At 63.9% G+C, this 57,158-nt stretch carries 51 protein-coding genes (1 of these 51 running past the window's edge); 33 read left to right on the forward strand and 18 right to left on the reverse strand.

Annotation, left to right across the window (positions count from 1 at the left end; all coding sequences use genetic code 11):
- The first annotated feature begins 222 nt into the window (after positions 1–222).
- Together CCR82_RS14690 and CCR82_RS14695 are read left to right on the forward strand one after the other, a co-directional pair.
- Positions 223–441, forward strand: a complete 219-nt coding sequence (locus tag CCR82_RS14690) for a four helix bundle protein (protein ID WP_201246556.1) — start codon at positions 223–225, stop codon at positions 439–441.
- A 259-nt stretch (positions 442–700) separates the two neighbouring features.
- Positions 701–1,507: an Lcl C-terminal domain-containing protein gene (locus tag CCR82_RS14695; RefSeq protein WP_201246557.1), complete on the forward strand. Its 807-nt coding sequence runs from the start codon at positions 701–703 to the stop codon at positions 1,505–1,507.
- Positions 1,508–1,551: 44 nt separating this feature from the next.
- Here CCR82_RS14695 and CCR82_RS14700 read toward each other — a convergent pair whose 3' ends face one another.
- Together CCR82_RS14700 and CCR82_RS14705 are read right to left on the reverse strand one after the other, a co-directional pair.
- A complete protein-coding gene (locus CCR82_RS14700) occupies positions 1,552–2,196 on the reverse strand; it encodes an MBL fold metallo-hydrolase (protein WP_201246558.1) in 645 nt (214 codons plus the stop codon).
- On the reverse strand, positions 2,196–2,675 hold the full coding sequence (locus tag CCR82_RS14705; protein WP_201246559.1) for an RDD family protein: 480 nt from the start codon (positions 2,673–2,675) through the stop codon (positions 2,196–2,198). Before CCR82_RS14705 ends, CCR82_RS14700 begins: the two co-directional genes overlap by 1 nt.
- A 112-nt stretch (positions 2,676–2,787) precedes the next feature.
- Between CCR82_RS14705 and CCR82_RS14710 the strand changes: the two genes are divergently transcribed.
- Both CCR82_RS14710 and CCR82_RS14715 read left to right on the forward strand, forming a co-directional pair.
- Positions 2,788–5,448, forward strand: coding sequence for a PAS domain-containing sensor histidine kinase (locus CCR82_RS14710; protein WP_338073183.1), 2,661 nt, complete (start codon positions 2,788–2,790; stop codon positions 5,446–5,448).
- Complete coding sequence (locus tag CCR82_RS14715; RefSeq protein ID WP_201246560.1) at positions 5,445–6,059, forward strand: response regulator transcription factor; 615 nt, start codon at positions 5,445–5,447, stop codon at positions 6,057–6,059. The genes CCR82_RS14710 and CCR82_RS14715 overlap by 4 nt, the downstream gene beginning before the upstream one ends.
- A gap of 7 nt (positions 6,060–6,066) precedes the next feature.
- Here the strand turns inward: CCR82_RS14715 and CCR82_RS14720 are convergent, their stop codons facing one another.
- On the reverse strand, positions 6,067–6,486 hold the full coding sequence (locus tag CCR82_RS14720; protein WP_201246561.1) for a phospholipase A2 family protein: 420 nt from the start codon (positions 6,484–6,486) through the stop codon (positions 6,067–6,069).
- 57 nt (positions 6,487–6,543) lie between these two features.
- On the reverse strand, positions 6,544–7,059 hold the full coding sequence (locus CCR82_RS14725) for a DUF2939 domain-containing protein (protein WP_201246562.1): 516 nt from the start codon (positions 7,057–7,059) through the stop codon (positions 6,544–6,546).
- A gap of 93 nt (positions 7,060–7,152) precedes the next feature.
- Between CCR82_RS14725 and CCR82_RS14730 the strand changes: the two genes are divergently transcribed.
- Both CCR82_RS14730 and CCR82_RS14735 read left to right on the forward strand, forming a co-directional pair.
- Positions 7,153–8,412, forward strand: coding sequence for a multifunctional CCA addition/repair protein (locus tag CCR82_RS14730; protein WP_201246563.1), 1,260 nt, complete (start codon positions 7,153–7,155; stop codon positions 8,410–8,412).
- Complete coding sequence (locus CCR82_RS14735) at positions 8,412–9,122, forward strand: metal-dependent hydrolase (RefSeq protein WP_201246564.1); 711 nt, start codon at positions 8,412–8,414, stop codon at positions 9,120–9,122. The genes CCR82_RS14730 and CCR82_RS14735 overlap by 1 nt, the downstream gene beginning before the upstream one ends.
- A 25-nt stretch (positions 9,123–9,147) precedes the next feature.
- On the opposite strand, the gene CCR82_RS14740 is transcribed toward CCR82_RS14735, so the two are convergent.
- On the reverse strand, positions 9,148–9,531 hold the full coding sequence (locus tag CCR82_RS14740) for a DUF805 domain-containing protein (RefSeq protein ID WP_201246565.1): 384 nt from the start codon (positions 9,529–9,531) through the stop codon (positions 9,148–9,150).
- 240 nt (positions 9,532–9,771) lie between these two features.
- Between CCR82_RS14740 and CCR82_RS14745 the strand changes: the two genes are divergently transcribed.
- The 3 genes from CCR82_RS14745 to CCR82_RS14755 are packed head-to-tail and all read left to right on the forward strand — an operon-like array spanning position 9,772 to position 12,070.
- Positions 9,772–11,664: a propionyl-CoA synthetase gene (locus CCR82_RS14745; protein WP_201246566.1), complete on the forward strand. Its 1,893-nt coding sequence runs from the start codon at positions 9,772–9,774 to the stop codon at positions 11,662–11,664.
- The gene (locus tag CCR82_RS14750; protein WP_201246567.1) at positions 11,661–11,885 is read left to right on the forward strand and encodes a DUF4258 domain-containing protein; all 225 of its coding nucleotides are present in this window, start codon (positions 11,661–11,663) and stop codon (positions 11,883–11,885) included. Before CCR82_RS14745 ends, CCR82_RS14750 begins: the two co-directional genes overlap by 4 nt.
- Positions 11,882–12,070: a DUF2283 domain-containing protein gene (locus CCR82_RS14755; protein WP_201246568.1), complete on the forward strand. Its 189-nt coding sequence runs from the start codon at positions 11,882–11,884 to the stop codon at positions 12,068–12,070. Before CCR82_RS14750 ends, CCR82_RS14755 begins: the two co-directional genes overlap by 4 nt.
- Positions 12,071–12,628: 558 nt before the next feature.
- Here CCR82_RS14755 and CCR82_RS14760 read toward each other — a convergent pair.
- Positions 12,629–14,734: a transporter substrate-binding domain-containing diguanylate cyclase gene (locus tag CCR82_RS14760; RefSeq protein ID WP_242513514.1), complete on the reverse strand. Its 2,106-nt coding sequence runs from the start codon at positions 14,732–14,734 to the stop codon at positions 12,629–12,631.
- Positions 14,735–15,000: 266 nt separating this feature from the next.
- Between CCR82_RS14760 and CCR82_RS14765 the strand changes: the two genes are divergently transcribed.
- Genes CCR82_RS14765 through CCR82_RS14780 form a run of 4 tightly spaced genes read left to right on the forward strand, consistent with a single transcriptional unit; the run spans position 15,001 to position 19,233 of the window.
- Entirely contained in the window at positions 15,001–15,681 is a 681-nt protein-coding gene (locus tag CCR82_RS14765) for a GntR family transcriptional regulator (protein ID WP_201246570.1), read from the forward strand.
- Between the two features lie 34 nt (positions 15,682–15,715).
- Positions 15,716–16,597 (forward strand): methylisocitrate lyase, encoded by an 882-nt coding sequence (gene prpB, locus CCR82_RS14770; RefSeq protein WP_201246571.1) that lies wholly within the window; start codon positions 15,716–15,718, stop codon positions 16,595–16,597.
- Positions 16,598–16,602: 5 nt separating this feature from the next.
- Positions 16,603–17,781: a bifunctional 2-methylcitrate synthase/citrate synthase gene (prpC, locus tag CCR82_RS14775; RefSeq protein WP_201246572.1), complete on the forward strand. Its 1,179-nt coding sequence runs from the start codon at positions 16,603–16,605 to the stop codon at positions 17,779–17,781.
- Positions 17,782–19,233, forward strand: a complete 1,452-nt coding sequence (locus tag CCR82_RS14780; protein WP_201246573.1) for a bifunctional 2-methylcitrate dehydratase/aconitate hydratase — start codon at positions 17,782–17,784, stop codon at positions 19,231–19,233.
- 10 nt (positions 19,234–19,243) lie between these two features.
- Here the strand turns inward: CCR82_RS14780 and CCR82_RS14785 are convergent, their stop codons facing one another.
- From CCR82_RS14785 to CCR82_RS14800, 4 genes are all read right to left on the reverse strand, one after another.
- Positions 19,244–20,278: an agmatine deiminase family protein gene (locus CCR82_RS14785; RefSeq protein ID WP_201246574.1), complete on the reverse strand. Its 1,035-nt coding sequence runs from the start codon at positions 20,276–20,278 to the stop codon at positions 19,244–19,246.
- Between the two features lie 44 nt (positions 20,279–20,322).
- Complete coding sequence (locus tag CCR82_RS14790; protein WP_201246575.1) at positions 20,323–22,029, reverse strand: glycerol-3-phosphate dehydrogenase/oxidase; 1,707 nt, start codon at positions 22,027–22,029, stop codon at positions 20,323–20,325.
- A gap of 106 nt (positions 22,030–22,135) precedes the next feature.
- Entirely contained in the window at positions 22,136–23,656 is a 1,521-nt protein-coding gene (gene glpK / locus CCR82_RS14795) for a glycerol kinase GlpK (RefSeq protein ID WP_201246576.1), read from the reverse strand.
- Between the two features lie 149 nt (positions 23,657–23,805).
- A complete protein-coding gene (locus CCR82_RS14800) occupies positions 23,806–24,396 on the reverse strand; it encodes an HdeD family acid-resistance protein (RefSeq protein ID WP_201246577.1) in 591 nt (196 codons plus the stop codon).
- 320 nt (positions 24,397–24,716) lie between these two features.
- Here CCR82_RS14800 and CCR82_RS14805 point away from each other — a divergent pair, with 320 nt between their 5' ends.
- Positions 24,717–25,457, forward strand: a complete 741-nt coding sequence (locus CCR82_RS14805; RefSeq protein WP_201246578.1) for a histidine kinase — start codon at positions 24,717–24,719, stop codon at positions 25,455–25,457.
- Between the two features lie 98 nt (positions 25,458–25,555).
- On the opposite strand, the gene CCR82_RS14810 is transcribed toward CCR82_RS14805, so the two are convergent.
- Entirely contained in the window at positions 25,556–26,302 is a 747-nt protein-coding gene (locus CCR82_RS14810) for an IclR family transcriptional regulator (RefSeq protein WP_201246579.1), read from the reverse strand.
- A gap of 211 nt (positions 26,303–26,513) precedes the next feature.
- Here CCR82_RS14810 and CCR82_RS14815 point away from each other — a divergent pair, with 211 nt between their 5' ends.
- The 5 genes from CCR82_RS14815 (at position 26,514) to CCR82_RS14835 (ending at position 33,553) form a co-directional block, all read left to right on the forward strand.
- Positions 26,514–28,760, forward strand: coding sequence for a phosphoketolase family protein (locus CCR82_RS14815; RefSeq protein WP_201246580.1), 2,247 nt, complete (start codon positions 26,514–26,516; stop codon positions 28,758–28,760).
- Positions 28,761–28,783: 23 nt separating this feature from the next.
- Positions 28,784–30,115 carry a four-carbon acid sugar kinase family protein gene (locus CCR82_RS14820; RefSeq protein ID WP_201246581.1) on the forward strand — a complete coding sequence of 444 codons (1,332 nt, stop codon included), beginning with the start codon at positions 28,784–28,786 and terminating at the stop codon, positions 30,113–30,115.
- Positions 30,116–30,367: 252 nt separating this feature from the next.
- Positions 30,368–30,568, forward strand: a complete 201-nt coding sequence (gene rpmE / locus CCR82_RS14825; RefSeq protein ID WP_201246582.1) for a 50S ribosomal protein L31 — start codon at positions 30,368–30,370, stop codon at positions 30,566–30,568.
- Positions 30,569–30,692: 124 nt separating this feature from the next.
- Positions 30,693–31,937, forward strand: coding sequence for a malic enzyme-like NAD(P)-binding protein (locus tag CCR82_RS14830; RefSeq protein ID WP_201246583.1), 1,245 nt, complete (start codon positions 30,693–30,695; stop codon positions 31,935–31,937).
- A 317-nt stretch (positions 31,938–32,254) separates the two neighbouring features.
- Positions 32,255–33,553 (forward strand): citrate synthase, encoded by a 1,299-nt coding sequence (locus tag CCR82_RS14835; protein ID WP_201246584.1) that lies wholly within the window; start codon positions 32,255–32,257, stop codon positions 33,551–33,553.
- On the opposite strand, the gene CCR82_RS14840 is transcribed toward CCR82_RS14835, so the two are convergent.
- On the reverse strand, positions 33,542–34,258 hold the full coding sequence (locus tag CCR82_RS14840; RefSeq protein WP_207191013.1) for a hypothetical protein: 717 nt from the start codon (positions 34,256–34,258) through the stop codon (positions 33,542–33,544). The genes CCR82_RS14835 and CCR82_RS14840 overlap by 12 nt on opposite strands.
- A gap of 116 nt (positions 34,259–34,374) precedes the next feature.
- On the opposite strand from CCR82_RS14840, the gene pilM reads away from it, so the two are divergent.
- From pilM to CCR82_RS14900, 12 genes are all read left to right on the forward strand, one after another.
- Complete coding sequence (gene pilM / locus CCR82_RS14845) at positions 34,375–35,481, forward strand: type IV pilus assembly protein PilM (RefSeq protein WP_201246585.1); 1,107 nt, start codon at positions 34,375–34,377, stop codon at positions 35,479–35,481.
- A gap of 7 nt (positions 35,482–35,488) precedes the next feature.
- The gene (locus CCR82_RS14850) at positions 35,489–36,079 is read left to right on the forward strand and encodes a PilN domain-containing protein (RefSeq protein ID WP_201246586.1); all 591 of its coding nucleotides are present in this window, start codon (positions 35,489–35,491) and stop codon (positions 36,077–36,079) included.
- Complete coding sequence (gene pilO, locus CCR82_RS14855; protein ID WP_201246587.1) at positions 36,079–36,672, forward strand: type IV pilus inner membrane component PilO; 594 nt, start codon at positions 36,079–36,081, stop codon at positions 36,670–36,672. Before CCR82_RS14850 ends, pilO begins: the two co-directional genes overlap by 1 nt.
- A gap of 8 nt (positions 36,673–36,680) precedes the next feature.
- The gene (locus CCR82_RS14860) at positions 36,681–37,229 is read left to right on the forward strand and encodes a pilus assembly protein PilP (RefSeq protein WP_338073185.1); all 549 of its coding nucleotides are present in this window, start codon (positions 36,681–36,683) and stop codon (positions 37,227–37,229) included.
- 12 nt (positions 37,230–37,241) lie between these two features.
- Complete coding sequence (locus CCR82_RS14865; RefSeq protein WP_201246589.1) at positions 37,242–39,140, forward strand: type IV pilus secretin PilQ; 1,899 nt, start codon at positions 37,242–37,244, stop codon at positions 39,138–39,140.
- An 88-nt stretch (positions 39,141–39,228) separates the two neighbouring features.
- Positions 39,229–39,753 (forward strand): shikimate kinase AroK, encoded by a 525-nt coding sequence (aroK, locus tag CCR82_RS14870; protein WP_201246590.1) that lies wholly within the window; start codon positions 39,229–39,231, stop codon positions 39,751–39,753.
- Complete coding sequence (gene aroB / locus CCR82_RS14875) at positions 39,753–40,880, forward strand: 3-dehydroquinate synthase (RefSeq protein WP_201246591.1); 1,128 nt, start codon at positions 39,753–39,755, stop codon at positions 40,878–40,880. The genes aroK and aroB overlap by 1 nt, the downstream gene beginning before the upstream one ends.
- Positions 40,881–41,061: 181 nt before the next feature.
- Positions 41,062–45,729: a glutamate synthase large subunit gene (gene gltB, locus CCR82_RS14880; protein WP_201246592.1), complete on the forward strand. Its 4,668-nt coding sequence runs from the start codon at positions 41,062–41,064 to the stop codon at positions 45,727–45,729.
- On the forward strand, positions 45,722–47,188 hold the full coding sequence (gene gltD, locus CCR82_RS14885; RefSeq protein ID WP_201246593.1) for a glutamate synthase subunit beta: 1,467 nt from the start codon (positions 45,722–45,724) through the stop codon (positions 47,186–47,188). The genes gltB and gltD overlap by 8 nt, the downstream gene beginning before the upstream one ends.
- Positions 47,189–47,201: 13 nt before the next feature.
- Entirely contained in the window at positions 47,202–47,744 is a 543-nt protein-coding gene (gene hslV, locus CCR82_RS14890; protein WP_201246594.1) for an ATP-dependent protease subunit HslV, read from the forward strand.
- Positions 47,744–49,081 carry an ATP-dependent protease ATPase subunit HslU gene (gene hslU / locus CCR82_RS14895; protein ID WP_201246595.1) on the forward strand — a complete coding sequence of 446 codons (1,338 nt, stop codon included), beginning with the start codon at positions 47,744–47,746 and terminating at the stop codon, positions 49,079–49,081. The genes hslV and hslU overlap by 1 nt, the downstream gene beginning before the upstream one ends.
- A gap of 19 nt (positions 49,082–49,100) precedes the next feature.
- Positions 49,101–49,469, forward strand: coding sequence for a gamma-butyrobetaine hydroxylase family protein (locus CCR82_RS14900; RefSeq protein WP_201246596.1), 369 nt, complete (start codon positions 49,101–49,103; stop codon positions 49,467–49,469).
- Between the two features lie 11 nt (positions 49,470–49,480).
- Here the strand turns inward: CCR82_RS14900 and ubiB are convergent, their stop codons facing one another.
- From ubiB to arfB, 6 genes are all read right to left on the reverse strand, one after another.
- Positions 49,481–51,145 (reverse strand): ubiquinone biosynthesis regulatory protein kinase UbiB, encoded by a 1,665-nt coding sequence (gene ubiB / locus CCR82_RS14905; protein WP_201246597.1) that lies wholly within the window; start codon positions 51,143–51,145, stop codon positions 49,481–49,483.
- A gap of 48 nt (positions 51,146–51,193) precedes the next feature.
- On the reverse strand, positions 51,194–51,865 hold the full coding sequence (locus CCR82_RS14910; RefSeq protein ID WP_201246598.1) for an SCP2 sterol-binding domain-containing protein: 672 nt from the start codon (positions 51,863–51,865) through the stop codon (positions 51,194–51,196).
- Positions 51,862–52,611: a bifunctional demethylmenaquinone methyltransferase/2-methoxy-6-polyprenyl-1,4-benzoquinol methylase UbiE gene (ubiE, locus tag CCR82_RS14915; protein ID WP_201246599.1), complete on the reverse strand. Its 750-nt coding sequence runs from the start codon at positions 52,609–52,611 to the stop codon at positions 51,862–51,864. Before ubiE ends, CCR82_RS14910 begins: the two co-directional genes overlap by 4 nt.
- 76 nt (positions 52,612–52,687) lie before the next feature.
- Positions 52,688–53,380, reverse strand: coding sequence for an SPOR domain-containing protein (locus CCR82_RS14920; protein WP_201246600.1), 693 nt, complete (start codon positions 53,378–53,380; stop codon positions 52,688–52,690).
- Positions 53,381–53,391: 11 nt separating this feature from the next.
- Positions 53,392–55,173 carry an arginine--tRNA ligase gene (gene argS / locus CCR82_RS14925; protein ID WP_201246601.1) on the reverse strand — a complete coding sequence of 594 codons (1,782 nt, stop codon included), beginning with the start codon at positions 55,171–55,173 and terminating at the stop codon, positions 53,392–53,394.
- Positions 55,174–55,458: 285 nt separating this feature from the next.
- Positions 55,459–55,902, reverse strand: coding sequence for an alternative ribosome rescue aminoacyl-tRNA hydrolase ArfB (gene arfB, locus CCR82_RS14930; RefSeq protein WP_201246602.1), 444 nt, complete (start codon positions 55,900–55,902; stop codon positions 55,459–55,461).
- On the opposite strand from arfB, the gene brxF reads away from it, so the two are divergent.
- The gene (gene brxF / locus CCR82_RS14935) at positions 55,865–56,620 is read left to right on the forward strand and encodes a BREX-3 system P-loop-containing protein BrxF (RefSeq protein WP_242513515.1); all 756 of its coding nucleotides are present in this window, start codon (positions 55,865–55,867) and stop codon (positions 56,618–56,620) included. The two genes, arfB and brxF, sit on opposite strands and share 38 nt — an antisense overlap.
- 59 nt (positions 56,621–56,679) lie before the next feature.
- A protein-coding gene (locus CCR82_RS14940; protein ID WP_201246603.1) for a DUF6079 family protein crosses the window boundary here: on the forward strand, positions 56,680–57,158 show its 5' end (the start). It continues 3,322 nt past the right edge of the window; 479 of the gene's 3,801 nt are visible here — the first part of the coding sequence; its start codon is at positions 56,680–56,682; its stop codon lies off the right edge, out of view.

Here is a 57,158-nt window from a genome sequence, read left to right on the forward strand (position 1 = left end):
GGGCGTCAAACTCACCAAGAAGGCCATGCGAGAGGTCGAAGCGCGGCTACTGCGCAACCCCGATCTGCCGAAGTGGGATATCTTGATCAAGCCTGCCTGCTCGGTATAACTGTTTCTGGAAATCACCTAAGGACATCGACAAGCACGTTCGCCTCGTGCGCGCGGGACAGTGATTTTGCCTTTTGTCATCCGCTTAGTGTCCAGCAGTGATGCGGGTGATTGGTGAGACAGCCGCATTATTTCCCGTTCTGGCGTGATGCCAACCGGCTGCTGCTCGCCATCGATCAAGCGGTGCGCGACCTTCCGCGCTATCACAAATACACCCTGGGTACGGATCTGCGTCGCCAAGCCATGACGATCTGCCAGTTGGTCCGTCGTACCGCACCACGCGGTGACGATCAGTCTGCTCGTGTGATGCGGTTAGTCGAAGCAGATCGATGATCTCAAGCTCCAGATCCAGGTTGGCAAAGAGTCGCAAGCTCTTCCAGAGCTTGGCTGTGGTATGCGCCATGCTGGGCTGCCGTACCTGTTTGCCGCCGAGGAGGGCTATCTGCCCGGCGGTATAAAGCGCCGCGTTTTGCGCGACCTGTCCCTTGGCCCTGACGATGGCCCATTGCTCCAAACGCGGGCTTGACTGACCGGCGCCCGATTGGATTCGCGACCCGAAAGCGAGGAACCAGGAACCCTGATGGCTAGACCCATGATGCGCACCTTGACCGCCCTTGGCATGAGCCTCTGCATGATCGCGGCACAAGCCGAGCAGACCTGCAACGATGCGGTGGTTGCGACCGCTCCTGACAGCCGATTTCAAGACAACGGTAATGGCACGGTCACCGATCTGGCTACCGGGCTCATCTGGAAGCAATGCGCCGAAGGTCTGAGCGGGGCGGGCTGTGCCACTGGAAGCGCCCAGACCTTCAGCTGGCAAGTGGCGCTGCAGCATGCCGAGGCTGCGGTCTTTGCTGGTAGTGATCTGTGGCGCTTGCCGAACAAGAATGAGCTGGCTTCACTGGTCGAGCTACGCTGTTACAACCCGGCAATCAATGAGCGCTATTTTCCGAATACGCCGTCAAACTGGTTCTGGTCTTCGTCGCCGTATGCCAGCTATTCGGGCTTCGCGTGGAGCGTCCAGATCAGCATTGGCAACGTCAGCAGCCACGGTAAGAGCATCGCCCTATACGTTCACCTCGTGCGTGCGGCACAATCGTTGCAACTCGTCCCCGCCTTATTTCGAGGAGAATGGAACGCTGATATCGCGGAATGTGGTACTGGTCTGGGCGATTCGTCTTTGCGCATTAGCGCCGATTCGATACAATTCCACGAAAGTGATGGTCCCCTGACCAATATTGAGCGACTGGGGGATTCTGAGTTCAAAGCGACAGCTCTCCTATCGGGAGAGGGAGAAGTTTGGTCAGAGCCGATACACTTCGCCCTTTCGTCAGATAGCAATACGCTAACGGACTTGAGATCCGAAGTCGGTGGATTCTCTCGGCGCCGTTGCCCATAATCGGCGGTAGTTTGTTGCGCCAAACAGTTCCTCAACGCATCAGATCAGCGCGCTCGCGGTTCACCAACGAAGGGATTGGTGCGGCGCTCCTCGCCCAGGGTGCCCATCGGGCCGTGGCCGGGGATGAAGCGCACCGCATCGCCAAGCGGGAACAACTGCTCGCGGATCGAGCGCAGGAGCTGGCCATGATCGCCGCGCGGGAAGTCGGTGCGGCCGATCGCGCCCCGGAAGAGCACATCGCCGACCTGGGCCAGACCGGCCGCGCGGTCGACGAACACCAGATGGCCGGGCGTGTGACCCGGACAGTGCAGCACCTCGAGTCGGCGCTCGCCGAGCGGCACCTGGTCGCCGTGCGCGAGCCATTGGTCGGGACTGAACGCGGCCTGCCGTGGGAAGCCGAACATCTGCGCCTGCCGCGGCAGGGCCTCGAGCCAGAAGGCATCGGCGCGCTGTGGACCGATGATCGGCACCCCGAGCGCGGCGGCGAGCGCCGGCGCGGCGCCGACATGATCGAGATGCCCATGCGTGAGCAGGATCATGCGCGGCGTCGCGCCGCTGCGCTCCAGCACCGCGCTGATGCGCTCCGGCTCGCCACCGGGGTCGACGATCGCGGCCTCCAGGGTGGTGGGGCAGATGAGCAGGGTGCAGTTCTGCTCGAACGGGGTGACGGGGATGATCTCGAAGCGCATCAGTCGGCCTCTTTGGTTGAGCGGCGCCGGTCGGCGTCCTTGCGCAGCAGCAGGGTGCGGGTGCCGGCCAGACGGTCGTACCAGGTCTGCTGCTCGCGGTCGAACAGCATCCACCAGAGGCCGAGCCCGGCCGGCGCCAGGGTCAGCAGGGCGAAACCGAGGCGGCGCATGGCATCGCGTGTGCCAAGCGGCGCGCCGTCCTCGCGCAGGATGAGCAGTCGCCAGACCCGCATCGACAGCGTTTGGCGGCCCTGGGTCCAGAAGTAGAGGTAGTAGCCGAGGATCACCAGCAGCAGATAGAGCTGGAACAACAGCCGCGCGCTGCCCTCGGCGAGATCGGCGCCGGTCAGGCTCTGCACTGGGATGCTGTAAACGAAGGCGGCCACGATCAGCACGGAACCGAGCAGCAGGAGATCATAGAGGATCGCCGCCAGGCGGCGCGGCAAGCCGGGGCTGCGAGACTGGGACAGGTCGGTCATGGGGTGGCTCGAGGGTTGATCAGGTCGGTCGTTGCTCACTAAGCTCCCCACCTTACCCAGATGCAGCCAGCGCTGGCTAGCGCCGGCTGCCGTTCCACCATCGGGTTGCTCAGTGACACTGCCCCGTTTCAGCATCAAAGTAACGCTGTTTCATCTGCTGCGCCGGCTGCCCATGCCGGTGATCGGGATCCTGATCGGCCTGATTGCGGGGCTCGCGGTCTGGATCGTGCTCGATCAGGTGCAGAGCAAGGCCATCGAGCGCATCTTTGGGCGCGAACTCTCGATGCGGCTCGATCTGCGCGCGCGCGAGAGCCTGATCCGCTTCGATCAGTACATGACCAATTATGCGGCGACGACGCGCCTGCTGGCCAACCATCGGCGCCTGGCGCAATACCTGGAGCCGCTGTTCTGGTTCCCCGGTGAGATCGTCGATCCGGTGGTCTATGCCGGATTCCGGCCCTTCTGGCTGCCGGATGTGTTCGGCCGCAATGCGTTGCTGGCCCCGAGCCATGTGCTCTTGGTGGACTCGCGCGGGCTGGTGCGCGAAGTCTATCAGGCCGGTGACGCGCGGTTGCCGGAGGAGCTGACCGGCAATCTCAACCAATGGCTCGGGGGGCTCGACGAGGTGCGCAGTGTGCTGGCGCGCTTCGACGATCAACCCTATCTGGTGGTCAGCGATCGGGTCGAGGATGCCAGCGGCTATACCATGGGCAGCCTGGTGGTGCTGGTGGCGGTGGATGCGGCGTTCCTCGCCGCCTCCGAGGGCAGTTTCTCGGCGGATCGCTCGGCGGTGGCACTGATCGATGCCGACGAGCAGCGCATCCTCGCCAGTAACGAACCCCAGCAGTTGATCCCCGGCACCTTGCTCAGCGAGTGGAGCGATGAGTACCTGGTCACCTCGCAGTCGTTGCCGGCCTACGAGGGCTCGAACTGGAACATGCTGTTCGCGACCTTCATCCCCCAGCGCATCGTCACCAAGATGTCGGACAAGGTGATCGATTTCGAGCGCAACCAGCGCTTGATCGCCGCGCTGGTCTTCATCGCCGTGTTCTCGCTGGTGATCTATCTGGTCTCGGCGCGGCTGAACAAGGTGCTCAAGCGCATGACCCGCTTCTCGCAGCGGGCGCTCGGCATCGAGCAGCCGGGCTTCAGGGGCGGCGGCAACCAGCTCGTGCTGCTCGAGGAATGGATGCAGCATTTCACCTCGCTGGTGCTGCGCGCGCGCGAGGAGATGCGGCGCAAGCACGAGCACGAGATGCGCGAGACCGAGGCGCTCAAGGCCGCGATCATGGAGGCCTCGCTGGATGCGATCGTGACCCTCAACCGCGCCGGCGCGGTGATCGACTACAATCCCACCGCCGAACGCATGCTGGGCTTCGATCGCCAGGCCATCATCGGCCTCGACTTCGTGGGCACCTTCGTCGCCCCCAACGACCGCGCCCATTTCATCGGCCTGCTGCGCGAGTCGAGCCGACGCGGTCCCCTCGGCGAGCGTCCCCATGCCCGCACCGAGCTGCGCGCGGTGCGCGACGACGCGCAGTTGTTCCCGATCGAGGTCTCGATCGTGCCGATCGCGCTCGAGGAGGAGCCGGTGTATACGCTCTATATCCACGACATCACCAAGCGCAAGGAGGCCGAGCGCGAGATCAAGGGCTTGGCCCGCTTCGCCAGCGAGAGTCCGAGCCCGATCTTGCGCGTCAACGGTGCCGCCCGCATCGTCTATGCCAACGCCGCCAGCCAACCGTTGATCCGGGCCTGGGAGACCGAGCCTGGCGGGCCACTGCCGACGCGCTGGTGTGAGCAGGTGCGCGCGGTGCTCGAAGACGGCGAGACCCTGGAGCATGAGGACGATCTGGGCAGTACCATCTACGCGCTGCTGTTCGTGCCAATCCAGGAACTCGGTTATGTCAACATCTATGCGCGTGATATCACCGCCGTGCGCCGCGCCGAACAGGAGTCGCGTCAGCATCAAGCCGAGTTGGTCCACGTCTGCCGCTTGAGTACCATGGGCGAGGTGGCGACCGGGATGGCGCATGAACTCAACCAGCCGCTGGCGGCGATCGTCAATTACGCCAATGGCGCGAGCCGCCGGCTGAAGAGCGGCCAGGGCGACAGCGCGGCACTGGTGGACGCGATGGCGCACATCTCGGGGCAGGCGCAGCGCGCCGGCGAGATCATCAAGCGCCTGCGGGCGCTGGTCGGCAAGCAGCAGCCGATCCGCTCGGCGGTCGATCTTAACCTCTTGGTGCGCGAGGTCTGCAGCTTCGTCGAGTTCGAGACCGCCAAGCTCGAGCTGCAGATCGAGCAGCAGCTCGCCGAGGAGGCGATCCCGGTGGATGTCGATCTGGTGCAGATCGAACAGGTGCTGCTAAACCTGGTGCGCAATGCCTTGGATGCGCTCGAGGAGCGCTCCCCAGGCGAGCGCGTGCTGCTGATCAGCACCCGGCGCGTGGAGGATCGCGCCTTGGTGCGGGTGCGCGACAATGGTCCCGGCATTCCGCCGGAGCGCATGAGCTTGCTGTTCGATCCCTTCTTCACCACCAAAGAGACCGGAATGGGTATGGGGCTACCAATCAGTCTGACCATCCTCGAGGATCACGACGGCACCATTCGCGCCGAATCCGAGCCCGGGCTGGGCACGGTGTTCCAGGTCGAGTTGCCGGTGGCGACCGAGGCACTCGACGAGCGCGCACGCGCCGGCACGCCGGGCCTGACCGATGCGCGCCCGCTGATGCTGATCGAACAACCACGCGCCGGGGGCACGCACGGATGAACCAGGAACTGACCGTGTTCGTCGTCGATGACGACCAGGCCATGCGCGGCTCGCTGCACTGGTTGATCGAGTCGGTCGGCATGCGGGTCGAGACCTTCGACTCGGCGCATACCTTTCTCGATGCCTACGATACCGGGCGCGCCGGCTGTCTGCTGCTCGATGTGCGCATGCCGGGGATGAGCGGGCTCGAGCTGCAGGAGTACTTGGGCCGGCGCGCGATCCGTATCCCGGTGATCATCATCACCGGTCACGGCGATGTGGCGATGGCGGTGAAGGCGATGAAAGCCGGCGCGGTCGATTTCATCGAGAAGCCGTTCGACGATGAACAACTGCTCAACAGCCTGCGCAAGGCCCTCGAATACGACGAGCAGCAGCGCGCGCTGCAGACACGCAAGGCCGAGATCGCCGCCCGCCTCGCCGAGCTGACGCCGCGCGAGCACGAGGTGATGGCGATGGTGACGGACGGAAAATCGAACAAGGAGATCGCCGCCGCGCTCAGTGTCAGCGCGAAGACCGTCGAGGTCCACCGCGCGCGGGTGATGGACAAGACGCGGGCTGACTCTCTCGCCGAGCTGGTGCGCATGGCCATGATCGCCAGCACACCACCCTGAGTCGGTGCTACCAGCAGGGCGCGGCCAGACTCGACATCACCCCCAGGGCATCGCCAGGCGTTGGCAGCGGCATCCCGCCCCAGGGGCCGCCGGCCTTGAGGCGGATGACGTACTCGGCCCATTGCAGCGGTCGCGGCAGATAGCCGACCTGCGCGGCGATGCCATGCAGCTGCGAGACGAAGGCGATGTCGCAGCCGGTGTCCGGCCCCGGCTGTGCGGTGCAGAGGTCGTGGCGCATGCAGGCGGCATCGAAGGCATCGACCGGGGGTGGCCAGCCGTGGCTCGGATGGTTGATGCCGCACCAGTTGCCGTAGAGAGGCATGCATTTGAACGCGGCGGCGTTGCCGGCGGCGAGCAGCAGCAGGGCGCCGGCCAGCAGGGCCGAGCGTGAGACGGACAGCGGGAAAGACTGTGGATGCCGGGACATGATGTGCTCTCCAGAAGCAAGCAGGGACGCCAGATGTGAACGAAGCCGTGAGGCGCGTCAGCCGGTGATATCCGTGATGCGCCATTCGCCCTCCTCGAAGCGCAGGATGACGAAGGTCGGGTGCTCCCCGATCTCGCCAAAACGGACCACGAAGCGGTCCCAGGACTCGAAGAAGGCGAAATCGACCGCGCCGATGAAGCGCCCGTCCTTGGCGTCAAGGTTTTCGGCATCGGCGCGCCGACTGGCCTCGAGCAGGCTGGCGCGGACCCAGTCGAGCGTGATCGCCTGTTCCAGGGCCGCGTTGCCGAGCCGCTTCAGGTTATCGGCCAGCCAGCCGATCACCTGATCGGCCTCGGTCTGGTCCTGACTCGCGGTTGGCGGCAGGAAGCCCTTGACGCTGCGATTGATACGGGTCTTGTAATGGGTTTGGATGGCGGCCAGATCGACGTGCGGCGCCAAGGCCTCGGCACTTGGCTCCTGCAGCGCGCTGTGGATGCGAAACAGGCTGTAGTAGGGCCAGAGGCCGTAGGTGACGACGGCGAGCAGGAGCAAGAGGCCAAGAATGCGGGCCATGGGAGTGATCGGATGTTGGTCAGCAAAGCCGCTATTTTACGAGGGTCGCCGCGATCGTGCTGAAACCTGCGCGGCTGGCATAATGCGAAAACTATGAGTGATTCTGCGACCTCTGGGCTCGAAACCTATCTCGTCGGCGGCGCGGTGCGCGATCGGCTGCTCGGGCTCGCGTTCGAGGAGCGCGATTATGTGGTCGTCGGCGCCGATGCCAATGAGATGCTGCGGCGCGGCTTTCTGCCCGTGGGCAAGGAGTTCCCGGTGTTCCTGCATCCGCGGACCAGGGAGGAATATGCGCTGGCGCGCACCGAGCGCAAGACCGCGCCGGGCTACCACGGTTTCGTCTTCCATGCCGAGCCGAGCGTGACCCTGGAGCAGGATCTCGCGCGTCGGGACCTGACCATCAATGCGCTCGCCGAGACCGCCGATGGGCGCATCATCGATCCCTATGGCGGCCTGGCCGATCTCGAGCAGCGGCGCTTGCGCCACATCTCGCCGGCGTTCGGCGAAGACCCGGTGCGCATCCTGCGCAGCGCGCGCTTCGCCGCCCGGCTGTGGGGGCTCGGCTTTGAGATCGCCGAGGAGACCCTGGGCCTGATGCGGCGCATGGTCGCGGCCGGCGAGGTCGATGCCTTGGTGCCAGAGCGGGTCTGGGCCGAACTCTCCAAACTGCTCAACGAGCCGCGCGCCGGCGCGCGCCTGTCGGTGTTCTTCGAGACCCTGCGCGCCTGCGGTGCGCTGCAACGGCTGCTGCCCGAGCTGGACCGGCTCTGGGGGGTGCCGCAGCCGGCCAAGTGGCACCCCGAGATCGACACCGGGGTGCATGTGATGCTGGTGCTCGACACCGCGGCGCGGCTCTCGCCAGAGGCCGAGGTGCGCTTCGCGGCACTCTGCCATGATCTCGGTAAGGGCAACACCCCGCCCGAGATCCTGCCCAGTCATCACGGCCACGAAGAGCGCGGCGTCAGCCTGCTCGCCGAGGTCTGCGCGCGGCTGCGGGTGCCGAAGCGCTATTGTGAGCTGGCGCGGATCACCGCTCGTTTCCACGGCCAGGTGCACAAGGTCGATGAGCTGCGCGCCGCGACCATCCAGGATCTGTTCGATGGGGTCGATCTGTTCCGCCGCCCCGAGCGCTTCGAGCAGATGCTGACCGCCTGCGAGGCCGATTTTCGCGGCCGCACCGGCTACGAGGAGCGCGAATATCCGCAGGCCGCGCTTTTGCGCCGGCTGGCGAGCGCGGCGCGTGCCGTGGATGCTGCCGCCATCGCCCAGGCGAGCGAATCCAAGGCCCTGATCCCACAGCGGTTGCGCGAAGCGCGCATCCGCGCGATCCACCAGACACGAAAGGCGACCTGATGGCGAATTTCCAGGGACATTTGACCGGCGGCGTGCTGATCTCCGGGATCGCCGCCTTCGCCGCCTATGGCCAAGGCCTGATCGACAGCACCGAGACCCAGGTGCTGTTCGTCATCGGCACCACGGCGAGCCTGTTGCCGGATATCGATGCCGACGACTCGAAGCCGGTGCGCGCGTTGTTCAACAGCGTTGGCATCATCCTTGGCTTCATGGTGGCGTTTGAGTTGGACAGCCATGTGCCGATCGAGGTCGGTGTGCTTGGGCAGATCGCAATCTGGGTCGTCGTGACGCTGTTCGTTGCCTTTCCGCTGCGCTGGGCATTTGCGCGCCTGACCGTGCACCGTGGCGTTTGGCACACCCTGTTGATGGCCTTCGTGCTGGCGCTGGCGATGACCGTGGCGGCGGACCTTTGGCTGGAGGTCGAGCCCTTACTGGCCTGGCTGGCCGGCGGCTTTGTGCTGCTCGGTTATCTGACCCATCTCACCTTGGACGAGATCGCGAGTGTCGATCTGCTCGGCCGGCGTGTGAAACGCTCGTTCGGCACCGCCCTCAAGCCGCTCAGCCTGCGCGCCTGGCCCTGGTCGCTGTTGCTGATCGGCGCGACGGTGTGGCTGCTCGGGATGACTCCCGACCCGACCCCGGTGCTCGCCGGTATCGGTCAGTTGGGCATTCCCACCGAGCCGTTGGTCGCGCACTGGCCGCGTTGGTGAGGCGAATCGGCTTGGCCCCGTCTCGTTAGACGACGTCGTCCTTGTTGGCGGCCTTGGGGTTGGGGCCGTACTGATTGGCGCCGTCCACGCTCTCTTGGATCAGGAAGAAGATCAGGATGATGGGGCCAACGATGGGGATCAGCGCGATCAGCACCCACCAGCCGGTGCGGCCGGTGTCGTGCAGACGCCGCACGGCCACCGCCAGACCGGGGAGCAGCACCGCGAGTGCGTAGAGGCCGCTGAGCAGCCCCATGCCGGCTTCCGGATCGAGCGTGCCGAGCATGTCGTCGATGATCAGCAGCGCGGTGATGATCAGAAAATTGATCAGGAAGTAATACCAGTACTCCTTGCGGCGGCTGCGACCAGTGAACACCGTGTACTTCCGCAAGACCTCAAGATACCAATTCATTTTTCTACCTTTTTTGAGTTGTGCGCATCGACCGTGAACCAGCGATCGTCGATGATCCTGTTAGGATCGATCCGATGCAAGTCTTCGCTAGCCCAGCTGTGACGTCAGGTGACGTGCTCGGCTCATCTTGATCCCTTAGACTCGGTACGCTCGCGGCCTGGTGAATACAGGCTGCGGTGGACTGCGGCGTGCCCGGAAACGCCACTAAAACACGAGTACGACCACCTGGGGAGCTTGACGATGCCAACCTATGCCGAAATCTATCAGCGCTCGATCGAACACCCTGGGGCCTTCTGGGCCGAGGCCGCCGAGGGCCTGCACTGGGAGCAGCGCTGGGAGCAGGTGCTCGATCGCACAGCGCAGCCAACCCCGCGCTGGTTCGCGGGCGGGCGGCTGAATACCTGCTACAACGCGCTCGATCGGCACGTCGACGCCGGCCACGGCGAGCGTCTGGCGCTGATCTACGACAGCCCGGTTACCGATCAAATCCAGCGCTACAGCTATCAGGCGTTGCGCGATCAGGTCGCGGCACTCGCCGGCGCGATTGCCGCGCAGGGGGTCGGCCGCGGCGATCGGGTGATCATCTACATGCCGATGATCCCAGAGGCGGCCATGGCGATGCTCGCCTGCGCGCGTCTCGGCGCGATCCATTCAGTCGTGTTCGGCGGCTTCGCGGCGCGCGAGCTGGCGACCCGCATCGATGATTGCCAGCCCAAGCTCGTGCTCTCGGCCTCCTGCGGCATCGAGCCGAACCGGACAGTCGCCTACAAGCCGCTGATCGATGCGGCCATCGAGCAGGCCACGCACAAGCCCACAGCCTGCATCATCAAGCAACGCCCGCCGCTCGCCGCCGAGCTGCAGCCGGGGCGCGATCTCGACTGGGACGAGGCAGTGGCGGCGGCCGAGCCCGCCGACTGCGTGCCGGTCGCGGCTACCGATCCGCTCTACATCCTCTACACCTCCGGCACCACCGGTCGACCCAAGGGCGTGGTGCGCGACAACGGCGGCCATGCGGTGGCGTTGCACTGGTCGATGGCGAACATCTACGGCGCGCACGCCGGCGATGTGTTCTGGGCCGCCTCCGATGTCGGCTGGGTGGTTGGTCATAGCTACATCATCTACGGGCCGCTGCTGGCCGGCTGCACCACGCTGATCTATGAGGGCAAGCCGGTCGGTACGCCCGATCCGGGCGCGTTCTGGCGCGTGGTCAGCGAGCATGGCGTCAAGGTGATGTTCACCGCGCCGACCGCGATCCGCGCGATCAAGAAGGACGACCCCAAGGGCGAGCATCTGGCGCGCTACGATCTCAGCGGTCTGCAGAGCCTGTTCCTGGCCGGCGAGCGCTGCGATCCGGACACCCTGCATTGGGCCGAGGTCCTGCTCGAGAAGCCAGTCATCGATCACTGGTGGCAGACCGAGACCGGCTGGGCCATCGCCGCCAATCCGCTCGGCATCGAGCAGCTGCCGATCAAGGCCGGCTCGCCGACCCGCGCCATGGTCGGCTATGACGTGCGCATCCTCGATGATCAGGGGCAAGAACGCCCGGTCGGCGAGATGGGTGATCTCTGCCTCAAGCTGCCGCTGCCGCCCGGCTGCCTGCCGACCCTCTGGAACAACGATGAGCGCTTCCGCGAAGCCTATCTGAGCGCCCACCCGGGCTACTACCTCAGTGGCGACGCCGGCTTCAAGGATGCCGACGACTACATCTGGATCATGAGCCGCACCGATGACGTGATCAACGTCGCCGGACACCGGCTCTCGACCGGACAGATCGAGGAGGTGCTGGCGAGCCATCCGGATGTCGCCGAGTGCGCGGTCATCGGCGTGCACGATGCGCTCAAGGGGCAGCTGCCGCTGGGGCTGGTGGTGCTCAAGGCCGGCGTCGAGCGCGGTGTGGCCGAGCTGAATGCCGAGCTGATCCAACGTGTGCGCGATCAGATCGGCCCGGTCGCGGCCTTCAAGCTCGTGGCCATCGTCTCGCGACTGCCGAAGACGCGCTCGGGCAAGATCCTGCGCAGCACCATGGTCAAGATCGCCGATCATGAAACCTGGACCATGCCGGCGACCATCGATGATCCGGCGATCCTCGACGAGATCGCCGCCTCGCTGCGGGAGATGGGGTATGCCCGGTGAGCGAGCGTTGTCTCAGACGCAAGATCCAGCGCGAATGGATTGCGAGGGCGTTGGAGCGCCCGGCTCGCATCGAGGATGATCCAGATGACGCCGATTTAGCCCATGTGCTGTGCCTGGTTCCGGAACGCGCCTTTCGCGTGTTGCGCGTTATCTACAACGAGACGGTCGATCCGGTCGCGATCGTGACGGCCTATTTCGATGATGAGGTAAAAGACCTGTGAAGCTGGAATTCGACGCCGGGGCGGACGCCGCCTATTTCGAGATCTCCTCCTCCGAGGTTGAGACCACCAAGACGATCGAGCCAGGCATCAATGCTGACTACGATGCCGAAGGCCATTTGGTCGGTATCGAGGTCCTGTCGGTGAGCAAGCGCATCCGCTCGCCGTCGCTGGACGATGCCGCCTGAGGTCTTCCCGTTGCCTGTTGTTCAGCTATCCGGCGTCATTGGCCAATCATTCCACAGGTAGCGTTAGCGACTTGTCTGGCCACACGTTTGGTGAGGTGACGCCCGTTCCACTTTGGCCCAGAATTCGATCTGGCCCGGAATGATGCATTGCTCGGCAGCAGCGGTCGATGCGGCTTTCTTGACCTCAGCGGCCGGGCTTCTCCCTACGCTGGAGCCAGACCTCTAATCCTTGGGCGTTCAGCTCTAGTTCACCACCTCGTGCGGCAAGGTCGCTCGCTTCTCGCTATATATAAAATGCAATACTTCTAAACCATTTTGACGTGTAGACAAACCCAATCACAATGCCGGCATCGCTTACAGAACTTGCCGAGCCTTGAGCTGTAGAGGGTACCGGGGAGAGGGTCGGCTCACGTCGGGGTCAGGTGCGCTCCCGCGACCGGGGACTTGATCGCGGAGGTCGCCCGCCCGATTGGTTTCCGCGCCAGCCTCATCCGTGCGTGTCCCTGGTTCGGGCTCTGGGTGCGCAGTGCCTCGATCAATCTTGATTTCCACTTGGCCTCAGGCGGTGCAGACTCGGTCTCTTCCTTGCGCTTTGGCGCGATAGAGGGCGCTGTCTGCGCGTGTGATGAGGTTGTTGATGTCTTCTGACGCGCGGTACTGGGCGACGCCGAAACTCGCGGTGATGGGTCTGCCAATTCCGAGGTCGCTCTCGGCAACGCGTTGCCTGAGTAACTCGGCCAATTGGGTGGCGGATTCCAGATCGGTTTGCGGACAGAGCAACAGAAACTCCTCGCCGCCCCAGCGCACGACCAAATCGCAACTCCGGCTTTTGTTAACAAACAATTGCGCGAACGCGATGAGCACGCGATCACCGGCATCATGACCGAGATTGTCATTGACGGTCTTGAAATGGTCGACATCGGCAATGATTAACGACAGTGCACTCTTGTAACGCTCCGCGCGGACAATCTCTTGGGTCATGATATCAACAAACTTGTGCCGGTTGGCGACGCCGGTCAGTTGGTCGGTGGTCGAGAGCACCTCAAGCTGCCGATTGGCCTCCTGCAGGCGGCGGTTGTAGCCGGACATGAGGCGATCACGATAGAACAACAGCAAGCCGATCACGCCAAGCGCGCCGACTATCTTAAACAACAACGGACGATCAAGCTCCTTGACGGTCTCCACTGAGGTCCAGCGCGACACGGCTTGGTCGACCTCTTGCGCAGACAAGGACTCCACGGCTTTACTGTAGATCGACAGCAACAGGGGATCATCGCCGCGCACGCCGACTGTTAGCGCATAGCGCTCCTCAAGCTTGCCGGCAATCTTGACGTCGGTGAACTGGTATTTGCGCATCGCATAGCCGATGGTCACGCTGGTGTCGATGAAGCCGAATACCCGCCCCTCGCGCACAGCCTCAAGCCCGGTGCGTGGATTCTCCACCTCAATTAGTTGGATGCCAGGGTAGCGACGACGAAAAATCTCTTCGAGTGCGTGATGGCGAATCACCGCAAAGGTTTTATCGGAGGCATCCAGGATGCTATCGATAAAGGGTTGCTCTTGGCCGGTGGCGACGACCAAGGGCACATCCAGAAAGGCGGGGGTGAAACTGAGAAAGGACAAGCGCTCGGGCGTCTCCACTGCTGCCGAGAGCAGATCGCAGCGCCCTTCACGGGCGGCTTGCAGCGACTCGGCCCAGGTTGCGGTGGGCAGGATCTCGAGCCTGATATCGAGCCGCTTGGCCAGTGCGTGATGGATGTCGGCAATCATCCCCCGATAGTGGCCGTCATCGTCCAGGTGCTCGTAGGGCATCCATTGCGGATCGACGCACAGGCGCAGCGGCTGCTGATCGAGGAGATGGCTGCGCTCCTCGGGGTTCAGCGCCACCAGTTGCTTGGGGTCACCGCCCCAGTTGAAGAACCAGCGCCGGTGAATCGCCACCCGTTCTTGCGGCGGAATCGCGGCCAGGCCTTTGTTGAGAATACTCAGCGCCTCGGGCCAGTCATTGCGCACCGAGAACACCTCATCCAAGGTCTCGCCAAGATTGGTCGCAACTTCCAGGGTGGGCAGGCCGATCCGGCTGGCCGCCAAGAGTGTCGCACTGTTGCCGAAGGTGGCATCGGCCTCGCCGCGGTCAACCGCGAGGATGGCGTCGGCAACATCGTCTAAAAGGATGAGTTCGGCACCAGCGACACCGCGCGCCAGCTTTTCGTCTGCTAGGTTGCCGCGCTGCACTGCCAGGGTCTTGCCGGCCAAATCCCGAGCCGAACGGATGTTTGCCGGGTTGCCACTGGCGACCAGCAACATTTTGCGCAACGAAATATAGGGGCTGGAAAAGTTCAGAAAGTCTCGGCGCTCCTCATGGACGACGCTGCTACTGAGACCATCGATGCGACGCTCCCGTGCCGCCGCCAGCATGTCGCTCCAGCACCCCAGCACCAACTCGAAGTTGGCACCGGTCAGCGCATTGACGCGTTCCAGAATATCGGCATCGTAGCCACGAATGCTGCCATCCGCCGCCGCGATGACGTAAGGCTCCCAGGTCTCATCACTGCCCAAAAGAATGCGCGGATGCTGGCGGAGAAAGGCCTGTTCCGCGTCCGTCAGAACCACCTTGGTGTCAGGCTCGGCGGAGTCGGCCCAGAGCAGCTGCGGGGCCGGCATGAGCGCCGCGCAGAGAAGCGCTGCGACGGCTATAAGATAGGGGGAGCGCCTGAAGCGGCATTGCATGTGCATCGTTTGACTTGACTCAGGGGCCTTTCTCAACCGCTTCCGGTATGACATGCCACAGCCCGATTAGCAAGTTTCTCAGGGTGGCTTGGATCTCCTATCCGTCTGATTCTGTCGACACATCTTGCTTCATCTGCTAGAGTCATCGCAAGATAAGCCGAAATGACCCAAAAGGTGTTGACACTTTGCTGGCGCCAGCGATGAATGACTCCTCCCTGATCGCCCTTGAGCCGAGCACTGGCGGCACCCTGACGGATCGCCTGTTCGAGGCCCTGCAACAAGCGATCGTCGAGGGTGAGATGCCGCAGGGCAGCAAGATCAGCGAGCCCGAGCTGGCGCGCCGTCATGGTGTGAGCCGGGGCTCGTTGCGCGCGGCCATTGCCCGGCTCGAGGCCTGCAAATTGGTCGAACGCAAGCCGAACCTGGGTGCGCGCGTGGTCGAACTCAGCGCGGCGCAGTTGATCGAGATCTTTCAGTTGCGCGAGGCGCTCGAAGGGATGGCGGCACGTCTCGCCGCGCAGGCGATGACCACCGCTGAGATCGATGCGCTCGGCGCCCTGCTCGAGCAGCACGGGCAGCAGATCGAGCAGGAGCAAGGCCAAGTCTATTTCCAAAAACAAGGCGATCTCGACTTCCATTTCCGGATCGTTAAGGGCAGCAAGAACCGGCAGCTGATCGCGCTCTTGTGCGAAGACCTCTATCACCTGCTGCGGATGTACCGGGTGCAGTTTGGGATGCGCAGCCAGCGCTCGCGGCAAGCCTTCGATGAGCACTGTTACCTGCTCAATGCGCTCCGCGCGCGCGACCCGGAAATGGCCGAGCTGGTGATGCGCCAACATGTGCGCTCATCGCGCCGTAATCTTGAGCAGGCGCTGGCCTGATCTGAGACCAAGACCACCACCAAGGAGATCAACCATGACCGTCACAACCAACCCCGGCGCCCGCTTGCGCGCCGCGATGGCCGAAGAGCGGCCCTTGCAATGCGCGGGCGCGATCAACGCCTACCATGCCCGCCTGGCCGAGGCGACTGGCTTTCGCTCGCTCTATCTCTCCGGCGGTGGCGTCGCGGCCGGCTCCTGTGGGATTCCGGATCTGGGCATCACCACCATGGATGATGTGCTGATCGACCTGCGTCGCATCACCGATGTCACCGAGCTGCCGGTGCTGGTCGATATCGATACCGGCTGGGGCGGTGCCTTCAATATCGCCCGCGCCGTGCGCGGCATGAACAAGGCTGGCGCGGCGGCGGTGCATCTCGAGGACCAGGTGCAGCAGAAGCGCTGTGGTCATCGGCCGAACAAAGCGATCGTGCCGCAGCAGGAGATGGTCGACCGGATCAAGGCGGCGGTCGATGCCCGTCTCGATGACGACTTCGTGATCATGGCGCGCACCGATTCGCTCGCGGTCGAGGGGCTCGAGGCGGCGATCGAGCGCGCCCAAGCCTGTGTCGAGGCCGGTGCCGATGCGATCTTCCCGGAGGCGGTGACCGAGCTTGCGCAGTATCGCGCTTTCATCGACGCGGTTGGCGTGCCGGTGCTGGCCAACATCACCGAGTTCGGCTCGACGCCGCTGTTCACGGTCGATGAACTGGCCAGCGTCGGGGTCAGCATCGCGCTCTATCCGCTCAGCGCCTTCCGTGCCGCCAATGCCGCCGCGCTCTCGGTCTATCAGGCGCTGCGCCATGAAGGCACGCAGGCGCCGGTGATGGAGCTGATGCAGAGCCGCGCCGACCTCTACGATTACCTCGGCTACCACGCCTACGAGCAAAAGCTCGATCAACTCTTCGCAGCGGAGTAGAGGCCATGACCAACGCCAAAGCTAGCGACACCAGCGCCGCCAACAGCGGTCTGCCCAAGCCAAAGAAATCGGTCGCCTTGTCCGGTACCGCCGCCGGCAACACGGCGATCTGCACCGTCGGGGTCACCGGCAACGATTTGCACTATCGCGGCTATGACATCCTCGATTTCGCCGAGCAGGCGGAGTTCGAGGAGATCGCCTATCTGCTGATCCACGGCGCGCTGCCGAACGCGGCGGAGCTGACCGCGTACAAGACCAAACTGCGCTCGCTGCGCGGTCTGCCGCAGGCGGTGAAACAGGCGCTGGAGGCGATCCCGGCCTCGGCGCATCCGATGGACGTGATGCGTACCGCCTGCTCGGTGATGGGCAGTTGCCTGCCGGAGCGCGACACGCACCCGACCGCCGAGGCGCGCGAGATCATCGACCGGCTGATGGCGAGCTTCGGCTCGGCGCTGCTGTACTGGTATCACTTCGCGGTCAATGGCCGGCGCATCGAGGTCGAGACCGAGGATGACTCGATCGGCGGCCATTTCCTGCATCTGCTGCATGGCGAGACGCCCAAGGCCTCCTGGGTGCGGGCGATGCACACCTCGCTGGTGCTCTACGCTGAGCACGAGTTCAACGCCTCGACCTTCGCCGCGCGCGTGGTCGCTGGCACCCACTCGGACATGTACTCGGCCATCACCGCCGCCATCGGCGCGCTGCGTGGCCCCAAGCACGGCGGGGCCAACGAAGAGGCGTTCCGCACCCAGAGCCGCTATTGGACCGCCGATGAGGCCGAGGCCGATATCCGCGCGCGCGTCGGTCGCAAGGAGATCGTGATCGGCTTCGGGCATCCGGTCTACACGGTCGCCGATCCGCGCAATCAGGTCATCAAGCGTGTCGCCCAGGCGCTCTCGGAAGAGGCCGGGGACACACGCCTATTCGCGGTCGCCGAGCGGCTGGAGTCGGTGATGTGGGAGCTGAAGACGATGTTCCCGAATCTGGACTGGTTCTCGGCCGTCTCCTATCACCAGATGGGCGTGCCGACCGCGATGTTCACGCCGCTGTTCGTCATTTCGCGCGTCACCGGCTGGGGCGCGCATGTGATCGAGCAGCGTGAGGACAACAAGATCATCCGCCCGTCAGCCCACTACACAGGCCCCGAGAACCGCGCTTGGGTGCCGATCGAGGAGCGTTCCTGAATGAGCAAAGCCGCTACCCTGGACGCCTCGCGTCCCGATTACGACGAGGTGATCCAACGGATCGCCGATTATGCGCTAGACGTCGATGTGCGCCAGAGTCGCGAGGCGATGGAGACCGCCCGCTATGACTGGATGGACAGCATCGGCTGTGCACTCCTGGCGCTGAACTATCCAGCCTGCAGCAAATTGCTCGGGCCGGTGGTGTCCGGCGTCGAGCTGCCCGGTGGCGCGCGCGTGCCGGGCACCTCCTATCAGCTCGACCCGCTGCGCGCGGCCTGGAATATCGGCGCCATGGTGCGTTGGCTCGACTACAACGACACCTGGCTCGCCGCCGAGTGGGGCCATCCCTCGGACAACCTCGGCGCGATCTTGGCGCTGGCGGATTTCCAGTCGCGCCAAGCCCTGGCCCATGGCTCGGCGCCGCTGACCCTGGGCGATGTGCTGCAGGCGATGATCAAGGCGCATGAGATCCAGGGCGTGCTCGCGCTCGAGAACAGCTTCAACCGCGTCGGGCTGGATCATGTGCTGCTGGTGCGGATCGCCTCGAGCGCCGTGGCCGCAGCGATGCTCGGCTGCAACCGCGACGAGGTGCTGAGCGCCGTCTCCCACGCCTGGCTCGATGGCTCGGCGTTGCGCACCTATCGCCATGCGCCGAACACCGGCCCGCGCAAGTCCTGGGCCGCCGGTGATGCCTCGGCACGCGGGCTGTTCCTGGCCTACACGGCGCTCAAGGGCGAGATCGGCTATCCCTCGGTGCTGACCGCCAAGGGCTGGGGTTTCCAGGATGTCAGCTTCGGCGGCAAGCCGATCCAGCTCGCGCAGCCGTTCGGCACCTATGTGATGGAGAACGTGCTGTTCAAGATCAGCTATCCGGCCGAGTTCCATGCCCAGACCGCCGTCGAGGCGGCGATCACCTTGCATCCGCAGGTCAAGGACCGGCTCGGCGAGATCGAGCGCATCCTGATCGAGACCACCGAATCTGGCGACCGCATCATCAACAAGACCGGGCCGCTGAACAACCCGGCCGATCGCGATCACTGCCTGCAGTACATGGTCGCGGTGCCGCTGATCCAGGGCAGCCTCGGTGCCGATGACTACGAAGATGCGGCAGCCGCGAACCCGCTGATCGATCAGTTGCGCGCGAGGATGGAGGTAGTCGAGAACGAGCGCTTCACGCGCGAGTATCTGGAGGCGGACAAGCGCGCCATCGGCAACGCGGTGCAGGTGTTCTTCGCCGATGGCTCGAGAACCGACAAGGTCAGCGTCGACTATCCGGTCGGGCATCGCCGCCGGCGCGACGAAGGCATCCCACTGCTCGAGGCCAAGTTCGAGCGCTATCTGCGCGGGCGCATCAGCCAGAAGAACAGCGATGCGATCCTCGCGCTTTGCGCCGATCAGGCCGCGTTCGAGGCCTGCTCGGTGGAGCGGATGATGACGCTGTTGAGCCTTTGAGCGCTTGCGGTTACTGAGCGCTTGCGGCTAACTGCATGGTGATGCAATGCAGGCTGCCGCCCTGGCGGATCAGTGGCCGGCAATCGACCGGCTCGATGCGCCGGCCGGGGAAACAGGCGGCGAGGCGTTCGCAAGCGATGGCGTCCGCCGGGTCATCGTAGACCGGAACCAGCACGGTCCCATTGGTGATGAGGAAGTTGGCATAGCCGGCCGGTAGACGCTGGCCGTCCTCGTCATGGATCGGTGCCGGTTGCGGCAGCGCGACTAGCCGATAGGGCGCGCCGTTGCGCTGGCGTAGCGCATGCAGTTCAGCGGCGAGCTGTTCGAGCGCCGGATGATCCGAGTCCTTGGGGTTGGTGCTCGCGGCATAGCAGAGGGTTTGCGGATCGCAGAAGCGCGCTAGGGTGTCGATATGACCATCGGTATCATCGCCGCTGAGCTGGCCGTGCTCGAGCCAGAGGATACGCTCGACGCCGAGCCGGTCGCGTAGCTCGGCCTCGATCGCGGCTTGGCTCCAGCCCGGATTGCGCTTGGGGTCGACGAGCGTGCGGCGCACGGCAAGCAGGCTGCCCGCGCCGTCGCTCTCGATGGCGCCGCCTTCGAGCACGAGCGGACTTGGCTCCAGGCGTTCGCTGGCCGCCGCGTAGACGCGGGCGGTGATCCGATCGTCGAGTTCGGCCGGATACTTACCGCCCCAGCCGTTGAAGCGGAAGTCGATCAGGATGCGCGCATTGGTGGCGCGGTCGATGACGCTGATCGGTCCATGATCGCGCGCCCAGGTGTCGTTGCTTGGGGCAACGGCGAACTGGATGCGTACGGCAGGGCTGTTGTTGTTGGGGAGTTCACTCAGCTGCGCTTGGATCACACGCCGATGTGCCTCGTCTCGACAGACGATCAGCACGGCCTGATCGCGGATGATCAACTGCACCAAGCGTCGGTAGACGGCCTCGACCGCCTCGAGCTGGGCGGCCCAATCGGTGCCCGCGTGTGGCCAGGTCAGCATGACCGCCTGTTGCGGCTCCCATTCGGCAGGTAGATGGCGCATGGATCGATAGTGACCTCTTCGGCTTCGGGCTAGACGGCACCCGGCTAAGCAACATCCGGCGTCTGCTGCGACTGTGCCGGTGTGATCTCGCAATCCTCACAGAAATACTCGTCATAGCGCGCCTGCGCCTGATCGCCGAACAGGATCTCGCAGGCCTCCATCAGACCCTCGGCCCGCTGAATGGTCTGGCGCGGCACCACCAGCGCGATCTTCGAGCGCCGGCGCAGGAAGTCCTCGAGCGTGACGATCATCTCCTGGCGCTTGGCCAGCTGGATCTCGCAGCGGGTGTAATCGGTGCCTTTGATCAGCACCTCGGCCTGACGCGGGTCTTCGCGGATCTGCGCCAGCAGCTCGAACGCTTGCTGATCGTAGCGCCGCCACAGCCGACTCGAGAGCGGCTCGATCGAATCCGGCGAGGTGTAGCTGTCGAGATCCATCAGCCGCGCCTGGTGCCTGTACTCCTCATGGACCGAACGATGCGGCTCGCCATACCAGCGATAATGCGGATGCGGCAGCCTCACGCCGAGCTGGGTCGCAATCTCCGCGACCTCATTGCCCACGTTGACACAGTCGGTCAGCTTGCCGCCGAAGATCGACAGATGCGCGTGTGCCGGGTCGACATCGATCGCATGCTTGCGCGAGAGCTGCATCCAGTCGCGCGCCGTGCCCTCCGTGGCGTCGCCATCGCCAGCCGTGCCATCGCCAGCCGCGTTGGGTGCGCGCTGCACCACTAGCGGGCGTACCCCGCAGCGCTCGGCGATGATGTCATCGCGGGTCAGTGGCTGGGCCAGCTCGAGGCGCTTGTTGATGTTCTCGAGCACGAAGTCGCGGTCTTCATCGGTGACCTCGGTGAACGGGCGCTCGACCGGCGTATCGGTGGTGCCGATACAGGTACGCACCCCCATCGGGATGACGAAGAACAGCCGGCCATCATCGGCGAAGAAGGCCAGAATATGTTGCTGCGGCGTGATCTGGGGCACGATCAGATGGATGCCCTTGGAGAACAGATGCTGATGCGCGGTCTGCTCGCCGTTGCGCTGATTGAGTCCATCGGCGAAGGGGCCGGCGGCGTTGATCAGGATCTTGGAGCGGATCTGAAAGTGCTCACCGCGCTGGGTATCGCGTGCCTCGGTGATCCAGACCGCGTCTTGACCCTGGCCCTCGCGCCGCGAGCCCAGCGACTCGACATAGTTCGCGGCAATGGTGCCCCGATCCATGGCCGCACGCACGAACTGAAACACGAAGCGTGAGTCGTTATCATGCAGATAGGCATCGGAATACTCGAAGCCACCGGCGGCCTTGCTGGTATTGACCACCGGCTCCTCGCGCCGGATCTGGCCCTTGCTCATCAGGCGCGGGATGCGGGTGTAGCCATTGCCGAACAGCCAATAGACCCAGGTGCCGATCCACAGGAACCAGGGCGAGAACCGAAAGCCCTTGTCGATGGTGGTGAAGAAACGGATCTCCCGCACCCGGCTCGGATAGCTGTCGATCAGATGATTGCGACTCAGGCACAGCTTGCGCACCAACCCATAGTCGCCGCTCTCCAAGTACTTGATCCCACCCCAAGCCAGGTTCGACGACTGCTGACTGGTGAAACCGGCGAAGTCGCGCTGATCGATCAGTGCCACGCTCGCGCCCTTGCCCGAGAGCGCCGCCGCCGAGACGGCGCCGTTGATGCCGCCGCCGATGATCAGCGCATCGAACACCCGATTGGGGAGCTTGGCGAGATTGCTGTCTCTCAGATTCATCGTGCGTCAGCGGCTCCCAAGAAGCGACAAACCAAAACCACGGAGTCCGCCCAGCGATCGACGCCAGCGCCCTCCACTCTAACCATTGACCACTGACCAGTCTCCACTAATCGCTCTCCACTTCCTCTCGCGCCCAACCTTTCGCCAACTCCACCGCGCGATGCCAGCGCCTGAACAACTTGTCGCGCTTGGCCGCCTCGATGCGGGGGCGATAGCGCACATCCAGCGCCCACTTCTCGGCGATCTCGTCGCGGCTCTCCCAGAAGCCGACCGCGAGACCGGCCAGATAGGCGGCACCGAGCGCGGTGGTCTCGATGATGTTCGGCACCTCGACCTTCACGCCGAGGATGTCGGACTGGAACTGCATCAGCACGCTGTTGACCGAGGCGCCACCATCGCAGCGCAGCTCCTTGAGGGTGATGCCGGAGTCGCGCTGCATCGCCTCAATCACGTCGCGCGTCTGATAGGCCATGCTCTCGAGCACCGCGCGCGCGATATGGCCGCGGCTGGTGCCTCGGGTGATGCCGATCAGCAGGCCACGGGCGTAAGGATCCCAATGCGGGGCACCGAGCCCAACCAGCGCGGGCACGAAGTAGACGTCCTCGTTCTCCGGCACCGAGCGCGCCAGCTCGCGGGTCTCGCTCGCGTGCTCGATCATCCGCAGTCCGTCGCGCAGCCACTGCACCGCCGAGCCGGTGACGAAGATCGCGCCTTCGAGCGCGTACTCGACCGGCTCGTCGCCGATGCCCCAGGCGATGGTCGTGAGCAGCTGCTCGGTGCTGGTCACCGCCTCGGTGCCGGTGTTCATCAGCACGAACGAGCCGGTGCCATAGGTGTTCTTGGCCATGCCACGCCTGTAGCAGACCTGACCGAACAGCGCCGCCTGCTGATCGCCGGCGATGCCAGCCACTGGAATACCCTGGGTGCCGAAGAACATCTGCGGATCGGTCTCGCCATAGATCTCGGAGGAGGGGCGCACCTCGGGCAGGATCGCGGCCGGGATCTCCAGCAGCGCCAGCAGTTCCTCATCCCAGCGCAGCGCGTGGATGTTGTAGAGCAGGGTGCGCGAGGCGTTGGAATAGTCGGTGATGTGCCGTTTGCCGCCGGTGAGGTTGTAGACCAGCCAGGAGTCGATGGTGCCGAAGCAGAGCTCGCCACGCTCGGCGCGCTCGCGCAGTCCAGGGATGTGGTCCAGCATCCATTTGACCTTGGTGCCGGAGAAATAGGGGTCGATCACCAAGCCGGTCTTCTGCTGGACCCGCTCGGTGTGGCCTTGCGCCCTGAGTTCGGCGCAATATTCGGCGGTGCGTCGATCCTGCCAGACGATGGCACGCCCGACCGGCTTGCCGCTGGCGCGCTCCCAGAGCACGGCGGTCTCGCGCTGATTGGTGATGCCGATGGCCTGGATCGCGTTCGGCGCGATGCCGCCAGCTTTGAGCGCCTGGGCGATCACCTTCATGGTGACCAGCATGATCTCCTCGGCATCGTGCTCGACCCAGCCTGGCTTTGGGTAATGCTGGGTGAACTCGGAGTAGGCGCGGCCCCGGATCTGGCCGGCATGGTCGAAGAGCAGCACCGTCGAGCCCGTGGTGCCTTGGTCGATCGAGAGGATGACGCCGTCTTTCATCTCGTCGCTCCATCAGTGGTATGGCCTCGCTGAGGACGATGGCAGCGATCGCGGTTGCGCCGATGCCGGTGCTGTCTGCGAGGCGTTTTTATCGGTGTCGCTCAAGAGGGCGCCGGCACTGAGGCCGACGCCGGCCAAGCGCTCGGCCATCAGGCCTTGAGCCGGTCCTGACGGGCCGCGCGCGCGGCGAGCGCGATGAAGAGATACGACCAGCCGTTGAAGATCAGCTCGATGGCGATGAACAGCCCGATGATGAACAGGCCCGATTGCGGCCATTCGGCCAGGATCAGGCCGCCGAGGATCAGCGAGATGCCCCCCGAGACCAGCGGCCACCACCAGCCCTTCGCCGGCTTGACCTGAAACGCCATGATCGCGCGTAAGAGGCCGATCGCGATCAGCGTGGCCCCCAACACGAGCGTCAGGGCAACGGCGGTATGCAAAGGCTCCAAGACCATGTAGACGCCGACGGCGACATACAGTAGCGCGATCAGTACATGCCAGACCGTGCTCTTCCAGCCGCTGCATTTGATGACGTCGAGTAATTGAAAGACGCCGCCGACGATCAGCAGTGCCGCAAAGAACACGATCGCGAGCTCGGTCAGCATGAAGGTCATGCCAAGACCGATGGTGCCGAGGATGATCGACAGCAGCCCGAAGGCCAGCAGCCAGCCCCAGTTCTTCTCGAGGTCGCCAAATGGAGGAATGGGTGCCATGGATGGATTCGTGTTCAAGTCGGTCATAGAAGAATCTCCTTTTGTGGTGAGAGGACGGCGCCGTCGATGGTAAGCGATTTGCGCATCCACTGGGTATCGGCTCAGGGCGCATGGTGCCGCAACGATTGCAGCATGGTTTAACCCGTGGAGTACGGTGGAAAGCAACCAGGTTCATGGGAAATGAACCAGCCCTTCTTGCGGTGCTACGCTTGCGGGGAGCGGCGTCGGCCAACAGATGAACCGCCGTTGGGGCAGCTTGAACGGTCGAGACCAAGGCGCTTGGACCTGGCCCAGCGGATGCTTGTAAGGTTGTTCTATCTTGGTCTCGGTCTACGAGGAGCTAGCTTATGACCGCGATGTCCAGCCTTAACGACAGTTTTGAAAAGGTCGCGTCGGTCGACCTCGACCCTACCCGCGAGCGCCTGAGCGAGTTGGAACGCCGCTCGCTGCTCGCGGAGCAAGCGCGCGAGCAAGCCCACATCCTACGCTCTCCGCTGAGCGTGATCGAGTTGGTCTCGGAGACACTGCAGCTCGAACTCGGAGACGACCGGGGGCGTTCGGAGCGGCTGCAGCGGGTGCTTGACGCGGTTTCGACCCTATCGACCAATCTGACCCAAAATGTACGCGCGAATCGCTTCGCCGATGGACCCAAACGTTCAGTGGATGCGGCCTTAATTGCTGCGGACATCGTCATGGCATTTGGAGGCCGTGTCGTCGACCACCCGCTGTCATCCTCGGCGGGGCCGAAGCAAGCGGATGGAGACGGATGGGCCGTGCTGGTCGACGAGCAGGGCTTCGAAGCCGCCTTAGTCCATCTGCTCCGCCTGATCGGGATCGGCAATAATTGCAATGGTGTGTGCGCGCAGCCGCTGCTGTGGATCGAACAGGATCAGAACACCCAGCGACTGCGGTTGCGTTTAACGAGCGAAGGCGGGCCAGAAGTTCCGATACCCCTCGAGCGAGCCGACTACCAGCTGATGTTGAAGGCCGCCGAACGCGCCGCCCGCGACAATGGCGGAGTGCTGGTGCTAGGCGAGGATCACGCGACCTTCGAGCTGCCGCTGGCATCGACGCATGCCGCCGTTTGATTCTGTGGCTGTCTATCGAGAACGTTGGTGCCTGGCGCTCCCCCTGACTGCTCTCCACCGTATGGTAAAGGGAAATGTGGTTTGTCTTGTTTTCTCCGTCATCCGAGCTGCTCGGAGATGCGCTGCCCTGCCTGTTGCAGATCCGCGATCCAGTCCAGCTGCCGACGTTCGATCGGCGCTGAGACCGAGAGGCCACCGGCGACGCGGCCGGTGCTGTCGTAGAGCAGGACGCCGATGCAGCCAACGTCGAGTTCGGCTTCTGCATCGTCGAGCGCGTAGCCTCGGTCAATCGCGTCCAGACAGGCTGCGCGCAGCCGATCGACATCGCTCAGGGTGTTGCGGGTATAGGCTGGCAGGTTAGTGCGCTCGGCATAGGTTCGAATCGCTTCCTCGCCGCCGGCGCCGAGCATCAGCTTGCCGACTGCGGTGACGTGTAAGGGCGCGCGGGCGCCGATGAGCTGCTGCACATGGATCATCCGATTGGGTGTGGCCTTTTCGATATAGACCACCTCATCGCCCTCGCGAATGGTGAGATTGATGCTCTCGCCGAGCTGGTCGCGCAGGGTCTCCATCACCGGGCGTGCGATCGCACGCAGGTCGACATCGCCACGCAGGCGCACCCCAACCTGGAGCAGACGCAGCCCGAGCCGATAGTGGCCAGCGGGGTCGCGCTCGACGAATCCGTTCTGGATCAGCGCGGCGAGGATGCGATGCGTGGTGGAGGCATACAGGCCGGTTTCTGCGGTGAGCACCTTGAGACTGACCGGGTCTGGGTAGCGGGCGATGGCATCGAGTAGTGCTGCTGCGCGATCGATGACCTGGATGCGGGGTGGTGGGGTAGCCATGGTGTTTGATGTCTGAGTGTTTTCCGCATTATGAAAGCTTTCCCTTATTGCGAAAAGAGGCTCTGAGGCTCAATCTATGCCTCAAGCATGCAGAGAGAAACAGGGATAGACCAGGTTTCCGCCGTCCCCGTTTCTCCTTTGATCATCCCACCGCCGAGATGGGCCTGTGGATGAGGGCTCGCCGAAAGACCAACATTGAGGAAATCCGACCATGAGTGCATCCGCTACCGCGACAGCCTCCACTGCCACCAGATCGACCGATCAATCTGCTGCCATCCCCGCCTTCTGTGAGGGGGTGTTGCATTTCGGCCCGCTGAAGGAGGCGTTCGCTGCGCTGTCTGAGCCGGCGGTCGGCGAGGGCGAGACGGCGATCTCGCAGGTCGATGAGGCCGCGGTGTTCCAAACCCGGCTGATTGCAGATGCGCTACGGTATTCGATGCTGCAACTGTGCGCCTCCAAGGAGTCGGGCCATCCAGGCGGCTTCGCGAGCGCGGCCGAGGCGATCGCGGCGCTGATCATGCTCGGGCACAAGAACATCGTCACCGAGGTCGGCCATCATGCACCGGGCTTCTATAGCAGCATGTTCCTGGATGGCTCGCTGGAGGCGATGGGCATCCGCACCATGACGCAGATGCAGGAGCGCTTCCGTGAGCGCGATGGGCTGCTCGGGCATCTGTCCGGGGCCATTCCGGGCCTGCTGGCGCCGGCGGGTCCGCTCGGGCAGGGGCAGCATTTCGCGATGGCCGGGGCCTATCTGAATCGCGACAAGCTGTTCCCCTGCACCATCGGCGATGGCGGCCTCGGCGAGCCCTACATCCTCTCGGCGATGAAGCACTTCCACACCAGCTATCCGGAGGTGACCAATTTCCTGCCGGTGCTGATTTGGAACGGTTATAGCCAGGAGCACCATTCGATGGTGTCGCTGATGGACAACGCGCAGATGACGGCCTACTGGCAGACGCATGGCTTCGAGCGGGTGATCCTGGTCGATGCCAAGGCCTATGACGACGCCGATCAGCCTGAGGCCTATGTCGATAGCACGCTGTTCGGCGAGTCGGCGCGCGCGGCCTTTACGCGGGCGGTGTTGGATGGCATGCGCGAGGCGGCCGACTCGGCGCTGAGTGGCACGCTGACGGCGGTGATCATCAAACAGCTCAAAGGCGCCGGCGTGCATGCGCGCGGGGCCAAGTCGCACAACCTGTACCCAGGTGACAAGCCGGAGAAGCCGAGCATTGCCGAGGCGCTGGAGCGCGGCGCGCTGGCGCCGGAGGCCTGGGCGCTGGTGCGCACCTTGATGGCGCGCGCGGGCGGAGGTCCGGCGGGCCGGGTGGCGGTGACCGAGTCCGAGCGTCCGTTGCCGGAGGTCGGTGAGCTGCCGATGCAGGCGTTTGCGGTCGGCGAGAAGGCGGTGCCCTCGACGGCGATGGCGCAGATGGTGGCGACCCTGGGTGAGCGCGATCCGCTGTTCGTGGTGACCAATGCCGATGGCAACGAGGCCTCGGCGATGAAGGTGATCAATGAGCGGCTGAAGATCCGCCATCCGACCGTCGATGCGCTCTACAACCAGGCGCCAACCGGCCAGGTCTACGAGCCGCTGAGCGAGGATGCCTGTGCCGGCCTGGCCGCGGGGATCGCCTTGTTCGGTGGGCGTTCGCTGTGGCTCTCGTACGAGAGCTTCGCGATCAATGGCTGGCCGATCGTGCAGACGGTGGCGCAGGCGATGGCGGAACTGCGGCGGCGCACGCCGGCGGTGGTGAGCATGTTCACCGCCGGTGCCTTGGAGCAGGGGCGCAATGGCTGGACCCATCAACGCCCTGAGATCGAGAACTATCTCGGTGGGCAGATGCGCAATGGCAACAGCTATCTGCTGTATCCGGCGGATGCGAACATGATGCAGGCGGCCTTTGCTTGGGCGACCTCGCAGTTCAATAAGTGCATCAGCATCGTGGCGAGCAAATCGGCACTGCCGGTGTATACGACGCCGGAGCAGGCTGCGCGGGCGATCGATGAAGGCGCGGTCGCGTTGTACGAATCGCCGGCTGGCGGCGGGGCGTTGGTGGTGTTCGCGGTGACGGGGGATATGGTGCTGTTGCCGGTGTTCGAGGCGAAGGATGCGCTGGAGGCGGCAGGTCATCGGGTGCGGATCGTGGCGGTGGCCAATCCGCGCCGGCTGTATCGGGCGGGTGATGTGGCTTGGGAGCATAGTGCCGAGGCGGATGGGCGGTTCATGGAGGATTTGGCCTTTGCGGATCTGTTTGATGGGGAGGCGTTGGTGGCCGTCAGCGGTGGCGGCACGGTGGCCTTGGAGCCGGTGCTGTTGCGCTCGCGCGCTCGAGCGCGGGATCTGTTCGGCTGGCAGCGGGGGGAGACGACGGCTTCGCCGGCGGAGATCATGGCGTTTAATGGGATCACCGGGGAGGCGTTGGCGGCTCGGGCTGCTGGGTTGATTGGCACCTAAATTGAGACTGACTGGCTCTGGATATGGCTGAACCTGTGACCAAGATTATTGCGATTGATGATGACCCGACCGGCTCGCAGACGGTGCATGGGTGCCTGTTGCTGATGCGCTGGGATGTCGAGACCTTGCTCGAAGCCTTGCGCGATGCGTCGCCGCTGTTCTTTGTGCTGAGTAATACGCGGGGCATGGATGCGTTCTCGGCAGCGGCGGTGACGCGTGAGATCTGTGTAAATCTGCGCGCTGCGTTGGCGCAGATGGAGAAGGCTGGGGAGCCCGTGCAGCCGGTGGTGGTGAGCCGGTCCGATAGCACCTTGCGCGGACATTATCCAGTGGAGACGGATGTGATCGAGGAGGTGCTGGGGCCTTTTGATGCGCATTTTCTGGTGCCGGCGTTCTTCGAGGGCGGACGCTTGACGCGGGATGGGACGCATTATCTGCTGGTGGATGGCGAGCCGGTGCCAGTGCATGAAACGGAGTTTGCGCGGGATTCGGTGTTTGGTTTCAGCACGGCGTTCCTGCCGGACTATGTCGAGGAGAAGACGGCGGGGCGGATTGCTGCGGATGAAGTCGAGCGGTTTTCGCTGGCGGATGTGGGCGGGGCGTTGGAGGGGCGTTTGATTCGCCTGGAGGGGAATCGCTGTTGTGTGGTGGACGCTGAGGAGCAGGCGGATCTGGACGGCTTTGCGCGACAGGTGTTGGCGACGGCGGGGCAGGGCAAGCGGTTTCTGTTTCGCAGTGCAGCGAGTCTGTTGACGGCCCTGGCGGACCTGCCGCCGCAGCCGGTGCCGGCAGCGGAGATGGCGACCTTTGTGCGCGGCGGCCGGCCGGGTGTGGTGCTGATGGGCTCGCATGTGGGTAAGTCGACGCGGCAGTTGGAGCATCTGTTGGCTAAGACGGATGCGGTGGGGCTGGAGATCGATCTGGATCGGCTGGATGACGCTGATGTGCTGGCGGCGGAATTGATCGCTTCAGTGGAAGCGGCAATGCGTGAGGGCCGTGGTGCGGTGCTCTATACCAGCCGCAGCGAGCGGCAGTTTGCGACCAAGGCGGAGCGCTTGGCGTTTGGGGATCGAGTGGCGAATCTGCTGGTGCGCATCGGCCAGCAGCTACCGGCAGATATTGGCTTTCTGATCAGCAAGGGTGGCATCACCTCGAACGATACGCTGAGCAAGGCGCTGGCGTTGCGCACGGCACGGGTGCTTGGGCAGGTTCATGCAGGCTGTTCGGTAGTGCGTTGTCCGGAGGATCATCCGCGTTTTCCGAATCTGCCGGTGGTGATCTTCCCCGGAAATGTGGGGGGGAATGAGACCTTGACGGAGGTGTGTCAGACGCTGACCACACCGGCTGCTGCTTGAATTTGAGCGGTGTATTTGCGCGCCTTGATGCACAGTCCCCCGGCGTTGGGGAGAGTTCTGGAACAAGATCGATCAGTTCGGGGCTCAACCGTGTTAAGTAACATGATACGGCAGTAGCACCCCGAGAAAAGTTAGTGTAAGCAGTTTCAGTAGGTTACGCTACAGCGCAAATGCCTCCTTGCGGAGCCGGCTTTCGCGCGCTATGCTTCGTCGATTAACCTGATAAGAGAGCCGATTCGGAGCAGGCAGGCCATGAAAGAAGGCATCCACCCAGAGTATCAGGACGTTAAAGTCCTTTGCAGTTGTGGTAATACGTTCAACACGCGTTCGACGTTGAAAGACGAATTGCATGTCGAGGTCTGTTCCGCGTGCCATCCGTTCTATACCGGTAAGCAGAAGATCCTCGATACAGGCGGACGGGTCGATAAGTTCCGCCGTAAGTACGGTCGCTGAGGCGCCGCTAACAGTGCCGTCGCGCTAGGATCGATCGCGTCGCCGGCCGTAAGGCGGCGCGCTGTTTACACCTCCGGCGCCGTTGCGCTCGATTCGGCGCTGAAACGCCAACGGAGCGCCATCCATGCCCAATCACCAAAAGCCTGATGCCGACGCCGATCTGAACGCTGCCGCGCTCGCTTACCACGAGACGCCGAGGCCTGGAAAGACCGCGATCGAAATCACCAAGTCAGCGGCCACGCAACGCGATCTCTCGCTTGCCTACACGCCCGGCGTTGCCGAGCCGGTGCGGCGCATCCATGCCAATGCCGAGGATGCCTACCGCTATACCAATCGCGGTAATTTGGTGGCGGTGATCACCGATGGCACCGCCGTGCTCGGTCTCGGTAATGTCGGCGCCCTCGCAGGCAAGCCGGTGATGGAAGGCAAGGCCGTGCTGTTCAAGCGCTTCGCCGATATCGATGTATTTGATATCGAGGTCGATGCCGAGACGCCGGAAGCGTTTATCGAGACGGTGGCGCGGATCGCGCCAACCTTCGGCGGCATCAACCTCGAGGATCTCGCCGCGCCGCATTGCTTCGATGTCGAGCAGGCGCTGATCGAGCGCCTCGATATCCCGGTCTTCCACGACGATCAGCATGGCACCGCGATCATCATCGCCGCCGGTCTGCTCAATGCACTCGAGATGCAAGGTAAGGCGCTGGCCGATGCGCGCATGGTCGTGCTCGGTGCGGGCGCTGCCGGTATCGCCTCGATCAAGCTCTTGATCGAACTGGGTGCAAACCCGGAGAAGATTCTCACCGTCGATCGCAAGGGCGTGATCCATCGCGGGCGTACCGATCTCAATCGGCATAAGACCGAGGTCGCGGTCGAGACCGGCCGGCGCACACTCGCCGATGCCTTCGCGGACGCGAATGTGTTCATCGGGCTGTCGGGGCCGGATCTGGTTAGCACTGAGATGCTTGCATCGATGGCGCCGCAGCCGATTGTCTTCGCGCTCTCAAATCCGGTGCCCGAGATCCGTCCCGAGGTAGCGCTGAAGGTGCGCGATGACCTGATTATGGCTACTGGCCGCTCGGACTATCCGAATCAGGTCAATAATGTGCTGGGCTTTCCGTTCATTTTTCGCGGTGCGCTCGATGTGCGTGCCTCACGCATCAACATGCCGATGTGTATCGCGGCCGTGCATGCGCTCAAGGATCTGACCAAGGAGCCGGTGCCGGCCTCGGTGCTGGAGGCCTATGGCCTCGACGCGCTCAGTCGCGGACCGGATTACATCATCCCCAAGCCGTTGGACCCGCGCTTGCGTGATGCCGTTTCGTCGGCGGTTGCGCGCGCTGCGGTTGCCAGCGGTGTCGCCCGTGAGTGAGCCGGCACCTTTCATGCTATCTGTTTCCCCGTGACCGCTCGGATGGCGGCTGTCGACCTCGAGTAGAATCGGGGGCGGTCGAAGGCAGATCCTGTCATGGCTGCTGTCTGGACCCAAGGTTGGCTCCTCGCCAATGTCCGCCGCCTATTGGGTCAGGACGCATCGCCTTGGTGCGGGCTGCTTCCATCCAGTGCATTAATATCGATCCTTCCAGAGGCCTTAAGGGCCTTTGATCATCAGGCTGATATTCTCCTTGGCCCTTGCCCGGAGACCATGGCTTGGCGTTTGAGAGCGACTGACAGACGGGAGAGACCTCTATGGCCGATCAGATCATTACCCTCACGAATAAGGCGGCCGGTGAAAGCTTCGACTATCCGCTGAAGACAGGTACGCTCGGCCCGGGCGCGTTGGATATCTCCTCGCTGTACCGCGATGCCGGTTTCTTCACCTATGATCCAGGCTTCATGGCCACCGCAAGTTGTCACAGCGCTATCACCTTCATCGATGGCGAGAAGGGCGTGCTGCTCTATCGTGGTTATCCGATCGATCAGTTGGCGACCAAGGCAAGCTTTCTCGAAGTGGCTTACCTGTTGGTTTACGGCGAGTTGCCTAGCGAAGAAGCGTTGAATCATTTCGAGCATCTAATCACCAGTCATACGATGCTCAATGAGAACCTGAAACGGTTCCTCAGCGGTTTCCATTACGATGCCCACCCGATGGCGATCCTCTGTGGGGTGGTCGGCTCCCTATCGGCCTTCTATCATGAATCGATCGACGTCAATGATCCACGCTACCGCGAGGTTTCGGCGCATCGGTTGATCGCGAAGATGCCGACCATCGCCGCCGCAGCCTACAAGCATTTTGTTGGCGAGCCGATCATGTATCCACGCAATGATCTCCGCTATGGCGCGAACTTCCTACACATGATGTTCGCGACTCCTTGCGAGGATTATGAGCCCGGCTTGCTCGCCGAAAAGGCGCTGAACCTGCTGTTCATCCTGCATGCCGACCATGAGCAAAATGCCAGTACTTCGACGGTCCGCCTCGCTGGCAGCTCCGGTGCCAATCCCTTTGCTTGCATCGCCGCTGGTATCGCCTCGCTCTGGGGGCCGGCGCATGGCGGCGCTAATGAGGCGGTGCTCGATATGCTCGAGCAGATCGGCCATGTGAAGAACGTCGCCAAGTACGTGGATAAGGCTAAGGATAAGGATGATCCCTTCCGGCTGATGGGCTTTGGGCATCGGGTCTACAAGCATTATGATCCGCGCGCCAAGATCATCCGCGAGGTCTGCCATCAGGTTCTGGAGGAATTCCCGGGAGCCTCGGATAGCCCCCTGCTCGAGCTGGCGGTGAAGCTCGAGGAAATCGCGCTCAACGATGAATACTTCGTCGAGCGTAAGCTGTATCCGAACGTCGACTTCTACTCCGGTATCATTTATCGGGCGCTGGGCATCCCGCGCAATATGTTCACGGTGATGTTTGCGGTCGCTCGCACCGTCGGCTGGGTCTCGCACTGGATGGAGATGATGAGCGATCCAGCCAACCGCATCGGGCGCCCGCGCCAGATCTACCACGGGCAGGGCGTTCGCGATTACGTGCCGATTTCAAAACGCTAAATCCGCTTGTTCGGGCTCGCGCTCGCTGAGCAGGCGCTCGACAGCCTGGGGGTCAAGGCCGCGCTCCGGGCGCTCCGAGATCGCGCTCAGGGGCGGATTGCGGCGGGCCTGATCCGGGAGCACCACCAACTCGATCGGCACCTCGCCGGCGACGAAGGCGAAGGTCGGATGCGTTTGTCGGCTGCCGTCGGCGTAGCGATGCTGGCTATCGCCGGCCTGCCAGGGAATGCCTGTATCGATCAGTCGGAACACGATCGGGCGGGTATCGTCGGCGAAGAGGTGCAGGCGCACGCCCTGCTCAAGCGATGCCGTGCCCGAGACCGACGATCCAACCAAGCGCGGCTCGAACTCGGCGAAGGTCTGCATCGCGGCTAGCGCCTGCTCGCGCAGCAGGGTGGTGACACGTCGCTGGGTGTGCGGTTGGAAGAGTCGATATTCGCTCTCCAGCGCTGCTTGAATCTCGGCATTGTCCGGCCAACAGCGCTTATTGCTGAAACCGAGCCGCTCGACGGCCTTACGGCGGCCATGATCGAGTTCGACGAGCCCGAGTTCGCGCATGATGCGTGCGGCCTCGCAGGCGAGCTGCCGGCGCTGACTCGCGCAGGCGCCTCGGTTCGCCGGTCTTGTGCTACGTCTGGGGTGGTCTGACGCCGAGCGGGTCGAGCGCGCGCGGCGACCGAGTCGGCTCCCGTTTCGTCTAGGCATGCGATTCTTCGTCGTTAGGATGGCTGGATGCGCGTGGGATGCTTTCTGATATAGTCAGGTCAAGGCTCGGAAATGCGAGGGGGTTGGCCGCCGTTCGCGGCAATGGCCGGCGTGCGATGTTCGGATTTGCTCGCAAACAATCTCCGTTGCTCGGCATCGATATCGGCTCGGCCGCCGTTAAGTTGCTCGAACTCGGACCGGCGGCTGGAAAGGGGCTGAAGCCGTTGCGTGTCGAGGCGCTAGCGCTCGAGCCCCTGCCGTCTGGCGCCGTTGTCGAGAAGAAAATCGCCGATGCGGCTAAGGTTGGCCAGGCCATTACCATAGCGCTGCGGCGTTCCAGGTCCAAGACCAAGCGCGCTGCGGTTGCGGTAGCCGGGTCTGCGGTCATGACGAAGGTCCTCTCACTCGGCGCTGATCTTTCCGATGCCGAGATGGAGGCTCAGATCCAGCTCGAATCGGATCAGTATGTCCCCTATCCCCTGGATGAGGTCAACCTCGACTTCGATGTGATCGGTCCCACGCAAGGCGCGGTCGGGATGGTGGACGTCCTGCTCGCCGCGTCGCGTCGCGAGAATATCGACGATCGGGTCGCGGCGCTCGAGCACGCTGGCCTGAGCGCCGTGATCGTCGACATCGAATCGAATGCGGTCGAAACCGCCTTTAGTGCCTTGCGCGCGCCCTTGGTGCCGGGGCTGGGAACAGCGCCGGGGACAACCCGACTCACCGCGATTGCCGACATCGGCGCCACCACGACCACGCTCCATGTGCTGCGTGCCGGTCAGACGCTCTATACCCGTGAGCAGAGCTTTGGTGGGCAGCAGTTGATCGATGAGGTGCAGCGGTGCGAGGATCTGATGAGGGATCCTAAGAGTGACCAGGGGAGCGAACAGGCATTGGCGCGTCTAGCGGCAGCGCCGCCCACGCGCCAGGCCGAGGTGCTGGCACCGTTTCAAAACGCCTTGGCGCGGCAGTTGGGACGCGCGCTGCAATTCTTCTATTCGACCACCGCGTTCAACAGCGTCGATGAGGTGCTGCTCACTGGCGGCGTGACGCAGGTGCCAGCGCTCGAACGGCCCATTGCTGAAAGCCTGGCCCTGCCGGTGCGGATTGTCGACCCTTTGGCCGAGATGGCCTTGTCCGACGATCTTGATCGTAATCTGGTCCAAAACAATCGTGGCGCGATGCTGATCGCGTTGGGGCTGGCGCTGCGACGGTTTCGCTGATCCTCTCATGGCCCATATCAATCTCCTGCCATGGCGTGAGGCAGCGCGCCGCCGACGCCAGCGTGATCTGGCGATCACAGCCGCGGCTGCGCTTGGCTTGGTCTTACTGATCGGTGTGCTGCTCAAGGTGCAGCTTGAGGCGGTGATCGATGCGCAGCAGGCGCGCAATGCCTTTCTGGAGGCACGGGTTGCGGTTCTCGATCGGCGTCTTCGCGAGATCAACGCACTCGAGCAGAGGAAGGCCGATCTATTGGCGCGGATGGAGGTGATCCAACGCCTGCAGGCGAGCCGCCCGGAGATTGTGCATATGCTTGATCAACTGGTAGATGCGGTGCCAGCCGGCGTCTTCCTGACCCAGCTCAAACAGGAGCAGGGGGAGGTGACCATCGAGGGGCGCGCGCAGTCCAATGCGCATGTCTCGCGCTTGATGCGCACGATTCAGGATTCGGAGTGGATCGGCAGTCCGAATCTGCTGCTGATCGAGAACAAAGATGAGACCGGCACCGGCTTCAGCCATTTTCGCCTAAGCTTCAACCAGCAGCGCCCGCCCTCCGATGCGAGCGAGGATACCGCAGTCGTTGCCGCCGAGAAAGGCTGATGGATCTCAACGCACTCGATGTCAACACGATCGGTGACTGGCCCATGGCTGCCAAGGCCGTGCTCATCGCCATGGGTTGCGGATTGGTCGGTGTTGGGTGGTATCAGTTCGTGACGAGTGATCAGCTCGAACGCTTGAGCGGCGCGCGGCAGCAGGAGCTGGAACTGAAGCAGCGCCTCGAGCGGAAACAGCCCAAGGCGGCTAACCTGGAGGCGTATCGGCAGCAGCTGGCCGAGATGGAGGTATCGTTCGGCAACCTGCTACGCCAGCTCCCCGATGAGACCGAGGTCGCGTCGTTGCTGGTGGATGTGTCGCGGACCGGGCGAGCGGCCGGGCTCGAATTCGAGCTGTTCCAGCCGTCGGCGGAGGCCACCCAGGATTTTTACGCGGAACGGCCGATTCGCGTCCGTGTGAGCGGCCGTTATCATGAGTTTGCTACGTTCATCAGTGGCCTGGCCTCGCTGCCGCGGATCGTCACGGTGCACAATATCCAGATCGAGCACACCAAGAGGCCGGGCGGAGCCATGGGAGTGATGAGCCTGAGCGCGACCGTGCAGACCTATCGTTACCTTGGTGGGCCCGGGGCAGGATGAGCAGTCGAGTGCCGAATATCGAGCGGCCCGTGCTGGGGGGCGTGGTAGCGATCCTGCTGACGGGCTGCGCTGATTCCGGGCTTTCGGAGCTTGCGTCCTATGCCGAACGGGTCATGGCGCGCTCCCCGAGATCGCTCGATCCGACCCCGGTGATCAGGCAGGTGGATCGCTTCGTCTATCGAGCAGGCGATCGACGCGATCCGTTCGTGATGGATGACCAAGCCGCTGAGCACGCGGCTGAACAGGCCGTTAAAGTGGCTCAGGAAAGTCGCCCCAGTGGCCTCTCACCGGACCCGCTGCGGCCCAAAGAACCGTTGGAGGACTATCCGCTCGCTGCGTTGCGCATGGTCGGTACCCTAGAGCAGTATGGGACGCGCTGGGCTCTGATCACCAGCCCTGAAGGGACGCTGCATCGCGTGCGCGAGGGGCAGCATCTTGGGCGCAACAACGGCCGGATCACCCGCATCGAGCCGACTGAGCTGATGCTGACGGAGGTGGTTGAAAAACAGCCCGGGCAATGGGCGCGGCGGCGGGCATCGTTGGCACTCAACCAATAGGCGGCAGCGATCATGACACGCTTGAGAGTCTGGATCAGGAGATTGCTCGCATGCGGTGAGGCGCGGCGATTGCCGCGACTGATCTCGATCCTGGCGTGTCTGGGGGCGGCCCTGGGGTCGGCCTCGGCTTCGGGTGCGAGCCTCGAGACGGCTGAATTCGCGGCGTTGCCCGGCGATCGCATCGAGATCGATCTGGTGTTCTCCGAGGCGCCACCCGCGCCGCGCGATTTCGCGACCGAGAACCCGGCGCGGATCGCGATCGATTTCCCCGATGTCTCGAGCCAGCTCGGCCGTAAGCCGCTTCCGATCGGGCTCGGCGCCGCACAGAGTCTGCTGGCGATCGAGGCTGGTGACCGCACGCGGGTCGTGATCAACCTGGATGCGAGCGTACCTTACCGGATCGATCGCCAGGGCAAGCGGGTGCGTGTGGCATTGAACCCGGAGCGAGCCGCGCCAAGGGCTCGGGTCGGCGACGCGCCCGAGCCGCCAAGCCGGAGCCCGGCGGCTTCTGGTGCCGGTGATCGCCTGTCGCTCAATTTTCAAGACATCGAGGTGCGAGCGGTACTCCAGCTGCTCGCCGACTTCACTGGCTTGAATCTCGTGGCGAGTGATAGCGTGAGCGGCAGTATCACGCTGCGCCTGCGTGATGTGCCTTGGGACCAGGCCCTGGAGATCATCTTGAAGACCAAGGGGCTGTCGATGCGACAGACAGGGAATGTCATCATGGTGGCGCCCTCCGAGGAGCTGGCGGCGCGTGAACTGTTGGCGCTCGAGACGCGCCAGCAGCTCCAGGCATTGACGCCGATGCGAACGGAGCTCATCCAGATCCATTATGCAAAAGCCGAGGAGATCGTCGAGTTATTGCAGGGGCATCGCGAGGCGGTGGCCGAGATCTCCGCAGCCGGCACGCACGACAGCGACCCGTTGCTGTCCGCAGACGCCCAGGCCCCGGTCTTGTCGCGGCGCGGCACGGTGAGCTTCGATCAGCGCACCAACGCCCTGATCATTCAGGATACCGCCGAGCGCATCCGCGCGATTCGCGCCCTGATCGCCAGGCTCGATGTCCCGGTGCGGCAGGTGCTGATCGAGTCGCGCGTGGTGATCGCCAACGACAACTTTGCCCGCGATCTCGGTGTGCGCTTCGGCGCGAGTGGCTCGACCGGCGCCCTGGGTCGCAATGAGCTGCTGGTGGGCGGCGCTCAGGCCAACGATGGGGTTGGAATGGGGCCCTACGGTTTTTTTGATACGGGCCCATTTGGACGAGATGGCCAAGGCGAGCGCTTCAATTCGACCTTGACCGGAGGCGCGGGCGCCCCGAATCTGTGGGTCAACCTGCCAGTCCAGAACCCTGCCGGCGCGATCGATTTCCTGCTCGGCAAGGTCGGCTCGCACCTGATCACGCTCGAGCTTTCGGCCATGCAGCGCGAAGGGCGCGGCGAGATCATTTCGAGTCCCAGGGTGGTCACCGCCGATCAAACGCCGGCGATCATCGAGGTCGGGCAGGATATCCCGGTGGTGACGCCGGCGACGGATGAGTCGCCAGCCACGGTGCGCTATGAGCCGGCAACACTCAAGCTCAATGTCACGCCGCATATCACGCCCGATGATCGCGTGATCATGGCCTTGGAGGTCAACAAGGACGAGGCCGATTTCACTTTCACGGTCAATGGCAATCCGTTGCGCAACAGGCGCGCCGTGAGCACCTCGGTGCTGGTCGATAACGGCGAGACCATCGTGCTCGGTGGGGTCTTCGAGGGGCAGAAGAGCTTCAATGTCGACAAAGTGCCCTGGCTGGGGGATCTGCCCGTGCTCGGGCGCCTCTTCAAGACGACCTCGCGGCAGAACTCGAACCAGGAGCTGCTGATCTTCGTGACGCCGAAGATCCTCGACGCCGACCTTGAGATCCGCTGATCCGCCCGGCGCCGTTTGCCCCCTGCGAGAGGACCCGTTGCGGTCGGCGGCTTGCTAGCGCCCGGCAAATCTGGCATACCTAGTGACTATGATCAGACCACCTAACATTTTTCTCGTCGGTCCCATGGGCGCCGGCAAGAGCACCGTCGGCCGGCAACTGGCCGAGGCGCTGGGTTACGAGTTCCGCGACAGCGATCAGGAGATCCAGCGCCGCACCGGCGTGGATATCCCGACCATCTTCGAGTTCGAGGGCGAGGAAGGCTTCCGCAAGCGCGAGCGGGGCGTCGTCGAGGAGCTGGCGCAGGAAGACGGCATCGTGCTCGCCACCGGCGGCGGCGTCGTGTTGACGCCCGAGAATCGCCAGCAGTTGGCGGCGCGCGGCTTCGTGATCTATCTGCACTGCAGCCCGGAGCAACAGTTCGCGCGCACCGCGCGCGATCGCGGCCGCCCGCTCATCGACACCGATGATCCGCAACAGCGGCTGCGCGACCTGATGGCCGAGCGCGAGCCGATCTATCGCCAGGTCGCCGATATGGTGGTCTCGACCGAGCGGCGCGGGACCGTCTCGGTGGTCAAGGAGATCCGCCGCCGGCTCGAGAGCGAGGAACTCTGATGTCGGCGCTCGGACCGATCCCGGCGGCGGTGGCCGAGCGCCAGCGGCTCGACGTCGACCTGGGTGAGCGCGGCTATCCGATCGTCATCGGTCGTGGGCTGCTCTCCGATCCCGACTGCTATCGCCCGTTTGTCGTCGGCAAGCGGGTGATGATCGTCTCCAACGAGACGGTCGCGCCGCTCTATCTGGAGGCGCTGCGCGCGGGCTTGGCCGCGTTCGAGATCGAGCAGGTGATCCTGCCCGATGGTGAGTGCTACAAGGATCTGGCGACGCTCAACCGCATCTTTGACGCGCTGCTCGAGCGCCGCTGTGGCCGCGATACCACCTTGATCGCGCTCGGTGGTGGGGTGATCGGCGATATGGCGGGATTTGCCGCTGCCTGCTATCAGCGTGGCGTGCCGTTCATCCAGGTGCCGACGACCTTGCTGGCGCAGGTCGATTCATCGGTCGGCGGCAAGACCGGCGTCAATCATCCGGCCGGCAAGAACATGATCGGCGCCTTCCATCAGCCGCGCGCGGTGATCGCCGATACCGCCACACTCGCGACCTTGCCCGCGCGCGAACTCTCGGCCGGTTTGGCCGAGGTGGTCAAGTACGGCCTGATCGCCGATCGGCCCTTTTTCGACTGGCTCGAGGACCGGGTGCCGGCCTTGCGGGCACTGGAGCCGGCGGCCTTGGCGACGGCGATCGCCCGTTCCTGCCAGAACAAGGCCCGCATCGTCGCTGCCGACGAGCGTGAAGCGGGCCAGCGCGCCCTGCTCAACCTCGGCCACAGCTTTGGCCATGCGATCGAGGCCGGGACCGGCTACGGTACCTGGCTGCACGGCGAGGCCGTTGGCACGGGGTTGGTGATGGCGGCGCAGCTCTCCGCGCGCCTGGGCTGGCTCGAGGCGACCGCCGTGGCGCGCATCCGGGCACTGGTCGCGTCTTGCGGTTTGCCGACCCAGCCGCCCACGAGCCTGAGCAGCGCGCGCTGGCTCGAGTTGATGGCCGTCGATAAGAAGGTGCAAGCAGGCCGTTTGCGTCTGGTCTTGCTGAAAGGGATCGGTGAGGCGGTCCTGACCGCCGACGTCGACCCCGCGTTGCTGCGCGCCAGCATCGCCTCGGCACAGGCCGGCACGGAATGAGAGGCGTCCCCCGCTTTCTGCAATCGCATGGCATAGCGGCTGCAACCACAGTATGATTCGCGGTTCGCTATTCGTAGCGCCGAATCACCATCTAATCCAAACCGGAACTTCCCCGACGGTAAAAGGCACTGAGGGGACGTCATTTTCGACCGCTATGTACCCGGTTTAGGGAGGTCCGCTGATGAACCTTCGCGCCTATCCAGCCGCCCAAGGCCTGTACGATCCCGCTCACGAACGGGACTCCTGCGGTGTCGGCTTCGTGTGCCATATCAAGAATGAGAAGAGCCATCGCATCGTCGAGCAGGGCCTCGAGATCCTCGAACGGCTGACCCATCGCGGCGCGGTCGGCGCCGACCCCAAGGCCGGCGATGGCGCCGGCATCCTGGTGCAGATGCCCGACAGCTTCTTCCGTGCTGTGGTCGATTTCGAGTTGCCAGCACCCGGCCATTACGGCGTCGGCATGGTCTTCCTGCCAAAGGACGAGGCCGCCCGCGCCGAGATGCAGGCGACCGTCGAGCGCCATCTGAGCGACGGCGGCCAGGGGCTGCTCGGCTGGCGCGATGTGCCGGTCGACAACAGCGAACTCGGCGAGAGCGTGCTGCCGACCGAGCCGGTGGTGCGCCAGGTCTTCGTCGCCTGCGGTGACAACTGTCCCGATCAAGAGGCCTTCGAGCGCAAGCTGTTCGTGGTGCGCAAGCGCATGGACAACGAGATCCGCGCCCATGGCTACGACAAGACCGCCTATTACGTCGCCTCGATGTCGTCGCGCACCATCAACTACAAAGGCATGCTGCTCGCGGGTCAGGTCGGCAACTACTACCTCGATCTGCGCGATGAGCGCTTCGAGTCGGCGCTGGCGCTGGTGCATCAGCGCTTCTCGACCAATACCTTCCCGACCTGGGACCTGGCGCAGCCGTTTCGGATGATCTGCCACAACGGCGAGATCAATACCATGCGCGGCAACGTCAACTGGATGGCCGCGCGCCGCCACACCATGCGCTCCGAGGTGCTCGGTGACGACCTCGACACCATCTGGCCGCTGATCCCCGAGGGCCAGTCCGATTCGGCCTGCTTCGACAACGCGCTCGAGCTGCTGGTGATGGGCGGCTACTCGCTGGCGCAGGCGATGATGCTGCTGATCCCAGAGGCCTGGTCGGGCAATCACCTGATGGACGAGCAGCGCCGCGCCTTCTACGAGTACCATGCCGCGCTCATGGAGCCCTGGGATGGTCCGGCCGCGATCGCCTTCACCGACGGTCGCCAGATCGGCGCCACGCTCGACCGCAACGGCCTGCGCCCGGCGCGCTACCTGGTCACCAACGATGATCTGGTGGTCATGGGCTCGGAGATGGGCGTGCTCGATATCGCCGATGAGCGCATCGTCAAGAAATGGCGCCTGCAGCCGGGGCGGATGTTCCTGATCGATCTCGAGCAGGGGCGCATCATCGATGACGCCGAGGTCAAGGCCGAGCTGGCCGGGGCCAAGCCCTATCAGGAATGGCTCGATCGCACCCAGATCCACCTCGATTCGCTGCCGACCGACGTCGCCCCGATGGCGCCCGAGGAGAGTGTGCTGCTCGATGCCCAGCAGGCCTTCGGCTACACCCAGGAGGACGTCAAGTTCCTGCTCACGCCGATGATCGCCACCGGCCAGGAGGCGGTCGGCTCGATGGGCGCCGACAACCCGCCCTCGGTGCTCTCGTCGCGCTCCAAGCATCTGTCGACCTACTTCAAGCAGAACTTCGCCCAGGTCACCAACCCTGCCATCGATCCGATCCGCGAGGAATTGGTGATGTCGCTGGTGTCGCTGATCGGCCCGCGCCCGAACCTGCTCGGGCTCAACGAGGCCGGCCAGCACTGGCGCCTGGAGGTCGATCAGCCGGTGCTGACCAATGAGGACCTGGAGCGCATCCGCCACATCCAGGACAACTCCGCCGGCGCCTTCCGCACCAAGAATCTGCACATGGTCTACCCGGCCGCCGAGGGCGCGGACGGCATGGCGCCGGCGCTCGAGCGCCTGTGCCAGGAGGCCGAGGTGGCCGTGCATGAAGGCCACAACATCCTCATCCTCTCGGATCGCAACACCAACGCCGACTTCATCCCGATCCCGGCGCTGCTGGCGACCTCGGCGGTGCATCATCATCTGATCCGCCAGGGGCTGCGCACCAGCTCCGGGCTGGTGGTCGAGACCGGCGGCGCGCTCGAGGTGCACCACTTCGCGACCCTGGCCGGCTATGGCGCCGAGGCGATCAACCCCTATCTGGCCTTCGATACCATCCAGACCCTGCTCGGGCGCCTGCCCGAGACGCTGCGCTTCGAGGAGGCGCAGAGCCGCTACATCAAGGCCGTTGGCAAGGGGCTGAAGAAGGTGATGTCGAAGATGGGCATCAGCACCTTCCAGAGCTACTGCGGGGCGCAGATCTTCGATGCGGTCGGGCTGAATCGGGCGTTCATCGCCAAGTACTTCACCGGCACCGCGAGCATGGTCGAGGGCGTCGGCCTGGCCGAGGTCGCGCGCGAGGCGGTGCTCTGGCACTCGCGCGGCTATGGCAACGAGCAGATCCTGCGCAAGCACCTCGATGTCGGCGGCGATTATGCGTTCCGGCTGCGCGGCGAGGATCATGTCTGGACGCCGGAGACCATCGCCAAGCTGCAGCACGCGACCCGCGCCAACGATGCGGGCACCTACGCCGAGTATTCACGCCTGATCAATGAGCAGAACGAGCACCTGCTGACCTTCCGCGGCCTGATGGAACTGAAATGGGCCGATGAGCCGATTCCTATCGACGAGGTCGAGCCGGCCAAAGAGATCGTCAAGCGCTTCGCGACCGGGGCGATGTCGTTCGGGGCCATCAGCCAGGAGGCGCATGCGACCCTGGCCGAGGCGATGAACGCCATCGGTGGCAAGTCCAACACCGGCGAGGGTGGCGAGGAGCCGGAGCGCTTCCTGCCGCTGGCCGATGGCTCGATGAACCCGGCACGCTCGGCGATCAAGCAGGTCGCCTCGGGGCGCTTCGGCGTCACCACCGAGTACCTGGTCAATGCCGATGATATCCAGATCAAGATCGCCCAGGGCGCCAAGCCCGGCGAGGGCGGCCAGCTGCCGGGGCACAAGGTCAACGCGCAGATCGCGCGCGTGCGCCATTCCACCCCCGGCGTGGGCTTGATCTCGCCGCCGCCGCACCATGACATCTACTCGATCGAGGATCTGGCGCAGCTCATCCACGACCTCAAGAACGTCAATCCCAAGGCGCGCATCTCGGTCAAGCTGGTCTCGGAGATCGGCGTCGGCACCGTTGCCGCCGGAGTCTCCAAGGCGCATGCCGATCACGTCACCATCGCCGGCTACGATGGCGGCACCGGCGCCAGTCCGCTGACCTCGATCAAACATGCCGGCTCGCCCTGGGAGATCGGCCTTGCCGAGACCCATCAGACCCTGGTGCTGAATCGGTTGCGCGGGCGCATCGCGGTGCAGGTCGACGGCGGCATGCGCACCGGGCGCGATGTGGTGATCGGCGCGCTGCTCGGCGCCGATGAGTTCGGCTTCGCCACCGCGCCGCTGATCGTCGAGGGCTGCATCATGATGCGCAAGTGCCATCTCAACACCTGCCCGGTCGGGGTGGCGACGCAGGACCCGGAGCTGCGCAGGAAATTCACCGGCAAGCCCGAGCACGTGGTCAACTACTTCTTCTTCATCGCCGAGGAGATCCGCGAGTACATGGCCAAGCTCGGCTTCCGGACCATGGACGAGATGATCGGGCAGATGGGTCGGCTCGAGATGCGCCAGGCCATCGAGCACTGGAAGGCCAAAGGGCTCGATTTCTCGCGCATCCTGAGCAAGCCGGCGGTCGGCCCCGAGGTCGCGCTCTACAACCGCGAGGCGCAGGATCATGGCCTCGACAAGGCGCTCGACCACCGGCTGATCGAGCAGGCGCAACCGGCGCTCGAGCGCGGTGAGCCGGTGCGCATCGAGACCGAGGTGAAGAACTTCAATCGCACCGTCGGTGCGTTGCTCTCCGGGCGTGTCGCCGAGCGTTACGGTCATGCAGGGCTGTCCGAGGACAGCATCTACATCAAGGCGCACGGCATCGGTGGTCAGTCGTTTGGCGCCTGGCTGGCGAAGGGCGTCACCATCGAGCTGGCCGGCGAGGCCAATGACTATGTCGGCAAGGGCCTCTCGGGTGGGCGCATCATCATCTACCCGCCGGCGCATGCGAGCATCGAGCACGCCGAGGACAACATCATCGTCGGCAATACCGTGCTCTATGGCGCGATCAGCGGCGAGGTCTACTTCCGTGGCGTGGCCGGCGAGCGCTTCTGTGTCAGGAATTCCGGCGCGACCGCCGTCGTCGAGGGGGTCGGCGATCATGGCTGCGAGTACATGACCGGCGGCATCATGGTCTGCCTGGGGCCGACGGGCCGCAATTTCGCCGCTGGCATGTCCGGTGGCATCGCCTATGTGTTGGATGAGCAAGGCACCTTCGCCGAGCATTGCAATCAGGCGATGGTCGAGCTGGAGCCCATCGCGGCTGAGGATGCCGCCCTCGAAGCCCTCGAGCACCAGGGCGGCGATCTCGAGACGCACGGCTTTGTCGATGTTAGCCACGATATGACGCGCTACGATGCGCTGCGCCTGCGTCAGCTCATCGAGCGCCATCTGTACTACACCAATTCAGCCATCGCGCAGCGCATCCTTAACGATTGGTCCGAGAAACTCGGTCGCTTCGTCAAGGTCATGCCGGTCGACTACAAACGGGCGCTCAAACAAATGCAATTGAGCAAGAGCCGGCCACCGAGCACCTCCCGGCCGCATCCGTCCAAGCTCAGAGAGGTTGTTGAGAATGGGTAAGCCAACCGGATTCATGGAGTATGAGCGCGCCGAGCTGGCCTATCAGCCGGCTTCGGATCGCGTCGTCCATTACAACGAGTTCGTGCAGCCGATGAGCGATGCCGAGATCGGTATTCAGGGCGCGCGCTGCATGGACTGTGGCATCCCCTATTGTCATCAGGGCTGTCCGGTCAACAACATCATTCCGGATTGGAATGACTTGGTCTATCAACAGGACTGGGAGTCAGCGATCGAGGTCTTGCACTCGACCAATAATTTTCCCGAGTTCACTGGGCGCATCTGCCCGGCCCCCTGCGAGACGAGCTGCACGCTCAACATCGATGATCAGCCGGTCGCGATCAAGGCGATCGAACGCGCCATCGCTGACAAGGCTTGGGAGCAGGGCTGGGTCAAGCCGCAGGTGCCGACCCATCGCACCGGCATGCGCGTTGCCGTGGTCGGCTCGGGTCCAGCGGGCCTAGCCTGTGCGCAGCAGCTCGCGCGTGCCGGTCACACGGTCTCGCTGTACGAGAAGGAAGACCGCATCGGCGGTCTGCTGCGCTACGGCATCCCGGACTTCAAGATGGCCAAGACCATGATTGATCGGCGCATGAGCCAGATGCGCGCCGAGGGTGTCGAGTTCCACACCCATTGTCACATCGGCGTCGATCTGCCGGTCGCGACCTTGATGGATGATTATGATGCCGTGGTACTGACCGGTGGCTCGGAGAAACCGCGCGACCTTGATGTGCCCGGGCGCAGCTATAACGGTATCCATTTCGCGATGGACTTCCTGCGCGCCAATTCCAAGCGCGTGCAAGGTGTCTATGTGCCAGACGAGGATTTTATCAGCGCGCATGACAAGCATGTAGTCGTCATCGGTGGTGGTGATACCGGTTCCGACTGCATTGGCACCTCGAACCGCCATGGTGCGAAGAAGATCACGCAAATCGAGCTTCTCGACAAACCGCCAGAAAAGGAGGACAAAGGCCTAACCTGGCCCGATTGGCCGCATAAACTGCGCACCTCGACCTCGCAGGAGGAAGGCTGCGAGCGCCTTTGGAATGTGCTGACCAAATCGTTTGATGCTGATGCCGAAGGCAATGTGACGACCCTGAATTATGTGCTGGTGCGTTGGGACAAGGATGAGAACGGCCGCTGGCGGATGTCCGAGGTCGAGGGTTCGGAGGATCGAATCAAGGCCGATCTGGTACTGTTGGCGATGGGCTTCGTCCATCCGGTCCACGAGGGCATGCTGGAGGAACTGCGGGAAGCCAAGGGGCTGGAACTCGATGCTCGCGGTAATGTCAAGGGCTCGACCGAGGGCGCCAAGGCCTACTTTACTAACGTCGACGGCGTCTTTACCGCAGGTGACATGCGCCGCGGCCAATCGCTGGTGGTCTGGGCGATTCGCGAGGGGCGCCAATGCGCGCGCGCGGTCGATGAGTGGCTGATGGGGCGCTCGGACCTGCCACGCTAGACCAGGAGCACTGATGCAGGATTTCCACGGAACCACCATTCTCTCCGTGCGTCGCGGGCGCAACGTCGTCATCGGCGGCGACGGTCAGGTCTCGCTCGGCGATACCGTCGTCAAGGGCAATGCGCGCAAGGTGCGACGGCTCTACAAGGAGCGGGTGCTCGCCGGTTTCGCCGGCGCCACCGCCGATGCCTTCACCCTGTTCGAGCGCTTCGAGGCCAAGCTCGAGAAACATCAGGGCCATCTGACCCGCTCGGCGGTGGAACTGGCCAAGGACTGGCGCACCGATCGCATGTTGCGCCGGCTCGAGGCGATGCTCTGCGTGGCCGATCAGGAGGCCTCGTTGATCATCTCCGGCAACGGCGATGTGCTCGAACCCGAGCACGACCTGATGGCGATTGGCTCCGGGGGCTCGTTCGCCGCATCGGCGGCCCGCGCGCTGCTGGAGAATACCGATCTCGGTGCGCGTGAGATCGTCGAGCGCGCGCTCGGCATCGCCGCCGATATCTGCATTTACACCAATCGCAACCTCGTCATCGAGGAGCTTGCGGAGGACTGATGTCCGATACCACCACCCCGAGACAGATCGTTGCCGAGCTGGACAAGCATATCGTTGGCCAGCACGAGGCCAAGCGCGCGGTGGCGATCGCGCTGCGCAACCGCTGGCGTCGCGCCCAGATTCCGGAGCCGATGCGCTCGGAGATCACGCCGAAGAACATCCTGATGATCGGGCCGACTGGTGTCGGTAAGACCGAGATCGCGCGCCGGCTGGCGCGTCTGGCGCATGCCCCCTTCCTCAAGGTCGAGGCGACCAAGTTCACCGAGGTCGGCTACGTCGGCCGCGATGTCGAATCGATCATCCGCGATCTGGCCGACATCGCCATCAAGATGGAGCGCGAGCAGCAGATGCTGCAGAACCGTGGTCGGGCCGAGAGCGCGACCGAAGAACGCATCCTCGACGCACTGCTGCCGCCCCCGTCCGATTTCGATGAGGACAGCCGTGGCCACGGCGCCACCTCCGGGACCCGCGAGAAGTTTCGCCACAAGCTGCGCGCCGGCGAACTCGATGAGCGCGAGATCGAGATCGAGGTCAGCATGGCGCAGATGGGCGTCGAGATCATGGCGCCGCCGGGCATGGAGGAGATGACCAATCAGTTGCAGGGGCTGTTCAAGAACCTCGGCTCGAATCGCTCCAAACGGCGCAAACTGCGGATCAGCGAGGCGCGCAAGATCCTGCTCGACGAGGAGGCCGCCAAGCTCGTCAATGAGGAGGAGATGAAGCTCGCGGCGATGACCAACGTCGAGCAGAACGGCATCGTCTTCCTCGACGAGATCGACAAGGTGACGCGCCGCGCCGAGCAGAGTGGTGGTGCCGATGTCTCGCGCGAGGGCGTGCAACGCGATCTGTTGCCGTTGGTCGAGGGCAGCAGCGTCTCGACCAAGCACGGCATGGTCAAGACCGACCACATCCTGTTCATCGCCTCCGGCGCCTTTCATCTGGCCAAGCCTTCGGACCTGGTGCCGGAGCTACAAGGCCGACTGCCGATCCGGGTCGAATTGCAGGCGCTGACCTCGGATGACTTCATTCGTATCCTGACCGAGCCCGATGAGTCGCTCACCGATCAGTATTCAGCCCTGCTCGCCACCGAAGGCGTGACCATCGAGTTCCGGGAGGATGGTATCCGTCGGATCGCCGAGATCGCCTATCAGGTCAATGAACGCACCGAGAACATCGGCGCTCGCCGTTTGCACACGGTGATGGAACGGTTGCTCGAGGATGTGTCGTTCAACGCTACCGAAATGGACCGCGTGACCGTCACCATCGACGCCAACTATGTCGACAAGAGCCTCGGCGAACTGGCCGCAGACGAGGATCTGTCGCAGTACATCCTCTAAGTCACAGTCAGGAGTCCTCATGCCAACCCCCACCGAATTCAATCTACATCGCAGCTCGCGCGTCCTGGAGATCAGCTTCGACGATGGTAAGCACTTCACCATGCCGGTGGAGTTCCTGCGCGTCTATTCGCCCTCGGCCGAGGTGCAAGGGCACGGGCCGGGGCAGCGGGTGCTGCAGATTGGCAAAGAAGAAGTGAATATCGACCGGATCGAGCCGGTCGGCAACTATGCCGTTTGTCTCTTCTTCGATGATGAGCACAACACCGGCATCTACTCTTGGGAATACCTCTATAAGCTCGGCGAGAACCAGGAGGAACTCTGGAAGACCTATCTCGAGGAACTGGAGAAGGCCGGCCACGGCCAGAAGCGCCATGTCCGGCCCTCATGAGTGCGACGCGACTAAGATTCCTTCGAGGCGAGCAGATGGCGCCAGAGGATGACCAGGCTGGTTAGCAGCATCACGATAGCCGCGCCGGGGGCGAGCAGCGGAATCGGCGCGCCTGGCAGAGGGATCAGGATCAGCGCCGTGGCGAGCCCGGCGAGGGTGAGGGCGGTCAAGGTCGCGGCGGTGCGCGCGTGGTTGGTCTTGACCTGAGTGGTCAAGGTCGTTAGACCGCGATTGCCGCCTTCGGGATAGAGCGCGGCCTGATGCTCGAGCTGATCGATGATGCGGTTCACGGCCACCGGAATATCCGGTAGGCGCTCGGCGATCGCTGGCCAGTTGTGCGCAAAGCGCTGTGCAAGCATGCGCGGTCCGATCTGTTCGCGCATCCAGCGCTCCATGAATGGTTTGGCGGTGGTCCAGAGGTCGAGCTGCGGGTAGAGCTGCCGGCCGAGGCCCTCGATATTGAGCAGCGTCTTCTCCAGCAGGACCAGCTGTGGCTGGATCTCCATATCGAAACGGCGCGCGGTCTGGAACAGGTTGACCAGGAAACCGCCGAACGAGATCTCCGACAACGGCTTCTCGAAGATCGGTTCGCAAACGGTGCGGATGGCCGACTCGAACTCCTCCACCCGGGTGCCACGCGGGACCCAGCCGGACTCGACGTGCAGCTCGGCGACGCGGCGGTAATCGCGACGGAAGAAGGCGAGCAGGTTCTCGGCGAGATAGCGTTGGTCTTCCTTGGTCAGGCTGCCGACGATGCCGAAGTCGACCGAGATGTAGCGCCCGGACTCCTCGACGAAGATGTTGCCGGGATGCATGTCGGCGTGGAAGAAGTTGTCGCGGAATACCTGGGTGAAGAAGATCTCCACACCACGGGTGCCGAGCAGGCGCATGCTGATGCCCTGGGCCTTGAGCTGCTCGACCTGCGACACCGGCGTGCCATAGATGCGCTCCATCACCATCACGTTGGGCCGGGTCCAGTCCCAGAACACCTCGGGGATGTAGAGCAGTTGGCTGTGCTTGAAGTTGCGCCGCAACTGCGAGGCATTGGCCGCCTCGCGCTGCAGGTTGAGTTCATCGAAGATGGTTTTCTCGTATTCGCGCACCACCTCGACCGGCCGCAGGCGACGCCCGTCGGGCCAATAGCGCTGCGCCAGGTGCGCGAAGGTGAGCATGAGATCGATATCGCGGCGGATGATGTGCTCAATATCCGGTCGCAGTACCTTGACGATCACCGCCTGGCCGCTCTTCAGGCGCCCCGTGTGCACCTGCGCGATCGAGGCACTGGCGAGCGGGATCTCCTGGAACTCGTCGAGTACGGTCTCGACCGGCTGCCCCCAGGCCTTCTCGATCAGGCGGCGCGCCTCGGGACCAGGGAAAGGGGGCACGCGGTCCTGCAGCCGGGCCAGCTCGACCGCCAACTCCTCCGGTAGCAGATCGACCCGTGTCGAGAGCAGTTGGCCGAACTTGATGAAGATCGGCCCAAGCTCCTCGAGCGCGAGGCGTACCCGCACCGGATAGGCGGGCAGTGTCCGTCGGCACCAGTGCCAGGGCGCGAGATAGAGGACAAAGCGCAGCGGGCGGAACAGTTTGGTCGCGACGATGACCTCGTCGAGACCATGCCGGAGCAGCACGACATTGATATGGAGCAGCCGCAGCGACTGCGAGAGACGGAACATGGCGGGCTCGGGGCGGCTAGATCCTGTTGGGCGGGATGATGGACAGGGTTAGGCTGAATCGGGACCGGGCGCCTGGTCCAGGCGGCGCCTGAGCCGCTCGACACGCGTCTCGAGTCGTTCCACATCATCGCGCAGTTGGTCGACCCCGCCGAGGAAGCCCTGCATCTCGGTCTCGCTGGGCAACAAACGGCCTTCCTCGATGAGGTACTCACGCAGGTTGGATTCGAGCCGCTGACCGCTGTGCTCGGCCCAACGACCGCCAGCGCGCGCCTGCTGGCCGATGCGATGGGCGAGGCTGTCACCAACCAGGGTCGCCAGTTGCGCTTCCCAGTCGATATCCAGGCCCTTGATCACATCGCCGATGGTCTGCGCCAGGCCATTATCGCCCTCGATCTGGACCGCGCCGCTGAAGATCTCATCCTCGCGATGCTCGGCCAGGGCTATGCTCAGCAGCGCCGCCGGGGTGGCGCGCACCAGGCAGTCGGGCTCGGCGGCATAGTCGCCGAACAGACGCAAGGCGTTGCCCTCAGGGACGACGTGCAGGTGCAGTCCGAATCCGCTCAGCTCGATTCGCAACACCTGCCCTTGCACCTTGGCAAGCCCGGTCGCGCCCTCGGGGTCGAGCGCGAGGAGGCGATTGATCAGGGCCTCCGTGGGCGCCAGCACCGCAGCGGGTAGCGTCAGGCCAGCAGCATGGTTGGTCTGGGTGTCGGTACTCACAACTTATAACCGCGATGGATGGCGACGATGCCGCCAGTCAGATTGAAGAACTCGCAGCGTTCCAGCCCCGCCTGTTCCATCATCGAGCGCAGCGTCTCCTGGTCCGGATGCATGCGAATGGATTCGGCCAGATAGCGATAGCTATCGGGATCGCCGGCGACAAAGCGCCCCAGCGTCGGCAGCACCGAGAACGAGTAGAGGTCGTAGGCCTTGGCCAGCGGCTTGGCGCTTGGATGCGAGAACTCCAGCACCAGGGCGCGACCGCCGGGGCGCAGCACGCGGAACATCTCATCCAGGGCGAACTGCTTGTGCGTCACATTGCGCAGGCCGAAGCCGATGGTCACGCAATCGAAGCTGTCGTCGGCGAAGGGGATCTTCTCGGCATCGATCAGGACGTAATCGAGATTGCCGACGACGCCGGCATCGATCAGCCGCTCGCGGCCCTGTTCCAGCATCGCCTGGTTGATATCCGACATCACCACGCTGCCGGAAGGGCCGACGATGCGCGAGAACTGCTCGGCCAGATCGCCGGTGCCGGCGGCCAGATCGAGCACGCGTTGCGCGCGCCGCACGCCGGCGAGTTCGATGGTGCGTCGCTTCCAGAAGCGATGGATGCCCATCGACATCAGGTCGTTCATCAGATCGTAACGCGAGGCGACCGAGTCGAACACCGCGCGCACGCGCTCGGCCTTCTCCTTGACCGGGACTTCCTGGTAACCGAAATGGGTAGTCTTATCGTCAGACATCGAGGGTTGTTACTGAGACGGCTATCGAGATGGGACCGAGTTTACACCTTGCAGCACCAACAAGGGCTGCGAGCTGTCAACGCGCGCGGATCATGATGCTCTCTTGACCATCATCTTCGAGCTTGGCGCGCATCGCCTGGGCCTCGGATTTTTCATAACTGGCGGTGCGGACGCGATGATAGGTCTGGCCAGTGTCGATGGTCACGGTCTGGATATGGGTCTGAATGCCTTTTAGCGCGAGCTGCGCTCTGAGCCGCTCGGCATCCGCGCTGCTGCGAAAAGAGCCGAGTTGGAGCACGTAGGTGCTGCGGCTGTCGCCGGGAGTCGTGCTTGGTGCTGCGTTGGATGCTGCGCCGGATGTCGGACTGGATGTCTCACTAGGTGTCGCGCTGGGCGCTGTCGTTTCGGCGGCGGTGTCAGTCGCCACCGGCGTCGGCTTGGCGGCTGTAGACGGATCGCCACTAGGTGGCGGTGTTGGTAAGGCTGGCGGCTCGGCGTCGTCTTCCTGAGCGGGGACAAGCACCTCCTCTTCCGGCAGCAGACTGTAGAAGTCGAAAGTGCGCTCCTGCGGTGGATTCGCCGGCGGGCGGGTCGTCGCTTGCTCGCTGCCCGCACTGGATGCGGTTGGCTCATGGATCATCCAAGCGTAGCCAACACCGAAGGCGCCGAGCAGGCCACCGAGCAGGAACCAAAAGGCACAGGTGCCACGGCGAGCGCCGCGGCGGCGCGCGGTCGAGGTTGGAGTCGGGCGACGGTAGTCTTTAGGCATTACAGTGTCGGTCACATCTGTTCTGGGGCGGAGACACCAATGAGCCCCAGGCCGTTGCGCAACACTTGACGCACGGCGAGGATCAGCTTGATGCGCGCATCGCGCAGTGCATCGTCATCGACCAAGAACTGATGTGCGTTGTAATAGGTATGAAAGGCATTGGCCAGCTCGCGCAGATAGGTCGTGAGCAGATGCGGCTCGTGACCGAGCGCGGCGGCCTCGACCACTTCTGGATAACGCGGCAGGGTCTTCAGCAAGGCGAGCTCATGCGATTCGCCGAGCCGATCGAGATGCGTGGTGCCCGGGCTCGGCTCGACCAGGATGCCCTTGTCGGCGGCCTGACGGAGCACGCTCTCGACCCGCGCATGGGCGTATTGGCAGTAATAGACCGGATTATCGGCCGACTGACTTTTGGCCAGATCGAGGTCGAAGTCCATGTGCTGCTCGCAGCGGCGCATCACATAGAAGAAGCGCGCCGCATCGCGGCCGACCTCCTTGCGCAGTTGGCGCAGGGTCACGAACTCCCCGGAGCGGGTCGACATCTGCACCTTCTCGCCACTACGGTAGAGCACCGCGAACTGCACCAGCAGCACATCGAGCCGCTCGGCCTCGTCGCCAAGCGCGGTCAGCGCCGCCTTCACACGCGGCACATAGCCGTGGTGATCGGCGCCCCAGACATCGATCACGCGCGCGAAGCCGCGCTCGAGCTTGTCCATGTGATAGGCGATATCGGAGGCGAAATAGGTCGTCTGGCCGTTCTCGCGCACCAGCACCCGGTCCTTCTCGTCACCGAAGGCGCTGGAGCGAAACCAGAGCGCACCGGCCTGCTCGTAGACATGACCCGCCTCGCGCAGGCGCTCGAGCGCGCGGTTGACCGCGCCGCTCTCGGTGAGCGTGCGCTCCGAGTACCACTCCTGATAGTGGGCGCCGAACTCGCCGAGATCCTGGCGAATATCGTCGAGGATGGTGTTCAGCCCCAGCTCGAAGACGAAGCGATAGCGGTTGTCGCCGAGCAACCGCTTGGCGTTGGCGATCAGCCCATCGATGTGCGCCTCCTTGTCGCCGTTCGGCTCGCCTTCAATTTCATCGACGGGCAGACCGGCCATGACCGCGTCGGCCGTGACGCGATAGGCATCGCCATGCTCGCGGTGCAGGCTGGCGGCGATATCCCAGACGTAGTCACCCTTGTAGCCGTTGCTCGGGAAGCGCAGCGCCTCGCCGCAGAGTTCGAGATAGCGCAGCCAGACCGAGGCGCAGAGGATGTCCATCTGGCGCCCGGCGTCGTTGACGTAGTACTCGCGATGCACATCGAAGCCGACCGCCTCCAACAGATCGGCGACCACGGCGCCATAGGCCGCCCCTCGGCCATGGCCGACATGCAGTGGCCCGGTCGGGTTGGCGGAGACGAACTCGACCTGCACCCGCTGGCCGGTGCCGATCCGCGCGCGGCCGAAGGCCGGCCCCTGAGCGATGATCTCGGCGACCTGGGCATGGAAGGCATCGGCGGCCAGGTGAAAATTGATGAACCCGGGGCCGGCGATCTCGACCCGTTCGACGAACGCCGAGGTTGGCAGGGCGGCGACGATGCGCTCGGCCAGCTCGCGCGGCTTGGTGCGGGCGCGCTTGGCCAAGACCATGGCGGTGTTGGTGGCGAAGTCGCCATGGCTGTCATCACGGGTGCGCTCGACCTGCGGCTCCGGTAGCCCGTCGCTGAAGGTGGCGGGATCGAGGACGGCTTGGGCGATCAGCTGCTCGAGTGCGGCACGCACCAGGCCTTGGATCTGTTGCTTCATGGAATCTTGTCTTGCACAAAAAAGAGTAGGTTATCCGAGCTCTCGGTCAGCCTCACGTATTCACCGATATCGTGCGTCGCCACCCCCGGCGATGAAGCGCTTGTTTTACGGAAAGCCCTAGGCGGCCGGGATCTTTGGCCTGCAATCTGCGGTGTCATCAAGGCAGGCAATCGGATGCTGTCGTCGGTGAGCTGGGCACGCGCGTGCGCCGGCAACAACTGAATGCCACAAGGATACGGAAACGGCGGTTGGCTCGCTAGATGCCTGTGCTGGCTGCGAGCAGGTTCAGGATCGATCAGAGTCGGAGACTGGCCCGCGCATCGATTTAATCCGTCCACGCCGAACCTTCTCATCCAGACGGCGGCGCTTTGCGGCGCGGGTTGGCTTAGTGGGGGTGCGCGGCTTTTGCACGATGCTGGCGCGCGCGATCAGGGCGGCGAGCCTGGCGCGGGCATCGTCGCGGTTGCGCTCGCGGGTGCGGAAGCGATGGGCATGAATGGTCAGCACCCCATCGCGATCGATGCGCCGGTCGCCGCTGTTCAGCAAGCGCTCGCGAATCGCATCGGGTAGCGATGGCGAAGCCCGGAGATCAAGACTGAGCTGCACCGCGGTTGCGAGCTTGTTGACGTTCTGTCCCCCGGGTCCTGGCGAGCGCACGAAGCGCTCGTGCAGTTCCTGCTCTGGGATCTGAATGGTCGCGGTGATCTTTAGGTGGAGGTTGTTCGACATATTGGCGTTTCTTGTGGTGTTGCCATGGATGCGGCCATCCGTCTACATCGATACGTCCACTGATCGCGGCCTGCTGCTGTTCGGCAACTCGTGCTGGGAACGGCAACCCGTTCCAGCTCAGGCTCGCCTGGGGGCTCCTCTGGTCCAAGCAGGCGCACCGTTGGCGTATGATCCAGCGACAGATTGCCGCGACCAAGCTGATGAACAGGGAGTGGTCATGACCGGCTCCATCGATGACAGGTTACACCATGCGTTAGCGGCTGCCGCGGGTCTCTATCATCGGCTCGTGTTGCTGGTCGGCGAGACCGGTGCTGGTAAGACCGCCGTGCTGCGACGGATCGCCGTAAAGCGGGCGGTCCCGCTGATCAATCTGAATCTTGCGTTGTCCGCCCAATTGCTTGAGCTGACCCCAAAGCAAAGGGCCCTGCGGCTAGCGCGCATCCTTGAGCAGACGCTGGATGATGCGCGGGATCAGAAGCCGCTCCTCATCCTCGATCACCTTGAGCTGCTGTTCGACCCGCGGCTGCGGCAAGATCCCCTACGGCTGCTGCAAGGGCTGTCCAGAAACCGACAGGTTCTGGCCTCATGGAATGGTTGTTACCAGGCGGGGCGGCTCGACTACGCCGCGCCTGGTCACCCTGAATACCGTCGCTACGACAGCGTCGAGACGCTCGTGGTCGGCATGGACGGCTGTGCAACGATCGACTCCGACCGCTGAATCGGCTATCTCAATCGTCTAAACTGAATCGCCAGTCTGTATCATCACAAGGAGCCTGCATGCGCTACGGAGATCTGATTCAATTCGACCCCATCGAAACGGTGGTCCAGTTGCGCGATGCGGACAAGTCCAGCGCCGCCGCTCAGCTCGTACGCAGCTACGTCGTCTCCGACGAGATGGCCGAGCGCCTCAGTCAGCTCATCATTCCGCAACTGCAGTTCGACCAGCCCGCCGATAACAAAGGGGTCATGGTGGTCGGCAACTATGGCACCGGTAAGTCGCATCTGATGTCGGTGGTCTCTAGCCTGGCTGCTGACGCCAGCCTGGTCGATGCCGTGACGCATCCGACCGTACGCGATGCAGCCGCTCAGATCGCCGGTCGGTTCCAGGTCATCCGTACCGAGATCGGTGCCACCACCATGTCCCTGCGCGACATCCTGGTGGCCGAACTCGAAGAGTATCTCGAAACACTCGGTGTGGACTATGTGTTCCCCGAAGCCGGGACCATCACCAGCCACAAAGGGGCCTTCGAGGACAT

It is taken from the genome of Halochromatium salexigens (genome assembly GCF_016653295.1).
Lineage (GTDB): Bacteria > Pseudomonadota > Gammaproteobacteria > Chromatiales > Chromatiaceae > Lamprobacter > Lamprobacter salexigens.

Bases quoted from the DNA above. Each gene is read 5' to 3' on its own strand.
- CCR82_RS14765 (WP_201246570.1), top strand. From the start codon at position 15,001: ATGAATGACTCCTCCCTGATCGCCCTTGAGCCGAGCACTGGCGGCACC.
- glpK (WP_201246576.1), bottom strand. From the start codon at position 23,656: ATGAAAGACGGCGTCATCCTCTCGATCGACCAAGGCACCACGGGCTCG.
- brxF (WP_242513515.1), top strand. From the start codon at position 55,865: ATGGTCGCGGTGATCTTTAGGTGGAGGTTGTTCGACATATTGGCGTTT.
- CCR82_RS14780 (WP_201246573.1), top strand. From the start codon at position 17,782: ATGAGCAAAGCCGCTACCCTGGACGCCTCGCGTCCCGATTACGACGAG.
- CCR82_RS14805 (WP_201246578.1), top strand. From the start codon at position 24,717: ATGACCGCGATGTCCAGCCTTAACGACAGTTTTGAAAAGGTCGCGTCG.
- CCR82_RS14720 (WP_201246561.1), bottom strand. From the start codon at position 6,486: ATGTCCCGGCATCCACAGTCTTTCCCGCTGTCCGTCTCACGCTCGGCC.
- ubiE (WP_201246599.1), bottom strand. From the start codon at position 52,611: ATGTCTGACGATAAGACTACCCATTTCGGTTACCAGGAAGTCCCGGTC.
- gltD (WP_201246593.1), top strand. From the start codon at position 45,722: ATGGGTAAGCCAACCGGATTCATGGAGTATGAGCGCGCCGAGCTGGCC.
- CCR82_RS14725 (WP_201246562.1), bottom strand. From the start codon at position 7,059: ATGGCCCGCATTCTTGGCCTCTTGCTCCTGCTCGCCGTCGTCACCTAC.
- CCR82_RS14735 (WP_201246564.1), top strand. From the start codon at position 8,412: ATGGCGAATTTCCAGGGACATTTGACCGGCGGCGTGCTGATCTCCGGG.
- CCR82_RS14785 (WP_201246574.1), bottom strand. From the start codon at position 20,278: ATGCGCCATCTACCTGCCGAATGGGAGCCGCAACAGGCGGTCATGCTG.
- CCR82_RS14705 (WP_201246559.1), bottom strand. From the start codon at position 2,675: ATGACCGACCTGTCCCAGTCTCGCAGCCCCGGCTTGCCGCGCCGCCTG.
- CCR82_RS14695 (WP_201246557.1), top strand. From the start codon at position 701: ATGATGCGCACCTTGACCGCCCTTGGCATGAGCCTCTGCATGATCGCG.
- CCR82_RS14800 (WP_201246577.1), bottom strand. From the start codon at position 24,396: ATGACCGACTTGAACACGAATCCATCCATGGCACCCATTCCTCCATTT.
- pilO (WP_201246587.1), top strand. From the start codon at position 36,079: ATGGATCTCAACGCACTCGATGTCAACACGATCGGTGACTGGCCCATG.
- CCR82_RS14840 (WP_207191013.1), bottom strand. From the start codon at position 34,258: ATGCCTAGACGAAACGGGAGCCGACTCGGTCGCCGCGCGCGCTCGACC.
- prpC (WP_201246572.1), top strand. From the start codon at position 16,603: ATGACCAACGCCAAAGCTAGCGACACCAGCGCCGCCAACAGCGGTCTG.
- ubiB (WP_201246597.1), bottom strand. From the start codon at position 51,145: ATGTTCCGTCTCTCGCAGTCGCTGCGGCTGCTCCATATCAATGTCGTG.
- rpmE (WP_201246582.1), top strand. From the start codon at position 30,368: ATGAAAGAAGGCATCCACCCAGAGTATCAGGACGTTAAAGTCCTTTGC.
- gltB (WP_201246592.1), top strand. From the start codon at position 41,062: ATGAACCTTCGCGCCTATCCAGCCGCCCAAGGCCTGTACGATCCCGCT.
- CCR82_RS14700 (WP_201246558.1), bottom strand. From the start codon at position 2,196: ATGCGCTTCGAGATCATCCCCGTCACCCCGTTCGAGCAGAACTGCACC.
- CCR82_RS14740 (WP_201246565.1), bottom strand. From the start codon at position 9,531: ATGAATTGGTATCTTGAGGTCTTGCGGAAGTACACGGTGTTCACTGGT.
- pilM (WP_201246585.1), top strand. From the start codon at position 34,375: ATGTTCGGATTTGCTCGCAAACAATCTCCGTTGCTCGGCATCGATATC.
- CCR82_RS14835 (WP_201246584.1), top strand. From the start codon at position 32,255: ATGGCCGATCAGATCATTACCCTCACGAATAAGGCGGCCGGTGAAAGC.
- aroK (WP_201246590.1), top strand. From the start codon at position 39,229: ATGATCAGACCACCTAACATTTTTCTCGTCGGTCCCATGGGCGCCGGC.
- CCR82_RS14920 (WP_201246600.1), bottom strand. From the start codon at position 53,380: ATGCCTAAAGACTACCGTCGCCCGACTCCAACCTCGACCGCGCGCCGC.
- CCR82_RS14850 (WP_201246586.1), top strand. From the start codon at position 35,489: ATGGCCCATATCAATCTCCTGCCATGGCGTGAGGCAGCGCGCCGCCGA.
- CCR82_RS14745 (WP_201246566.1), top strand. From the start codon at position 9,772: ATGCCAACCTATGCCGAAATCTATCAGCGCTCGATCGAACACCCTGGG.
- CCR82_RS14790 (WP_201246575.1), bottom strand. From the start codon at position 22,029: ATGAATCTGAGAGACAGCAATCTCGCCAAGCTCCCCAATCGGGTGTTC.
- CCR82_RS14810 (WP_201246579.1), bottom strand. From the start codon at position 26,302: ATGGCTACCCCACCACCCCGCATCCAGGTCATCGATCGCGCAGCAGCA.
- CCR82_RS14815 (WP_201246580.1), top strand. From the start codon at position 26,514: ATGAGTGCATCCGCTACCGCGACAGCCTCCACTGCCACCAGATCGACC.
- CCR82_RS14830 (WP_201246583.1), top strand. From the start codon at position 30,693: ATGCCCAATCACCAAAAGCCTGATGCCGACGCCGATCTGAACGCTGCC.
- CCR82_RS14820 (WP_201246581.1), top strand. From the start codon at position 28,784: ATGGCTGAACCTGTGACCAAGATTATTGCGATTGATGATGACCCGACC.
- argS (WP_201246601.1), bottom strand. From the start codon at position 55,173: ATGAAGCAACAGATCCAAGGCCTGGTGCGTGCCGCACTCGAGCAGCTG.
- arfB (WP_201246602.1), bottom strand. From the start codon at position 55,902: ATGTCGAACAACCTCCACCTAAAGATCACCGCGACCATTCAGATCCCA.
- aroB (WP_201246591.1), top strand. From the start codon at position 39,753: ATGTCGGCGCTCGGACCGATCCCGGCGGCGGTGGCCGAGCGCCAGCGG.
- CCR82_RS14715 (WP_201246560.1), top strand. From the start codon at position 5,445: ATGAACCAGGAACTGACCGTGTTCGTCGTCGATGACGACCAGGCCATG.
- CCR82_RS14900 (WP_201246596.1), top strand. From the start codon at position 49,101: ATGCCAACCCCCACCGAATTCAATCTACATCGCAGCTCGCGCGTCCTG.
- prpB (WP_201246571.1), top strand. From the start codon at position 15,716: ATGACCGTCACAACCAACCCCGGCGCCCGCTTGCGCGCCGCGATGGCC.
- hslV (WP_201246594.1), top strand. From the start codon at position 47,202: ATGCAGGATTTCCACGGAACCACCATTCTCTCCGTGCGTCGCGGGCGC.
- CCR82_RS14760 (WP_242513514.1), bottom strand. From the start codon at position 14,734: ATGCCGGCCCCGCAGCTGCTCTGGGCCGACTCCGCCGAGCCTGACACC.
- CCR82_RS14865 (WP_201246589.1), top strand. From the start codon at position 37,242: ATGACACGCTTGAGAGTCTGGATCAGGAGATTGCTCGCATGCGGTGAG.
- hslU (WP_201246595.1), top strand. From the start codon at position 47,744: ATGTCCGATACCACCACCCCGAGACAGATCGTTGCCGAGCTGGACAAG.
- CCR82_RS14730 (WP_201246563.1), top strand. From the start codon at position 7,153: ATGAGTGATTCTGCGACCTCTGGGCTCGAAACCTATCTCGTCGGCGGC.